The organism is Streptomyces sp. NPDC030820 (assembly GCF_055572075.1).
In genome coordinates this window covers 457,315-505,756 of the sequence record NZ_JBVIEB010000006.1, presented here as the reverse complement: position 1 = coordinate 505,756, position 48,442 = coordinate 457,315, and the positions used below count along the sequence as shown (strand labels likewise).

40 protein-coding genes and 5 pseudogenes are annotated in these 48,442 nt (G+C 69.3%); 24 read left to right on the top strand and 21 right to left on the bottom strand.

Going from position 1 to position 48,442, the window contains the following annotated elements; translation table 11 throughout:
• The first annotated feature begins 616 nt into the window (after nucleotides 1-616).
• From ACZ418_RS20015 to ACZ418_RS20000, 4 genes are all read left to right on the top strand, one after another.
• Nucleotides 617-928, top strand: a complete 312-nt coding sequence (locus ACZ418_RS20015) for a response regulator transcription factor (RefSeq protein WP_468364357.1) — start codon at nucleotides 617-619, stop codon at nucleotides 926-928.
• Between the two features lie 299 nt (nucleotides 929-1,227).
• Nucleotides 1,228-1,647 carry a CBS domain-containing protein gene (locus ACZ418_RS20010; protein ID WP_468364354.1) on the top strand — a complete coding sequence of 140 codons (420 nt, stop codon included), beginning with the start codon at nucleotides 1,228-1,230 and terminating at the stop codon, nucleotides 1,645-1,647.
• A 329-nt stretch (nucleotides 1,648-1,976) separates the two neighbouring features.
• A complete protein-coding gene (locus tag ACZ418_RS20005; RefSeq protein ID WP_468364351.1) occupies nucleotides 1,977-2,939 on the top strand; it encodes an LppY/LpqO family protein in 963 nt (320 codons plus the stop codon).
• Nucleotides 2,940-3,093: 154 nt separating this feature from the next.
• Nucleotides 3,094-3,342 carry an acyl carrier protein gene (locus tag ACZ418_RS20000; protein ID WP_468364349.1) on the top strand — a complete coding sequence of 83 codons (249 nt, stop codon included), beginning with the start codon at nucleotides 3,094-3,096 and terminating at the stop codon, nucleotides 3,340-3,342.
• A 295-nt stretch (nucleotides 3,343-3,637) separates the two neighbouring features.
• On the opposite strand, the gene ACZ418_RS19995 is transcribed toward ACZ418_RS20000, so the two are convergent.
• Nucleotides 3,638-4,756, bottom strand: a complete 1,119-nt coding sequence (locus ACZ418_RS19995) for a PP2C family protein-serine/threonine phosphatase (RefSeq protein WP_468364346.1) — start codon at nucleotides 4,754-4,756, stop codon at nucleotides 3,638-3,640.
• Nucleotides 4,757-4,874: 118 nt separating this feature from the next.
• Here ACZ418_RS19995 and ACZ418_RS19990 point away from each other — a divergent pair, with 118 nt between their 5' ends.
• The gene (locus ACZ418_RS19990) at nucleotides 4,875-7,691 is read left to right on the top strand and encodes a SpoIIE family protein phosphatase (RefSeq protein WP_468364343.1); all 2,817 of its coding nucleotides are present in this window, start codon (nucleotides 4,875-4,877) and stop codon (nucleotides 7,689-7,691) included.
• Between the two features lie 139 nt (nucleotides 7,692-7,830).
• Complete coding sequence (locus tag ACZ418_RS19985) at nucleotides 7,831-8,817, top strand: L,D-transpeptidase (RefSeq protein ID WP_468364340.1); 987 nt, start codon at nucleotides 7,831-7,833, stop codon at nucleotides 8,815-8,817.
• 171 nt (nucleotides 8,818-8,988) lie between these two features.
• Here the strand turns inward: ACZ418_RS19985 and ACZ418_RS19980 are convergent, their stop codons facing one another.
• Complete coding sequence (locus ACZ418_RS19980) at nucleotides 8,989-9,150, bottom strand: hypothetical protein (protein WP_468364337.1); 162 nt, start codon at nucleotides 9,148-9,150, stop codon at nucleotides 8,989-8,991.
• A gap of 355 nt (nucleotides 9,151-9,505) precedes the next feature.
• Between ACZ418_RS19980 and ACZ418_RS19975 the strand changes: the two genes are divergently transcribed.
• Nucleotides 9,506-11,782 (top strand): ATP-binding SpoIIE family protein phosphatase, encoded by a 2,277-nt coding sequence (locus tag ACZ418_RS19975; RefSeq protein WP_468364334.1) that lies wholly within the window; start codon nucleotides 9,506-9,508, stop codon nucleotides 11,780-11,782.
• Here ACZ418_RS19975 and ACZ418_RS19970 read toward each other — a convergent pair.
• The 3 genes and pseudogenes from ACZ418_RS19970 to ACZ418_RS19960 form a co-directional block, all read right to left on the bottom strand.
• On the bottom strand, nucleotides 11,697-12,155 hold the full coding sequence (locus ACZ418_RS19970; RefSeq protein ID WP_468364331.1) for a zinc ribbon domain-containing protein: 459 nt from the start codon (nucleotides 12,153-12,155) through the stop codon (nucleotides 11,697-11,699). The genes ACZ418_RS19975 and ACZ418_RS19970 overlap by 86 nt on opposite strands.
• A pseudogene (locus ACZ418_RS19965) lies at nucleotides 12,092-12,319 on the bottom strand (transposase); the annotation flags it as partial. The gene ACZ418_RS19970 and the pseudogene ACZ418_RS19965, both read right to left, overlap by 64 nt.
• 71 nt (nucleotides 12,320-12,390) lie before the next feature.
• Nucleotides 12,391-12,444, bottom strand: a pseudogene (locus ACZ418_RS19960) (hypothetical protein); the annotation flags it as partial.
• 21 nt (nucleotides 12,445-12,465) lie between these two features.
• Between ACZ418_RS19960 and ACZ418_RS19955 the strand changes: the two are divergent.
• Nucleotides 12,466-12,624, top strand: coding sequence for a hypothetical protein (locus tag ACZ418_RS19955; protein WP_468364417.1), 159 nt, complete (start codon nucleotides 12,466-12,468; stop codon nucleotides 12,622-12,624).
• 76 nt (nucleotides 12,625-12,700) lie between these two features.
• On the opposite strand, the gene ACZ418_RS19950 is transcribed toward ACZ418_RS19955, so the two are convergent.
• The 5 genes and pseudogenes from ACZ418_RS19950 to ACZ418_RS19930 all read right to left on the bottom strand — a co-directional run bounded on the left by ACZ418_RS19950 (nucleotide 12,701) and on the right by ACZ418_RS19930 (nucleotide 16,656).
• A complete protein-coding gene (locus tag ACZ418_RS19950) occupies nucleotides 12,701-13,528 on the bottom strand; it encodes a hypothetical protein (RefSeq protein WP_468364328.1) in 828 nt (275 codons plus the stop codon).
• Nucleotides 13,529-13,596: 68 nt separating this feature from the next.
• Nucleotides 13,597-13,996: pseudogene (locus tag ACZ418_RS19945) on the bottom strand (hypothetical protein).
• A 130-nt stretch (nucleotides 13,997-14,126) separates the two neighbouring features.
• Nucleotides 14,127-14,711 carry a TetR/AcrR family transcriptional regulator gene (locus ACZ418_RS19940; protein WP_468364326.1) on the bottom strand — a complete coding sequence of 195 codons (585 nt, stop codon included), beginning with the start codon at nucleotides 14,709-14,711 and terminating at the stop codon, nucleotides 14,127-14,129.
• A gap of 119 nt (nucleotides 14,712-14,830) precedes the next feature.
• Nucleotides 14,831-15,625 carry an alpha/beta fold hydrolase gene (locus ACZ418_RS19935; protein ID WP_468364323.1) on the bottom strand — a complete coding sequence of 265 codons (795 nt, stop codon included), beginning with the start codon at nucleotides 15,623-15,625 and terminating at the stop codon, nucleotides 14,831-14,833.
• Nucleotides 15,626-15,756: 131 nt separating this feature from the next.
• On the bottom strand, nucleotides 15,757-16,656 hold the full coding sequence (locus ACZ418_RS19930) for an SDR family NAD(P)-dependent oxidoreductase (RefSeq protein WP_468364320.1): 900 nt from the start codon (nucleotides 16,654-16,656) through the stop codon (nucleotides 15,757-15,759).
• 533 nt (nucleotides 16,657-17,189) lie between these two features.
• Between ACZ418_RS19930 and ACZ418_RS19925 the strand changes: the two genes are divergently transcribed.
• The 6 genes from ACZ418_RS19925 to ACZ418_RS19900 all read left to right on the top strand — a co-directional run bounded on the left by ACZ418_RS19925 (nucleotide 17,190) and on the right by ACZ418_RS19900 (nucleotide 25,843).
• Nucleotides 17,190-17,990: a 3-deoxy-manno-octulosonate cytidylyltransferase gene (locus ACZ418_RS19925; protein ID WP_468364318.1), complete on the top strand. Its 801-nt coding sequence runs from the start codon at nucleotides 17,190-17,192 to the stop codon at nucleotides 17,988-17,990.
• Between the two features lie 484 nt (nucleotides 17,991-18,474).
• The gene (locus tag ACZ418_RS19920; protein ID WP_468364406.1) at nucleotides 18,475-20,436 is read left to right on the top strand and encodes an ABC transporter ATP-binding protein; all 1,962 of its coding nucleotides are present in this window, start codon (nucleotides 18,475-18,477) and stop codon (nucleotides 20,434-20,436) included.
• A gap of 20 nt (nucleotides 20,437-20,456) precedes the next feature.
• Nucleotides 20,457-22,361, top strand: coding sequence for a methyltransferase, FxLD system (gene fxlM, locus ACZ418_RS19915; RefSeq protein WP_468364315.1), 1,905 nt, complete (start codon nucleotides 20,457-20,459; stop codon nucleotides 22,359-22,361).
• Nucleotides 22,345-23,556, top strand: coding sequence for a bifunctional class I SAM-dependent methyltransferase/NUDIX hydrolase (locus ACZ418_RS19910; protein ID WP_468364313.1), 1,212 nt, complete (start codon nucleotides 22,345-22,347; stop codon nucleotides 23,554-23,556). Before fxlM ends, ACZ418_RS19910 begins: the two co-directional genes overlap by 17 nt.
• A gap of 79 nt (nucleotides 23,557-23,635) precedes the next feature.
• Complete coding sequence (locus ACZ418_RS19905) at nucleotides 23,636-24,472, top strand: GNAT family N-acetyltransferase (protein ID WP_468364311.1); 837 nt, start codon at nucleotides 23,636-23,638, stop codon at nucleotides 24,470-24,472.
• Nucleotides 24,473-25,660: 1,188 nt separating this feature from the next.
• Nucleotides 25,661-25,843 (top strand): hypothetical protein, encoded by a 183-nt coding sequence (locus ACZ418_RS19900; RefSeq protein WP_468364308.1) that lies wholly within the window; start codon nucleotides 25,661-25,663, stop codon nucleotides 25,841-25,843.
• 841 nt (nucleotides 25,844-26,684) lie between these two features.
• Here the strand turns inward: ACZ418_RS19900 and ACZ418_RS19895 are convergent.
• The 4 genes and pseudogenes from ACZ418_RS19895 to ACZ418_RS19880 all read right to left on the bottom strand — a co-directional run bounded on the left by ACZ418_RS19895 (nucleotide 26,685) and on the right by ACZ418_RS19880 (nucleotide 30,252).
• Nucleotides 26,685-26,975, bottom strand: a complete 291-nt coding sequence (locus ACZ418_RS19895) for a hypothetical protein (protein ID WP_468364306.1) — start codon at nucleotides 26,973-26,975, stop codon at nucleotides 26,685-26,687.
• Between the two features lie 383 nt (nucleotides 26,976-27,358).
• Nucleotides 27,359-27,716: pseudogene (locus ACZ418_RS19890) on the bottom strand (IS701 family transposase); the annotation flags it as partial.
• Nucleotides 27,717-27,774: 58 nt separating this feature from the next.
• The gene (locus ACZ418_RS19885; protein ID WP_468364303.1) at nucleotides 27,775-29,358 is read right to left on the bottom strand and encodes an FMN-binding glutamate synthase family protein; all 1,584 of its coding nucleotides are present in this window, start codon (nucleotides 29,356-29,358) and stop codon (nucleotides 27,775-27,777) included.
• A gap of 162 nt (nucleotides 29,359-29,520) precedes the next feature.
• Nucleotides 29,521-30,252: an alpha/beta hydrolase family protein gene (locus ACZ418_RS19880; RefSeq protein ID WP_468364301.1), complete on the bottom strand. Its 732-nt coding sequence runs from the start codon at nucleotides 30,250-30,252 to the stop codon at nucleotides 29,521-29,523.
• Between the two features lie 314 nt (nucleotides 30,253-30,566).
• On the opposite strand from ACZ418_RS19880, the gene ACZ418_RS19875 reads away from it, so the two are divergent.
• Both ACZ418_RS19875 and ACZ418_RS19870 read left to right on the top strand, forming a co-directional pair.
• Nucleotides 30,567-30,845, top strand: a complete 279-nt coding sequence (locus ACZ418_RS19875; RefSeq protein ID WP_382026456.1) for a hypothetical protein — start codon at nucleotides 30,567-30,569, stop codon at nucleotides 30,843-30,845.
• A gap of 141 nt (nucleotides 30,846-30,986) precedes the next feature.
• Nucleotides 30,987-31,502 (top strand): hypothetical protein, encoded by a 516-nt coding sequence (locus tag ACZ418_RS19870; protein WP_468364298.1) that lies wholly within the window; start codon nucleotides 30,987-30,989, stop codon nucleotides 31,500-31,502.
• A 37-nt stretch (nucleotides 31,503-31,539) separates the two neighbouring features.
• Here ACZ418_RS19870 and ACZ418_RS19865 read toward each other — a convergent pair.
• The 3 genes and pseudogenes from ACZ418_RS19865 to ACZ418_RS19855 form a co-directional block, all read right to left on the bottom strand.
• Nucleotides 31,540-32,130 (bottom strand): annotated as a pseudogene (locus tag ACZ418_RS19865) (malonic semialdehyde reductase).
• Nucleotides 32,131-32,164: 34 nt separating this feature from the next.
• Nucleotides 32,165-32,653 (bottom strand): hypothetical protein, encoded by a 489-nt coding sequence (locus tag ACZ418_RS19860; protein WP_468364295.1) that lies wholly within the window; start codon nucleotides 32,651-32,653, stop codon nucleotides 32,165-32,167.
• A 213-nt stretch (nucleotides 32,654-32,866) separates the two neighbouring features.
• Nucleotides 32,867-35,722 carry a helix-turn-helix transcriptional regulator gene (locus ACZ418_RS19855; protein WP_468364292.1) on the bottom strand — a complete coding sequence of 952 codons (2,856 nt, stop codon included), beginning with the start codon at nucleotides 35,720-35,722 and terminating at the stop codon, nucleotides 32,867-32,869.
• Between the two features lie 158 nt (nucleotides 35,723-35,880).
• On the opposite strand from ACZ418_RS19855, the gene ACZ418_RS19850 reads away from it, so the two are divergent.
• Entirely contained in the window at nucleotides 35,881-37,416 is a 1,536-nt protein-coding gene (locus tag ACZ418_RS19850) for a 4-hydroxyphenylacetate 3-hydroxylase family protein (protein ID WP_468364289.1), read from the top strand.
• Between the two features lie 19 nt (nucleotides 37,417-37,435).
• On the opposite strand, the gene ACZ418_RS19845 is transcribed toward ACZ418_RS19850, so the two are convergent.
• The 4 genes from ACZ418_RS19845 to ACZ418_RS19830 all read right to left on the bottom strand — a co-directional run bounded on the left by ACZ418_RS19845 (nucleotide 37,436) and on the right by ACZ418_RS19830 (nucleotide 42,380).
• A complete protein-coding gene (locus ACZ418_RS19845) occupies nucleotides 37,436-39,655 on the bottom strand; it encodes a helix-turn-helix transcriptional regulator (protein WP_468364286.1) in 2,220 nt (739 codons plus the stop codon).
• 134 nt (nucleotides 39,656-39,789) lie between these two features.
• Entirely contained in the window at nucleotides 39,790-40,278 is a 489-nt protein-coding gene (locus ACZ418_RS19840) for a flavin reductase family protein (RefSeq protein ID WP_079048623.1), read from the bottom strand.
• Nucleotides 40,279-40,384: 106 nt separating this feature from the next.
• Nucleotides 40,385-41,254, bottom strand: a complete 870-nt coding sequence (locus ACZ418_RS19835) for a dioxygenase family protein (RefSeq protein WP_067046031.1) — start codon at nucleotides 41,252-41,254, stop codon at nucleotides 40,385-40,387.
• Entirely contained in the window at nucleotides 41,247-42,380 is a 1,134-nt protein-coding gene (locus ACZ418_RS19830) for a maleylacetate reductase (RefSeq protein ID WP_468364282.1), read from the bottom strand. Before ACZ418_RS19830 ends, ACZ418_RS19835 begins: the two co-directional genes overlap by 8 nt.
• Nucleotides 42,381-42,797: 417 nt before the next feature.
• On the opposite strand from ACZ418_RS19830, the gene ACZ418_RS19825 reads away from it, so the two are divergent.
• The 7 genes from ACZ418_RS19825 to ACZ418_RS19795 form a co-directional block, all read left to right on the top strand.
• Nucleotides 42,798-43,640, top strand: coding sequence for a sigma-70 family RNA polymerase sigma factor (locus ACZ418_RS19825; protein WP_468364279.1), 843 nt, complete (start codon nucleotides 42,798-42,800; stop codon nucleotides 43,638-43,640).
• Nucleotides 43,641-43,701: 61 nt separating this feature from the next.
• Nucleotides 43,702-44,073: an SsgA family sporulation/cell division regulator gene (locus ACZ418_RS19820; protein WP_468364276.1), complete on the top strand. Its 372-nt coding sequence runs from the start codon at nucleotides 43,702-43,704 to the stop codon at nucleotides 44,071-44,073.
• 58 nt (nucleotides 44,074-44,131) lie between these two features.
• The gene (locus ACZ418_RS19815) at nucleotides 44,132-44,992 is read left to right on the top strand and encodes a DMT family transporter (RefSeq protein ID WP_468364274.1); all 861 of its coding nucleotides are present in this window, start codon (nucleotides 44,132-44,134) and stop codon (nucleotides 44,990-44,992) included.
• 222 nt (nucleotides 44,993-45,214) lie between these two features.
• On the top strand, nucleotides 45,215-45,970 hold the full coding sequence (locus ACZ418_RS19810; RefSeq protein WP_468364403.1) for a CoA transferase subunit A: 756 nt from the start codon (nucleotides 45,215-45,217) through the stop codon (nucleotides 45,968-45,970).
• Entirely contained in the window at nucleotides 45,970-46,614 is a 645-nt protein-coding gene (locus ACZ418_RS19805; RefSeq protein ID WP_468364271.1) for a CoA transferase subunit B, read from the top strand. The genes ACZ418_RS19810 and ACZ418_RS19805 overlap by 1 nt, the downstream gene beginning before the upstream one ends.
• Nucleotides 46,611-47,813, top strand: coding sequence for a thiolase family protein (locus tag ACZ418_RS19800; RefSeq protein WP_468364269.1), 1,203 nt, complete (start codon nucleotides 46,611-46,613; stop codon nucleotides 47,811-47,813). The genes ACZ418_RS19805 and ACZ418_RS19800 overlap by 4 nt, the downstream gene beginning before the upstream one ends.
• A gap of 101 nt (nucleotides 47,814-47,914) precedes the next feature.
• Nucleotides 47,915-48,442, top strand: a 528-nt coding sequence (locus tag ACZ418_RS19795) for a GAF domain-containing protein (RefSeq protein ID WP_468364266.1), incomplete at its 3' end; no start/stop codon positions are given.

The following is a 48,442-nucleotide window of genomic DNA, read 5'->3' as shown; positions in this document are numbered from 1 at the left end:
GAGTCAGGGCGACGGCTGCCGCGCCGGTGGTGGTGATGCCGGTGAGGGCGAGGGTGCGAAGGCGAGCGATGCGGGTGCGGGTGGTCATGGTCATAGAAATGCAACTCTCCGGCGGGGAAATCGTCGGCACCGGCCGCTGTTGTTCGCGGCGGCGTTGGCTGCCCGCAGGGACGGGGCAGGCCTAGAGGGATTCGCTCGGTCCGTATTCCGGCTCCCAGCGACGACAGCAATAGTTAGCGGGGGCCAGGGCGGGGCGCAATGATGTGACGTACTACCCCACTACGTAGAAAATGTCCTAAATGGATAGGTTATAAGTCGTCTTTCCCGTTCAGGCCTATATGGGGCTACGGCCGTCTTTAGGATGTGATCCCGCTCTCGTGGGCAGCGTCACGACTCCAGCCCTCCGGATCGGGTTTTGCAGCCACCGTTTGCGGCCCTGGTCGGGGCGGCGTGCTCGTCACCGCGGTCAGCGACGACGACCCGGCCTGCACGGCCCGACACCACATAAGGTCAATGCCCGGGAAACGTTGTCCGGGCGTGTTCATGTGCCGACCGGGTACGCGATCGCAAGCGGGCACGGCCGTGAGAGATCAGTAGCTCTTGATGGGAGATCGCCGTGCACATCTTGATCCTCGCTCGTGAACGGCCCCTGATCGACCGCGTCGCCTCACTGCTGCGGCAGCAGGATTTCGACGTAACAGGCGTCACCCGTGACGAGGAGGCGGTGGCGCGGCTGGAGACTGGCGCGGTCGACTGCCTCGTGATCGGTGGTGGAGTGCCTGAGGAATCCCGGAGTGACTTGCGGACCGCGGCCGAGGAGAGGCACATTCCGGTCGTTGAGGGTGCCTTGGCAGGCAAGGATCCAGAGGTGTACGCGCGAGATGAGCTCGGGCCGCAACTGCGGTACGCCGTCGGTGCCGGGGAATAGGACACCGGATTCTCGGCGGCCCGATCGGGGATCTCGTATGGCAACGGTGGTGGTGCCAGTGCCCGGCTGGACCGCCGACCGGTTCAGGGCGAAGCGGCTGTGGCTGATCGCGTTCGGCGCGTCCTGGCTGGGTCCGTGTCGGCCGAGCCGGCCTGGTCGACCGTGGTGACGCCGACACCGTGCGGCTCACGCTCCTATTGGCATGGCGAACCTTGGCGTGGCCGAAGTGGCGGTCGGGTACTCGGCCGCCGTCACGGGCACAGGCCGGTGCCCGTCGCGGAAGGCAGGTGGAGGTAGCCATGGCTCAGCAAGTACGGGAGATCATGACGTCGGACCCGGTGACGGTGGCCGAGCAGACGCCGCTCACCGAGGTGGCACGGCTCATGCGGGAGCGGGACATCGGCGACGTCATCGTCGGCGACGCCGACCATGTCCGCGGCCTGGTGACCGACCGCGACCTGGTGATCAGGGCCATCGCCGAGCACCGCGATCCCGACACCACCACCGTCGCGGACGTGTGCAGCACCGACCTGATCACCTGCTCACCGCAGGACGCGGTGGACCAGGCTGTCCGGCTGATGCGTGAAAAGGCCGTGCGGCGGCTGCCGGTCGTCGACCATGGTCACCTCGTCGGTGCCCTCAGCCTCGGCGACCTGGCCGTCGAGAAGGACCCGCGCTCGGCCCTGGCCGACATCAGCACCGCCGAACCGAATCGCTGAGGCGGCCATCCCGCCTCACGGCAGATGGTCCCCGGGCCCCTACGACGTATCCGATTCCTCTACGACGTATCCGACGTACACCTGCACGACGCGGCTCGCCTTCGGTGACCGCGCTGTTCGGCGTACCCGGCGGCGCGGTGATCTGAAGGGCCTCCACGCCCGCCTGCGCCTTGCCGACGGTGTTGTCGTGCCGCAAGCCAGTGGCCACCGGAGTGACGGGCTGCCGCCCGCGTGGCGCGCCGCCGTCGTTCGGGACCGCACGATGCAGAAACTGCCACAAGGCAGCAAGCCGCACGAGAGCCCTCAGCGATGAGATTCAGGAGGCTTTATTGGCCACCCGCGTCCACCACCCCCGCCGCAGTCGCGTCGCGATGGCTGTCGCGGTGCTGGCCGGTGTCCTTGACCTGCTTTGTTTCGGCTGCACCCCCCAGGTGCCGGGTGACATCGAGGCGGCTCCGGTGCACTCGCCCGGCGTGAACTGGACGGCGGTGCAACAGGCCATCGGCACGCAGCTGGCCACTGAGGACGGCGGTGTACACACCGCCGAATGGCTGCGCACCGACCTGCACGTGGTCAACGCGGGCATCACCGAGAGCCCGGGGATGGAACTCGGCGCCGAGGCGTCCTTCCACGAGACGACGCCCGGGAAGGTCGTCTTGATCGGCGAGGCCACCCTCACCCAGGACGAACTGAGCAAAGCGGCCGACCGCCTGCAACAGGGCGGCGTGGAGATCACCGCGATCCACAAGCACCTCCAGGCGGAGTCCCCCCGCCTGTGGTGGCTGCACTACGCCGCCTACGGCGAGCCGGTGCCCATCGCACGCACCGTGCACGCCGCGCTGGCCGCCACCGGCATCCCCGCACACCAGCCGAGCGAGACACAGTCCCCGCTCACGTTGGACACGGCCGCACTGGACCGCTTCATCGGCGCCAAGGGCGTGAACGAACACGGCACCTACCACTTCCACGTCCCCGTGGCCCAGAAGGTGACCGACACCCGGGCCCAGGTGACCCTGCCGTACCTGATGGAGGCATCCACCCTGCTGATGTTCCAGCCGCTGGGCGCAGGCCGCGCGGCCGTCAACGGTGACTTCACCATGACGGCCGGCCAGGTCAACCCGGTGATCAAGGCATTACGCTCCCGGGGCATCACGATCATCGAGCTGCACAACCACATGCTCCACGAGCAACCCCGCCTGTTCTACCTGCACTTCTGGGCGACCGGGCGGGCCACCACACTGGCCCACAGCCTGCGTGCGGGCCTCGACCAACTCCACGCACCCCGCACCTGAGGCCCCGCGACCGCTCGGACGAACAGGTCTCGCCCGGGCAGCCAACCGCCCAAGAGCACAGCCTCTCCCTCTCCAGCCCTGCACCCGACTCCCGCAGTCTGGTACAGGGGCAACTGACATATACCCTCTCGACATCTGTGAAGGAGCGCCTGACATGGCCGTCGTTCAAGAAAGCACCGTCGCCACTCTCGCCGAGATCGTGCACGAGATCGCCGGGATCCCGGCGGAGCATGTCCAGCCGGACAAGTCGTTCACCGATGATCTGGACATCGACTCGCTGTCCATGGTCGAGGTCGTTGTCGCTGTCGAGGAGCGCTTCGACGTCACGATCCCGGACGAGGCCGTCAAGAGCCTCAAGACCGTCGGCGATGCTGTCGACTACATCCTCAGCCACCGGACCTGAGCCACCGTTCCCCGGACAGACAGCCCTCAGCGTGCGCCGCGCACCGGCGCGCGCCTGACACCTCGTGCAGGATCGGCGCTCGCTCGGGTCTGCTGCGGCTGCCCCGGCCGGGTGCCGGCAGTACGGAGAGCCGGCCGACAGGCGGCGGGGCCGGAGCTGCACGAGTCAGCCCCGGCCCCCTCACCCTCAAGAGCCTCTTTGGCCCCCCCTTGGCCATCCCGCAGGATCAGTGCCTCGCAGCGGTCGGCGAGCCAGTCCCGACGGCGCGCTGCTCGCCGCGTCCGGCGGTCACGGCCTACGCAGAGCCCTCCTGAGCCACGGGGTGCCTGCAGCGGACGGCGACGGCCGCGATGTCGTCCTCGAGTCTTCCTCCGCTGTAGTGGAGCAGATCCTGGTGAAGCTGGTCCAGCAGCTCACGGGGCGCCGCCGGGCCGAGCTGCCGCATCCACTCCGGTAGCGGGAAGAAGGTCCCGGTGCGGTCCCGGGTCTCCGTTACGCCGTCGGTGTAGAGCAGTATCTGGTCGCCCGACGCGAAGTCGACGGTGTCGACGTGGTAGTCCTCTCCGAGGAGCGCCGCGAGATTGAGAGGCGGTGAGGGGATGGTGGGCTCAAGGATGCGGATCTCTCCGCTCTGCATCAGCAGTGGCGGGGGGTGCCCACAGTTGAGGATCTTCACATGCCCACCGACGTGCGGGATCTCGGCGATCAGAGCGGTGGCGAAGTGCTCCGGCTGGTCCGGATCGAGGATCGCGACGCTGTAGCGGCACATGCTGGTCTCCAGGCGATGGATGATGCCCCTCAGATCGGGCTGGTCGTACGCGTTCTCCCGGAAGCAGTTGATCACCGCCGAGGCCGCCCCCACCGCCGACAGCCCCTTGCCGCGCACGTCACCGATGAGCAGCCGGACCCCGTACGGCGTGTCGGCCACCTCATAGAAGTCGCCACCGATCCGGGCCTGCTCCTGGGCCGCCAGATACAGCGACTCGATCTCGACGTCCTGGACCCGGCGCGGCAGCGGGCGCAGCAGCACCTGCTGCGCTGCGTCGGCGACGAGCCGGATCTGGAAGAGTGTCTCCTCTCGCTGGAGTCGGAGATGGCTCGTGTAGGCGGCCGCCAAAGTGACCGCGACGATCGCAGCCGCCGTGTAGGGCGTGCCCAGATCGGAGTAGACGAGGCTGAGCCCGATCATGACCAGCAGACAGAACGCCCCCAGCAGGACCGTCGAGAGCACGGGCCACATCGCGGCGGCGAGGGCGGGTGCGGCCGGCAGGAGACGGCTGAAGGCGATCTCCCTGGGGGTGGCGAAGGCCAGGCCGGCGATGAGGACGGTGAGAAGCACCGGGGACAGCATCACGGGCTCGCGCCGGCCACTGTATGGAGGGCCGTGACGTCCAGGCCGTCCTGTCCTGATCATAAAACGTATCTTATCGGGGCATAACGGGCTTCGTGCCGTGAGAACGCATGCTCACGCGACAGCCGCGCGACGGGATGGATCAACGTCACCTTCTCCACAGTGGTGCTATCAAGGGTGTATGGAGGTATTTTCCGGGCATCCTCGGAGCCCGGAACGTCACCCGCCCGTCGAACGCTCGCGCGAACGTGGCGCTTCCCTGCTGGACCTGCGCAGTGCGGCCGGTCAGGTGTTCCTTGTCCAGGTCTTGATCGTGGTCCTGCTGGTCGTGGCCGCGGTGGGGGCCATGGTGCTCCAGACGGCGCGTGACGCTCTGCAGCTGGGGCGACGGGAGTCGGTCGTCGCGGCCCAGTCGTTCGCGAGTGCTCCTGGCGTGGCCGCGGCGCTGCAGAGCCGGGATCCGACAGCGTTGCTCCAGCCTCGGGCCGAGGCCGCGCGAAAGCGTGCGGGTGTGGATTTCGTCATCGTCATGAGCACGAAGGGGATTCGCTACACGTATCCCTATCCGCGGGAGATCGGGAAGAAGTTCGTCGGCACCATCGCACCGGCGCTGAAGGGCCGTACCGTCGTCGAGCAGGCCGGCGGGCCGCCACTGCCCGCCGGCAAGGGGACGGCCGTGCAGGCGGTGGTCCCGGTGACCGACTCGCACGGCAAGGTGGTCGGCCTGGTCTCCGCCGGAATCACGGTCAAAGCCGTCACGGGACTGTGGACGCCCCAGCTGCCGATCATCCTGGGCACCGGCGCGGCCGCACTGGCGCTGGCGGTGACGGGAACGACGCTGGTCTCCCGGCGGTTGCGGCGGCAGACGCACGGCCTGGCCCCGGAGGAGCTGGTGCAGCTGTACGAGCACCACGACGCGGTTCTGCACGCGGTGCGGGAAGGAGTGCTGATCACCGGCGCCGACGAACGACTGATGCTGGCCAACGACGAGGCGACACACCTGCTCGGACTGCCGGCGGACGCACCGGGGCGCCCGGTGCGGGAGCTGGGACTGCCGGAGCCGATCACGGGTCTGCTGACGTCGCCGGAGGCGGTCACCGATGAGGTGCATCTCGCCGGGCACCGGCTGCTGTCGGTGAACAAGCGGCCGACGTACCCGCAGGCCGACCGGGGAGGCAGCGTGGTGACCCTGCGGGACACCACGGAGCTGGCTGCGGTCACGGGGCGGGCCGAGGTCGCGCGGGAGCGGCTGAAGCTGCTGTACGAGGCGGGGGTGGGCATCGGGACCACACTGGACGTGGAGCGTACGGCCCAGGAACTGGCCGACGTGGCGGTGCCGCAGTTCGCCGACCTCGTGACGGTGGATCTGCTCGAAGCGGTGCTGCGGGGGTGGGAGCCGACGGCGGAGGGCTGGCGGCATCTGCGCCGGGCGGCGATCGGCGGCGAACAGCGGGTGATACCGGTGTATCCGCTGGGCGAAGTGATCACGTTCTCGGGCCGAACGCCGCAGATGCAGGCCCTGCAGGAGCAAAGGGGCATGCTGGAGGCGGACCTGCGGCAGGCACCCGGTTGGCGGGAGCAGGATCCGGAGCGCGCCAGGAAGGCCCTGGAGTACGGGTTGCGGTCACTGGTGGCCGTACCACTGCGGGCGCGGAACGTGCCGCTGGGCGTGGCCAACTTCTACCGGACGGCGGCTTCCCCGTCGTTCGAGCCGGAGGATCTCACCTTCGCGCAGGAACTGGCCGCGCGGGCGGCGGTGGCCCTCGACAACGCCCGGAGGTTCACCCGGGAGCACGCGATGGCGGTGACGCTGCAGCGCAGTCTGCTCCCGCGCAGGCAGCCGGAGCAGGACGCACTGGAGGTGGCCTGGCGGTATCTGCCCGCCGAGGCGGGCGTGGGCGGGGACTGGTTCGACGTCATCCCGCTGCCGGGCACTCGAGTGGCTCTGGTGATGGGTGACGTCGTCGGTCACGGTCTGCACGCGGCGGCGACGATGGGCCGGCTGCGCACCGCGGTGCACAACTTCTCCACCCTGGACCTGCCCGTGGACGAGGTGCTCGGGAACCTGGACGACCTGGTCGTCCGCATGGACAACGAGGAGAACACGGGCGATGCCGCGGACAGCCACGAGGGCGCGGGGGTGACCGGCGCGACCTGTCTGTATGCGGTCTACGACCCGGTGACGGAGACCTGCACGATGGCCCGTGCGGGGCACCCCGAGCCGGTGGTGGTACACCCGGACGGGACTGTCGTGTGCCCTGCCGTGCCGGCCTCCGCGCCCCTCGGTCTGGGCGGCTATCCCTTCGAGACCGTGGATGTGTCCCTGCCGGAGGGTTCACAACTGGTGCTGTACACCGACGGCCTCGTGGAGGACCGCACCCACGACATCGACGTCGGGATGGAGAGGCTGCGCCGGGCTTTGGGCGGTTCCGGGGATCGCACGCCGGAGGAGACGTGTCAGGCGGTGATCGACGCGCTGAAGCCGTCACACTCCTGCGACGACATCGCTCTGCTGACGGCACGTACCCGGAGGTTCCCGCCCTCGGGTGTGGCCAAGTGGGACGTGCACCCGGACCCGGCGCTGGTTCCCGCGGTGCGGGCGCGCTGCCGGGAGACGTTGCTGGAGTGGGGGCTGGAGGATGCCACTTTCGCCACGGAGCTGATCGTCAGCGAGTTGGTCACGAACGCGATCCGGTACGGCTCGCCGCCGGTCGGCGTACGGCTGCTGCGCGGACGCTGTCTGATCTGCGAGGTGTCGGACGGCAGCGGCACCTCGCCGCGCCTGCGGCGCGCGGCGACCACGGACGAAGGCGGACGGGGGCTGTTCCTGGTGGCGCAGTTCGCCCAGCGATGGGGAACGCGGTACACCACCCACGGCAAGGTCATCTGGACGGAACAGGTTCTCCACGACGGCACGTCCGCCGCCTCGGGCCTCGCACCGGTCGACTTCCTCCTCGACCAGTTCGACCTCGACCAGTTCGATGATCCCGGCTTGTGAGCCGAAATGAACCCCATGCGGGCGGGGCATCGAGATTTGAGACACGTTTTACACGACGTACGCAACTGCGCCGACTCCCTCGCTGTCTGACAGGGAGTCGGGCCCGTCAGGGCTGAAGAGCGAGAGAGCGGGGCAGGTCGTGGGACGGCGCAAGGGCGGCATAGGGATCGCACTCGTCACGGCTGCGATGCTGGTGGGCGCGAGTGCCTGCGGCGGAGGCGGCAGTGGCAAGGCGAGCGGGGACGACGCAAAGGCATCGGGCAAGCCGAGCGCGAACGCCTCCCCGTCACCGACCAAGCCCGCCGGCCCGCCGATGCTGCTGGAGACGATCACCCCGCAGACAGGAACCACGGTCGGCGTGGCCATGCCGATCTCGGTGATCTTCACCAACCCGGTGGCGGCGAAGGCACGGGCCGCGGTCGAGAAGCACATGAAGGTGAGCGCCTCGCAGCCGGTGGTCGGCGCCTGGCACTGGATGGGCGACCGGCGCGCCGACTGGCGGCCGAAGACGTACTGGCCCTCCGGTACGAAGGTGAAGATCGACGCCGACATCACGGGCGTCAGCAATGGCAACGGGCGCTACGGGGTGCACAACTACACGCACACCTTCACGATCGGCGACGACGTGCGCGCCGACGTGTCGGTGACCGGCCACACCATGAAGGTGACCCGCAACGGCACGCTGGTCCGCACCCTGTCGATCAACGCGGGCAGCGCCCAGTATCCGACGTGGAACGGCACGATGGCCGTCATCGACAAGCAGGAGAAGGTCCACATGACCTCCTGCAGCGTCGGCATCAGCTGCGACAAGGGCAGCCCCAACTACTACGACCTGACACTGCCCTGGGACGTCCACCTGACCCAGTCCGGCACCTACGTGCACTACTCGACCGGCGACCCCAACCCGGGCAGCGGCAGCGCCCGCGGCTCGCACGGCTGCGTCCACCTGTCCCTCTCCGACGCCAAGTGGTTCTACGGCCAGGTCAAGCAGGGCGACCCCGTCACCATCACCGGCTCACCCCGCGCCAAGGCCCCGGCCGACAACGGCTACGCCGACTTCAACCTCACATGGGACCAGTGGCTCGCGGGCAGCGCGTCCGGGGAGGGGACGACCGGGACGCTGTGATGCGCGGCGGTGGCGGCGCCGAACGGCTTGCCGGGCCCTACCCCGGAAACGTGCGGTCGTGCCCTCTGGTTTCGCCCGGTGAGGCGGCCCGGCCGAGTGCCTGGGCCGGCGCGCCGACGGGCTCCACCACCGTCGTCCGTAGCTCCGGCACCGTGTGGACGCCGCCCTGGGTCAAGGCGCGGGGGCGGTGCGGGCGCCGTCCTTGACGACGAGGATGCGGGGATGCGGCAGCAGCCGCCGGCCGGTCACCGTCAGATCCTTGCCCCACAGGCCCGGCGCCTCGTCGAGACCGACGAAGACGATGTCCGCCCGGTCGGCCAGTCGCCGCAGCACCGTGGCCGCAGTGCCGTCCGGCCAGAGGGCCGGGCCGGTGGTCGGCCTCGAAGCTGACAGCGTGTGGCCGCTCGGCCGCGGGCGTGCTCAGGGCCCTTGTGACCGGCTCCCGGCAGGAGGGCGAGAGGGCGGGTGTGCTGCCGGTGAAGTGCAGCAGACCCGCCGACCGCACCGGCTCTTGGTCCAGCAGCTCGGGGCCGGGCATCCAGGCCGCCGAGCCGGCTCGGGCGCGAAGTCGAACGCGGCCATGTATCCACTCACCGGCCGAACGCCGCTCACCGAGGTGAGCCGCCCGATCACGTACCCCACTATGGAAGGGACGCGTGTGCACGGGCCCGAGCGGAGGTGGAGTGCCATGTCGAGCGGTGCCGTGCTCGTGCGCCTCGCCGACGACGGGCGGATCCTCGACTGGTCCGCGCGGGCCGCGGACCTGCTCGGCCGCTCCCGGCAGGAGGCTGAGGGCCGCACCGTGGCCGAGCTGATGGGCGGGGGCGACGGCGCCGTGGGACGCAGGAGCTTGCTGACGGGTCTGGGCACCGTGTCCGTACGGCCGGTGGTCTCCGGCGACTCACTGACGTGGGAGGTACGCGACGAGCAGGACGACGGCACCGCGGCCAGGGATCTCGCGGTCCTGCGGACCTTGTTCGTCCACTCGCCGATCGGCCTGCACATCCTGGACGGGGATCTCCGCATCGTCCGGTCCGGGAGCGGCATGCGCCAAGCACCGCCGGGGGCGGAGGGTGCACCGGCCGGCCAGGACTTTCCTACAGCCCTGGGTCCTGAGGATCCCGAGAAGGAGCGCGCGGTGGCGCGCCGGGTTCTCCTGACCGGGGAGCCGGTGCTGCAGCGCGTCGTCCGGGCCGTGCCCAAGCGCGGCACGGGCAGACCCGTGGCCTACTCCTTGTCGTACGTGCGCCTCGAAGGGGTGGACGGCGAGGTGCTGGGCCTCGTCGCCTGGGCGCTTGACGTGACCGAGCACGAGCGGGCAGTGCAGCGGCTGAAGCTGCTGGAGAAAGTCCGCGCCTCGGTGGGTCAACGGCTCGAAGTCGTGGCCGTGTGCCAGGAGTTGGTGGACGCGGTCGCACCGGAGTTCACGGGCATCGTGGTGGTCGAGGTCATCGAGGACGTCATCCGGGGCGAGGAGCCGCCGCTGGCTCCGGTGGACCAGGACGTGCCGTTGCGGCGAGCAGCCTTCAAGGGGCTTGTTTCGGCTCACCCGGTGGGGGACGTGCGCCGGCTGCCGGAGGGCACGCCCTTCTCCCGCGTCCTGAACGATCTGCGCACCAGGCTCGTCACCGTGACCAAGGACAGCCCCTGGCTGTCGGCGGACCCGGCGCGGGCCGACGCCATCGTCCAGTCGGACGCGCACTCCCTGATCGTCGCGCCGCTCACCATGCGCGGTCAGGCGCTGGGTGTCGTCAGCTTCTACCGGCACCGGGACGAGGAACCCTTCGACGAAGGGGACATCCCGCTGACGTCGGACATCTGCGCCCACGCAGCCCTGTGCATCGACAACGCCCGCCGCTTCACCCGGGAGCGGACCATCGCCGCGAGCATCAAGCGCAGGCTCCTGCCGCAGCGGACGTCGGCACCGTCCACGATGGACGTGGCCCCCATGCACATCCCGGGGGCGGGTGGTGGAGGCGCGTGGTTCGACGTGATCGAACTGGCCGGGGGCCGGACGGTACTGGTACTCGGGGACGTGGTCGGCCGGAGCGTCGCCACCGCGACCACGATGGGACAGTTGAGGACGGTCATTCACGCACTGGCCGCGCTGGACCTGGAGCCGAACGAACTGATGGCACGGCTCAGCGACACCGCCGCACGGCTGGCCGCCGAGCGGGCTGCGCTCCCCGCCGGGGATCCGCTGCACCGTGAGCCGCTGACCGCCTGCTGCCTGATCGCCTTGTACGACTCCGTCGACCACACCTGCACCCTCGTCCGCGCCGGCCTGCCCGAGCCGTACCTGGTCCGCCCCGGGGGCGACGCGGAGCGCCTGCCCACGCCGGCAGGCCCGGTGCTGGCCGGCACCGACCACGCCCCCTTTCCCGCGACCGAGATCCCGATGCCGGCCGGCACCATCCTCGCGGTCGGCAACGAGGACCTGCTGCAGCGCGAACGGCGGTTGCGGACCGTGCTGCGCGAAGGAGCGGAACTGCCGCTGGACGAGGTCAGCGACACGCTCGCCTACACGCTGCGGGACGACCACCCCGAGAGCGAGAAACTGCTGCTCCTGGCGCGCGCCAGAGGGCTGCCCGCCGACCAGGTGCTGACAGTGCCGCTGGCCGAGGACCTCGCTACCGTCCCGGAGGTCCGGGCGGCGGTGCTCGGACAGCTCGAAGCGTGGGAGATCGGCGCGGAGGCAGCGTTCACGACGGAACTCATCGTCAGCGAGCTGGTCGCCAACGCGCTTCGCCACGGCGCGCCACCGTACCGGTTGCGCCTCATTCTCGACGAGCGTCTGACCTGCGAAGTCCGCGACGCGGGCGACAGCGTCCCCCACCTGAAGCACGCCCGCACGATCGACGAGGGCGGCCGCGGCCTTTTCATCGTCGCGAGCGTCGCCGACGGATGGGGAATCCGGTACCACGCACAGGGCAAGACGGTCTGGGCACAGCAGCGCTTTGGTTGACGTGCTCTCTGGCCTGAAGTCCAGGGATTCCGGCCTGGGTCGTGTGACCCTTCCGGAGGCTTCCTGCTTCAACGCGCTGTGCGGACACGTGTGCCCGTCTTACCGGCACTCCACAGGCGTTTAGCGTCTCCACCCGTCCGGTGGCGACGATTCGGCGTCCTTCGAACAGGACGTTACGTGCTGCGTTGTGGTCGCGGTCATGCACGGTGGCGCACTCGCCGCACGTCCACTCCCGGACGTGCAGGGTTTGGGGCCGTCCCGGAATCCGCAGGTCGAACAGACCTGAGAGGACGGGAAGGCGCGGCCCACCTTGGCGAAGGTGCGGCCGTGCTTGACCGCCTTGTACGCCGGCATGCCGACGAACGCGGACCATCCCGCGTCGTGCACGGACTTGGCGAGCCGAGTGCGCCCGAGGCCCGACACCGCGAGGTCTTCCACGTACACCGCTTGGTTGTCGCGAATGATCTGTGTGGATGCCTTGTGATGCCAGTCCCGGCGCCGGTCGGCCACCTTGGCATGCTGGCGCGCGACCTCGATGCGGGCCTTGGCCCGGTTCTTCGATGCTGGTCGCTGAGCCAGACGTGCAGGGCCGGGCCGTCGGATGTACGCAGGTTCGTCAGGCGCAGGTTCGCCTTCCCACCTGCAAGCGGCTGGATCTGCACCGAGCCGCTGGTGGAGTGCTCGTGGGAGATGAAGCTGCCGGACGCCAACGGCGCGGCAACAGCTCCCTGTTGGCCGCCGACCACGGGGGCCGCCTCATCCACGCGGTGCGTGGTGAACAGCCGCCAGGGCTGGAAGAGGTAGAGCCCGACGGCCACCACGACGACGACGGCAGTTGGTGATCCAGAGGACCGGGCGCTTGGTTCGGCTCATGGGGATTTCCGTTTCTGATGGGTGTTCACGCGGGCCGTCGGTTGTTCAGCACTGCTCGGCGGGGCGCGTTCGCTCCTGTTCGGCAGCGGAGCGCCCGGCCCTCTCGCGGCGCAGCGCGTCGGTCGCGGACGGCGTCGAGTCGGACCTCGAGCAAGCCGACCTGCTCGCGGTAGCGCTCCAGCTCGGCCCGGACGAATGCGGCGTCCGCCACCTGGCGGGCCGCCTCCTCGCGGATCGCGCGGTCTCCTCGGCGAACTTCTCCTGCGCGGCGACGGCCATGTCCGCCGCCTCCTCGGCGAGCGCGGCGCGCTCCTCGGCGGCCAGGATGCGCTGCGCGGAGGCGCGGGTGACCGTCTCGATCCGGGCCTCGGCCGCCGCGGAGTCGGTGATGATCGCCAACTCCTCGATGTAGACGGGCAGCTCTGAGGTGAGTCGCTCGATGAGCGCGACCAGGGAGTCGCGTGACCGAGCGTCCTGGTCGGCCTCGACTGTCGCCATCGCTGTCGTGGCCGTCATCTCACTGGTCATGGCTTCCGCCGGGACCTGCTCGGACGCATCGGCGACGGGGGCATGTCCGGGCTGCGGGGGCACCGCCTCGCCGGCCGGGACCTGCCCGGCGACCGGCGCCTGAGCCCCCTTCGCCGCCCCCTCGGCCGCCTTCTTGGCCTCGGCCGCCGCGCGCTTGTCCTCCTTGCGCTGCTGCCGCTTGGCGCGGAACTTGCTGAACGCGCCGAGCGCGTTGTGCTCGGGGTGCCCGCAGTAGCGGGGCGCCGGCCCCTGCGCGTCGGGTGCGTGCGGCTCGGGCGGCATGGTGCAGCCCGGGTAGGCACAGGTGGGGGCGGTCTCGACGGATTCGACGGACTGGACGGTCATGTTCAGCCTTTCGTTGATGTGTTGGCGGTACTGGCTGATGTGTTGGCGGTGCTCGCTGGTACTCGGGCTCAGCGGTATTCGGGATTCCCGAAGTCGAACCGGCACCCGGCGTCCCACTGCGACCGCTGGTTGCCGTGCGCCGGAATGCCACCGGCGTCCTTGAGCAGCCGGGCCAGGTGCAACAGGTTCCACGTCATGAACGTGGTGTTCCTGTTGGTGAAGTCGTTGGCTGTACAGGACGTTCGGCGCAGTGCGTGGCGCCGTCCTCGTTGCCCAGCCGTGCTCGGTCATGTCCGGCCACACGCCGGTGGCGATCTCGTGATCGATCGGCCGCAGGTGCTCGACCTGAACGCCCTGCTTCTCCATGATTCGCGAGCTGAGGTCGATCAGGCCGTGCGTGTGGCTGCGCTCCGGGCTCTTCTTCAGCGTGCGGTTGAGGAACAGCGCACGCAGGTCGTCATGGCTCATACCCCTCAGTGCGGCGCGCGTCGGAGGTTACAAGTGACGCTCGAACCGTTCACGCCCGCCGAGTCCGGCCGAGGGGACGGGTACGGATCTGCCGGGGACGGTCGGCCCGCCCCGGGCGGTGGCGGGCCGCTCAGGTGCTCGGTGGCGTGGCGGTACGCATGCCCCCGAGCAGGGTGGCGAGGTAGCGGTGGGCGGTCTGAATGCGGTCCGCAAGGGTGCCGCCGTGGACGGTGACGGCGTGGGCGATGCCACACATGAGGGGGACGAGGTCGGTGGCGGCGAGGTCGGGGCGGACGGCCCCGGCATCGCGGGCCCGCTCGAGGAGCATGGTCCCGGTCGACTGGAGCGACTTCTTGAGTTCCGTGGTGCGCGGAAGGGCGTCCGTGGTCGTGGCGGCGACCGGGGGCAGGGCGGCATCGGTGATTTGTGCTTCGACGATGCGGGACAGGAAGTCCTCCAGGGCGCGCCCGTGGTCAGTGTCGTCCAAGGCGTGCCGGCCGTGTTCGGCGAGGGCTTCCAGGCAGGGGGTGGCGACGGTCTCCAGGAGCGCCTCGGGAGTGGCGAAGTGCCGGTAGACCGTGCCGACGCCGAGCCCCGCCCGGCGTGCGACGTCGTTGAGCTGCAGTGCGGTGCCCTGGTCGACCAGGTCGCGGGCGACGGCGACGATCCGCTCCCAGTTGCGGGCGGCGTCCTTGCGCAGCGGTGTGGTCGTCATGGGGGAACAGTCCAGGTCGCTCGTCTCAAGGCAGGCTTGCCGTCCGATCATATGCGGGTGTTTCCGGGGTGACGCGCCCGCTGTGGGGGCGGGCCGGGCAGCCCGCCCCCGCGGGGCTGTCAGCACTGGTCGCGCTGCCTGCCGAGGAAGCCGGTGATGATCTCCAGCCAGTGGTTCGGCTGCTCCAGGAAGGGCAGGTGTCCGGTGGGGAGCTCGGCGGTCTGCGCTCCGGGGATGGCCGCGGCCAGGTCGTACTGGAGGGCGGCCGGTATCAGGGTGTCGGCGGTGGTGACGACGACCAGGGTCGGGGCGGCGATCGCGGCGAGGTCGTCGCGGACGTCGGCACGGCGGACCAGGTCGACCTGGGCTCCGGTGCCGGGCGGGAGGGCGGAGGCGGTCTGCTCGGCGGCCGCCCGCACCTGGGCGGGAGTGAGGGAGTTCAGCAACGGCGCGCTCACGGCCAGCTGGGTCAGGTACTGGGCGAGCAGGAGGTGCTGTCCGGTGTCGTAGAGCTGGTGCCAGATCGCGGCGGCCAGCTCGGTGCGGGTGTCCACGCGGGCGAAGGTCGCGCTCAGGACCAGCGCGGTGACCCGCTGCGGGTGGCGGACGGCCGCTCGGATCGCGACCGGACCGCCGAGCGAGTATCCGCAGAGGGCGAACGTGTCGAGCCCTTCGGCGTCCGCCGCGGCGACGAGCTGGTCCGCCATGATGTCCAGCTGCAGGGGCGTGGGCGTGGTGGGGGTGTGTCCTGAGCCGGGGTAGTCGACCCCGACGACGGTGTGCTGCGCGGCGAGCCCTTCCATGATCGGCCCGTAGTTGGCGTCGATACCGCCGCCGGCGCCATGGGCGAGGAGGAGGCCGGGGCCGGAGCCGTGAACGGTGCGGGCATAGGCGGTCGGGACTGCGTGGGTCATGTCGTGTCCTCAGTCGGGTGGGGATTGGCGCGGCGGTGGTCCGGCGTGTCTCGGGGGCGGGCGCGAGGGGCCGACGCGACCGCGTGACGAGTGGCCGGCCTGTCGGCGTTACGGGCGTTGAGGGCGAATGCTCACGTGTCTGCGTCGGCCGACGTGGGTGCGTGGGCTTCGCTGAGCCGGTGCACGGCCTCGGCGAGCCGGCGGTCGGCCGCTGCGCGAAGCGGGGCGACCGGGTGGCTCTGGGGGCCGATGACCAGGCCGGTCCGGCCGGTCAGCGCGTTGTCGGTGGCGGCGACGATCGAGGGCCTGGCTGCCGCGGACGCCGGGCCGGAGGTGGAGCGCTCGAACTTGCGGCGTACCAGCGGCCACAGCAGCCGCAGCGGCGGGGAGACGATCTTCGGGTCGGTCAGGGTGCCGTTGGTCATCTCGGTGGCGGCGCCTCCGGGGTCGGCGGCGAAGACCGATACGCCCGTGCCGGCCAGTCGGGCCGCCAGGTCCAGGGTGTAGGCGAGGTTGGCGAGCTTGGCGCGGCCGTACCAGTGGAAGCCGTAGTAGCCGCCGGGCGGCTCGACGGCGTCGAACACCCGCTTGCCGACGGTGACCGCGCCCGAGGTCACGTTCACGATCCGGCTGGGCGCCCCGGCTGTGAGGGTGGGCAGCAGCAGTTCGGTCAGCAGGTACGGCGAGAGGTGGTTGACGACGAAGGACGCCTCGACGCCGCCCAGGGTCCGGTGCTGCGGGAACATCGCTCCGACGTTGTTGACCAGCACCGTCAGCGGTTCCCCCGAGGCATCGTGGTCGGCGGCGATCCGGTCGGCGAGCGCGCGCACCTGGTCGAGTGAGGAGAGGTCGGCGGACAGGAACTGGCCGGCGCCGTCCGGGCCCGCCTCGTTGATCCGCTTGACCGCTCTGGCCCCCCGTTCCGCGTCGCGCCCGACCACGGTAACCGCGAACCCGGCAGCGGCCAGCCCCAGCGCCGTCTCCAGGCCGATGCCCCCTGTCCCCGCCGTGACCACAGCTGTCTTCGTCATGAGCTCCTCCACCCCGAGACAATCGGATAGTTCATCCGGTTAGCCGGGACGGTAGCACACATCCGGATTAACTATCCGGTTAGGCGTCATGGTGCGGGCCCGCCTACACGGCTTGGGCCGCCACACGGGACGTCGTACGCCCCAGCCGCCCCTGCCGGCGCTCCTCGACGTCGCCGTGACGTACCGGGGACGCATGCGTAAGAACTCCGTAAGGCCGCAGGGTCAGTTGAGGCCGTTCCGTGTCCGGGAGCGTCCCGAATGAATCAGCGGCACCGAACGAAACTTCGACGCAACGGAATACGAAAGGGCTCGACCGTGCAGAGAGCTGGAATAGCGAAAACGGCATGGGCGGTAGTCGGTGCGACTGTCGCCTTAGCGGTCGGCGGAATTCTCACGGCCCCTGCCTCCCAAGCCGACGACGCCACTCCCATGACCGTCACACCGGCCCAGACCGCCGCCCCGACCACACCCGGCCAGAGTGAAATCCCGGGGCACCACCCAGACCTTCGACGGGGACTACGTCGTGGTGGGCGGTGCGAGCATGTTCGCCGGCAACTGCTTCAACGCCAGGGAAGTCAACGTCGCCAGCCGCCAGTACCGCGACTGCGGAGTCGACGCGCCGCCACCACATAGCGGTCATCCCTTGCCGCTGGGGAGCCTCCCGATTTCCAGGAAAGCCCCTTGCGCAGCGCTGCCTGGAGGCAAAGTGCCTCGACGGGGTGGTGGTCGCCACCGATGACGAACGCATCGAGAAGGCGTGTCACCGCCTGGGCATCGAGTGTATGCGGACTGGCGAACACCTCACCGGCACGGACCGCGTCGCGGAGTGCGCAGAACGCCTGCCCGCAGACGCCTACATCAACGTCCAGGGGGACGAGCCGTTCATCTCCCCCACCGCGATCGACGCTGTCTCCCAAGCCATGGAGTACCTGGCACCCGGAACCCTGGCAGTGAACGCGTACACGGAGCTGGACGACGCCGGTGCCGTCCTGGACCACAACGTCGTCAAGGTCGTCGTCGACGCCGAGCACAACGCCCTCATGTTCTCCCGGCAGCCGATCCCCTACCCGCGCGGTGACCGACCGAGGTACCTGCGTCAGCTCGGTCTCTACGGCTTCACCCGAACGGCCCTCAACACGTTCCGGCATCTCCCTCAGGGGCCGCTGGAACGTGCCCAAGGCGTGGAGATGCTGCGCTTCATCGAACATGGCCACGATGTACGGATGCTCGGCGTCGCGGACGAAGGGTTGGCGATCGACACTCCCGAGGACCTCGCGAGGGCCAGCACCTTGTTGCGGATTCACACCGAGCCTGCGATCGCCCGCTTCTCCTAATAACCGCGGTCGACCGCCGCTCCCTGGATCCGGCACTCTGCTCGCCCGCTTCCACTAGATCACGCTCCATCCCCGGGTGTCTGAACAGCGGCACGCTCGGCGTTTTGGCCACCGCCACTCCGGTCACTGGCCCAGGGGCCGCAAGGGTCGATGCAACCCGCAAGCTCCGGCGCGCGCTCAATTCCAGGGTTACCAACACGACCGAAACACATGTGTTCGAAATTCCGACCGGCTCGTTGAGCCGCAGGAGCAGCCACACAACCATCAAGGGGGACCTTGTGACTTCAGCCAGGACACCAGCACCTGCGACCCCCCATAACGTGGCCCGGAGTGAGGAGTGCTCGTACCGAGACGAGTCCAGCCGCGGGGCCTCTTTGCGGATCACGCTCACCATGACGCGGTGGCTGCCCACGCCGGCTTTCCGGGCGCTGAGCCGGCCCGGGTCAGGAGGCGCGCTGTGAAGAGGTTCTTCGATCGGGTGCGGATGGCGGAGCCGGAGGTCTCCGACGCCGAGGAGGAGCTCTTCGGCGGTCCTTTGCGCTACGACTTGGGCTGGTCGGAACACGAGCGTGCCCGGCTGGACTTGACGATGATGTCGGCTCTGCGCTCCATGACCAGGCTCGTCGGGGCGACCTTGCGGATGGCGTGGCAGGCGGACCGCCGCGCGCTGCTCACGGTCGCGATCAGCGAGATCGGACAGGGTCTCGCCGCAGCCATCGGGCTGCTCGCGGTCAACGCCGTCATGCACGCGCTGCTCGGCTCCGGCACCCCCGGGCAGCGGCTGCACGCAGTTCTGCCCGGACTGCTCGCCGCCGCCGGAGCAGCCGTGGTCAATTCGGGCCTGGCCGGATGGTCCACCTCGCGGGCGGGCCGGTTGGAGCCGCTGGTCGAGCGGATCGCGACGACCCAGTACCTGGCCGCCGCCGCGTCGGTCGAACTGGAGGCCATCGAGGACCCGGAGTTCCGGCGGTTGATCGACGTCGCCCAGTACGGCGCCGGATCCGCCCGCCGCATGATCAGTGCCTGCGTCGCCGCGCTGAACGGGACCATCTCCCTGATCTCCACGGCGGGCGTGCTCACCATCCTCCACCCGGTCCTTCTGCCGATGCTGATCCTGATCGCGGCGCCGCGCGGCTGGGGCGCGATGCGGGTGGCGCAGGAACGGTACGTGTCGGTCATGACCTGGGTCGAGCACGTGCGGGCCAGCCGTCTCATCGGCAACCTGCTCACCGAGCGCACCGCCGCCCAGGAGGTGCGCATCCACGCCGTCGGGCCGTTCCTGCTCAGCCGCTACGAGCGGATGGCCGAGAGCGCCGAGGCCGAGCAGGAGCGGCTGGCCACCGGCAAAGCCGTCACCGAGTGGGTGGCCGCCGCGCTGTCCGGACTCGCCATGGCGGTGACGTACGCGGCGATGTTCCTGCTGATCGTCAACGGGCACATGAGTCTGGCCGTGGCCGGGACCGCCGTCATCGCCGTCCGGTCCGGTTCGGCGAGCCTGGGCGCGCTGGTGATCAACGTGAACCAGTTGCACGAGGAGTCCCTCTATGTCCGCGACCACGCTCGGTTCCTGGAGGAGGCGGCACGGCGCACCATTCCCATCGGGGGTGAGCCCGTCCCGGCGCGGGTGAGGCAGGTCGTCGTGGAGAAAGTGAGCTACCGGTACCCGGACCGGGAAGCCCCCGCCCTGGACGAGGTCTCCCTCACGCTGCCCATGGGCTCGGTCACCGCCGTGGTCGGCGAGAACGGCTCCGGCAAGAGCACTCTGATGAAGGTGTTGTCGGGCCTGTTGCTGCCGCAGAGCGGGACGGTGTTATGGGGTGAGGCCGACATCGCCTCCCTGGATCGCTCCGAGGTATTCGACCGCGTCTCACTGCTCACCCAGGACTTCCAACGCTGGCCCGTGACAGCGGCGTTGAACATCCGGATCGGCCGGCCCGCCCGGGCGGCCGACCCCGAGCACCTCCAGCCTTCCGTGGACTACGCGGGTGCCGGACCGGTCATCGCAAAGCTTCCCGACGGGCTACGCACCCTGCTGGCCCGGATGTTCCGCGGCGCGAGCGAACTGTCCGGCGGCGAGTGGCAGAAGATCGGCCTCGCCCGGACCCACTGGCGCAGTGCCACCTCGGATGCCGACGGCGTGCTCATCGTGGACGAGCCCACCTCCGCCCTCGACCCGGAAGCGGAGATCGCCGCCTTCGACCGCATCCGCCGGCTCGCCGCCCCGAACCGGGCCGTCGTCCTGGTCACCCACCGCATGTCCGGCGTCCGCCATGCCGACCGCATCTACGTCCTGCACCACGGACGGCTCGTCGAGCACGGCAGCCACGACGAACTCATGGCCGCCCAAGGCCGCTACGCCTCGATGTTCGACGCGCAAGCCGCCCAGTACGCCCCCGCGGGCACCATCCCCCGCCCCGGCTCCCCCACCATCGCAGATCCCGCATGACCCGCTCGAAAGGCCCCAGGGTGACGACTCCCCCCACTACCGCACAGGAACACGATCCCAGTGCACTGCGGCACTGGCTCGTCGATCAGCTCCTCGCGGCCGGCCACGTACGCACCGCCACTGTCGAGGCCGCCCTGCGCAGGGTTCCCCGCCATGCTTTCGCACCGGAAGTGCCCGTGCAGACCGCGTACGCCGATGACATCATCCCCACACGCCACACGCCCGACGGCCGCATCAGCAGCTCCGTCAGCGCACCGTGGCTCCAGGCCGTCATGCTCGAATCGGCCCGCCTCCGGCCTGGCCACCATGTCCTGGAAGTCGGCTCAGGCGGTTACAACGCCGCCTTGATCGCCGAACTGGTCGGCCGGACCGGCCAGGTCACCACCGTCGACATCGACCCTGACGTCACCGACCGCGCCACCCGCTCCCTCCACGCCACCGGATACGACCGTGTCCGTGTCCTGACCGCGGACGCAGAGCATCTACCCCCCGAGGCCATCCCCGATGGCGGCTTCGATGCTGTGATCGTCACGGTCGGCACCTGGGACCTGCCGTGGATCACCATGGTTGCGGAGGGCGGACGCCTCGTCGCCCCACTGCGCCTCCACCAGTACGTGTGGTCCATCGGTTTCACCAAACGCGACGGTGCGCTCGTCAGTGAGGAGCCGCTCACCGTGTGCGGCTTCGTCCCCATGCAGGGCGCCGGCGCATGGGAACCGGATCTACGCACCATCCCACGCTGCGGCATCCGCCTTGCCTTCGAGGACGGATCGCCAACGCCCGTCGACCAGCTGGCCCCGGCCTTCGACATGGCGCCCTCAACGGTCCGCACTCACGTCACCGTCGGGGGTGAGGAACCCTTCGACTCCCTCACCCTGTTTCTGGCCGGCGCGCTCCCCGGCTTCTGCCGCCTGTCCGTCGCCCCAGACCGCCGCACCGGCCTCATCAGCCCCCCACCCCCGCACTGGCCCGGCGCGGCCATGGTGCGTGGGACGTCACTCGCCCGTCTGGCACACGAGCGGATCGGAGACGGCGAAAGCGGCGAAGGTCTATACGAGTTCGTCATTCACGGCTACGGACCAGCCGGTCACCTGGCGGCCACAGAAATGGCCGAGCACGTCCAGCACTGGCAGCGCAACCACCGCGCCGCGCCCTGCCCGCACATCACGGTCCAACCCAAGGACGCCACCGGACCGACCAGCGCCTACACCGACGGCCTGCACGTGTTCCACAAGAAGCACACGCTAATCAAGATCGACTGGCCCATCGTTCCCGGCGAAACAGCGCCTGCAGCCCTTGCCAACGCCCAGGACCAAAATCCCTGCTGTCTTGCCCGCTCACAAAGCAGCCGAGGGGCGACCGCGCCGGCCACCGCCGACTACTGGGAGCCGCTCTGGGCCGGCGGACGCCGGTATCGTGAGGTCACCCGCACCGAGGCCGTGCTGCTGGCCGACCACGTCGGACCGGGCCTCGGACGACCGGCTCTCGACATCGGCACCGGCGAGGGTTCCCTCGCCCGCCACCTTCACCAGCTCGGTTACCGCACCATCGGCATCGATTTCGCGCCCAGCGCCATCGCCGCAGCCCGCAACACTCAGCAGGGCGACGGGCCGGCCTGGTACCTGATGGACTTCGTCTCCGATGACCTCAGCGCCCTGCCGGATGCCGCGTATGCGGTCGTCACCTGCCGCCTGGTCTATCGGTGGATCGACGACAAGGCGACCTTCCTCGACCGCGTCCGACAGGTCCTGGCGCCCGACGGGACCTTCTGGGTCGTCACCGAACTCGCCGGCCGTCGCAAAGAGAACGATCCGTACAGGAACCTTGGGATCACACCCGCCGAGGCCGAAATCCTCACCGCGGGCTGGTCCGTCGTACACACCGCCGATCTCGACGTGCTGCGCTGCTATGCACTCCACCCCTGAACTCAGCCCGGAGGTCGACGTGTTGGACTTCGAGCACCAGGCCCGCCTCGCCTGGGGCACGTATGGAAAGCACCATCTGGAGCGCGCTACTCCCCTGCCGGAAGTGGACCAGATCATCTGGGGCCCTGCAGCAAACGGGCCGGGGGACGCCATCCTCGGGGACATCGAGGGCCTGCGGGTCCTGGACATCGGCTGCGGCCCTGGTCGGCACGCCGCCCACCTGGCCCGCACCTACGGAGCGCAGGTGGACGGCGTCGATGCTTCCCTCAGCCAGATCGAGAGAGCGCCTGCCCGCTACCTCGATGTACCGGACCTGCGGCTGGTGCACGCCGACGCTGTCGAGTACCTGGGCACGACAGCCCCGTACGACGTCATCTACTCCCTCAGCACCTTCCACTTCCTCGACCCACACCGGCTCCTGCCCGCCCTGGCCACCGCCGTCAAACCGGGCGGACGACTGTACTTCACCGTGCTGCACACCAACTCCGCTGGCGACGGCCCCACTTCGACCGTCACCCCACGCCCGGAGATCCTGCGCCTGGCCGGCGGCGACGATCTCACCGTGCACATGTGGGTGCTCACAGCCGAGTTGTGGGAAGACCTGCTCGTGCACTACGGGTTCCGCGTGCGGGGCATCACCGACCTCGACGCGCCGGAGAAGAACAACCACGCCTCCTACCGACTGTTCCAGGTCCACCGGCCGACCCGGATCACAGCCCGTCCCCGCACCGCGAAGCCACCCGTCGCCCACGCGGCCGTCGGCGTCGGGGCAGTGCTGCTCGGACCCCAGGGCCTCCTCCTTGGCCGACACCGGCTGGGCACACGGGAGCTGCCCGGCGGGACCGTGGAGCCGGGCGAGTCACTGCAAGAGGCAGTCGTGCGCGAACTCGCCGAGGAGACCGGTCTGTGCGCTGACCCGGCCGACGTCCGTCTTCTCGGCATGTTCCTCGACCAGGTCGGCGACGTCGTCCGCGTCACCTTCGGCGCGCTCGTCACCCACTGGCAAGGCGAGCCGGCCGACCAGCCTGGCGAGAGTGTCGGAGACTGGCGCTGGTGGCCGCTGGATGCCCTGCCGCCGGACCTGTTCGAGTGCAGTGCGCAGATCCTCACAGCCTGGCGCCCGGACCTCCCGGTCGACCACGCCCCCGCCCGCTTCTCGCCCATCACCGACCCGCACACGACCGCCTCCGCGTGATCCCAGCCCTGATTGGGCAGGACCCGCCCGGTGAACCCCCTGCCGCCTCGTCCATCGCTGAATCAACAGGACCGATGCCGTGACCACTCCACGCCGTGCCACGCCCGCCGATGCCGAAGGCATCACCCGCCTGCGATCCGAGCTGATCCTCTCCCAACCGCTTGCCCCGGACTGGCTAGCCGTTTGCCGAGACCAACTGGCCGAACGCCTCCAGACTCACGGCGATGCCCGGGCCTACGTCGTCGACGCACCCGAGGGAGGCCTCGTCACCTGCGCCCTGGCTCTCGTCAGCCCCGTACTGCCCGCACCCCGGTATCCGCAGGGACTGGCCGCACGCATCCAAGCCGTGGCCACCCAGCCCGGGTACCGACGCCGTGGCTACGCCAAAGCCGCCCTCACCGCGCTCCTCAACGACCTGGAGCAGGAAGACATCACCCTCTTCGAACTGCACGCCAGTGACGAATCCAGGTCACTGTACGAGGAGCTTGGATTCGTCAGCGATCCAGCACTCATGCGCAGAACCGCACTGCCTCCGCAATCCCGCGGTCAGCACAGACGCGGCGCTCTCACCGACGATTGGGACACGATCCAGCGTCTGGCCGACACGTTCAGCCGCCTCGATACCGAGAACGGACTCGCACCAGAGGAGCAATGGACGCTGCAAGTGCTCAAGCTCGCCGAAGAGGTAGGCGAGGCTGCGCAGGCCGTCATCGGAGCCCGGGGCACCAATCCGAGAAAAGGGCACAGCCACACGTGGACAGACGTACAGGACGAGGTGGCCGACGCTGTCATCACCGGCATGGTCACCCTGGCACGACTGCGTCCCGACGCACGTGAATACTTCACTGCCGTCCTGGCCCGAAAAGCCGTGAAGTTCCTTCCGTCACAGGATTCCGGCGACGAGCTGCCACGCTGACGAGCAGCGTGGACCGCAGCGCGACCGCCTGCTCGGCGGTTGGCAGCAGCTTTGCCTGCACAACGATCTTCACGCGACGAACCGTATTACCCCTCGACACTGACAACGGACCCGACCTGGGCTGCAGTTACCAATGTGCCGCACCTCCCGAGACCGCCAATAGCCGCCCTGCCGACCGCTTGACCAGGACGCTCAGCGAAGCGGCGCCGCTGCGCGGCACCGTGGTTGAGGAGGCGATTCCTCCCGGGCCTCAAGGCCCGGGGCTCCTCGCCAGAAACAGCTGAACCTGCTGCCGGCGAAGTCGCCCCGGGCTCCCCGATGCCGGCGAGATTCGCATTGAGGACCGCGATTCCGTGTCCGGCCAGCTCCCGGCGGATCCGGGCGGCCGCCAACCAGTCCCTGCCGCACGTAAAAAGCAGGGGCGAATACGGCGTACACCCAAGGCGTCCCCTCAGGAAGGCCCAGGCGAGCCTCGGGAGTGCTGTCCATCAGTGCGTGCAGGCATGCTGCAGTACGAGAACAAGGCTGACACCGAGGACGAGTGCGATCACTCCCAGGACCGTCACTTTCGTCTGATCGCTCATCTGCGGCCGTTCATTCGTGCGGAGGGCTCGGTTCCTACCGGCGACTCGAAGCCCTTGACGGCCCGGACAGCGAGCTGGCCGTCGCCCGCACTGCAGGCCCGCAAGAGCTGCCGGACACACCCGACATCCGCGCGGGCGAAGGGAACGTGGCTACTGGTTTTCTGCCTGGTCAGAATGGCACGGCAAGGAACTGAGGCGCATCACATGATCTGGTGATCGGTCCGACCGCTCCCTCCCCTGTCGCGAGTAACTCCTCTTTACTGGTGACCGTGCGATGGCGACGAGATACTCGACGGCGCACACAGGGATCGCCCTGAGTCGATCTTTCTGCGGTCAAGCCCGAAAGGGACGCCTCGAAGAAGGATGGCGGGTCATACGCCGACCAATCACTCGATCATGCGATGCTCCCCGCCCTTTTCCGATCCATAGTGATTCCTGTTAGCGATCGATAAGACGAGGGGAAATGATCACGGGAAAGCTCGCACATCGTATCGGGATCGTGACTGCGTCTTTTGCAGTCGCCGCAGGTGCTCTCTTCGCTTCCAGCGGTTCGGCGAGTGCAGCCGCTTTTCCGCCGGACACGCCCACCCCCGCCCAATCAGGGGTGGTTGCGGGGACGGGAGCCACCGGCTGGAACCACGGCGGGTACGGCGGAGTCAGGAGTGAGGGCTACCGCCACCACGGGAAGCCCTCGGACGGGCACTGCGGCCGCTACGCCTACGACCGCTTCGACCGCTTCTACCCCTGGGTCCGGGACCAGCTCACGGAGTTCGAACACGTCAACTGACCCGGGGTGTCCGTCAACGCGAACTCCCCGCCCCAGCATCACAGTCCGAGCAACCGGCAGCGCCAAAAGCCGCCCAGCCCCCACCCCTCGCCGTCGAACGCATCCAGCGCATATCTGCCACACCAGCACCTGCCCCGTCAGCCTCGCCGCCCAGGACCCGCGTCGCGCCGGCGCATCGAACGTCCACGAAACATCGGCTCGAGTCCACCGCTTCCGGTCCGCCACGGCGCAAGATCATCGCTTCGCCTGCCGCATGTGAACTCGCTGATTGCGCCAGCGCACGCTCCGCCGGCGTGTAGACCTGGTCACTGCCCAGTCCCATGCGGAGGAGAGGGAGTCTCATCGTGGACAGAACCTCGCCCCCGTCAGTGAGGCTGGAGGAGCGCCACCAGCTTGCGGTGAGGCCGCAAACTCCTCATCCACGCCTACCGCGTGCTGCGCGAACTCGACGCGGCACGCCAGGGAGAAAGCCCAGCTCACGACTTGATGCCCCTCGGCACACGGACTTGACGACTAATTAGTGAGAGCATCACCCTGCGTCATTAGATCTGGCGCGATGCCCACAAAGAGCTCCGCGCCAGGAGTGCTGACTGCGCAAGGACCGCTCACTAGATTACGCGATGCACAGCGAACACTGATGGTGTTGGTATTTGGTTCCTGATAGAAGCCGGGGGTGTTTTGCACGATGAGCGGTATTGACAGTGCCCTGAGCTCTACGCCAGCTGAGTCCCAACCTTCCTCGCCTTGTCACACGCGCATCCCGGAGTGCGCCACCACCGATCTCGACTCTCCGAAGTATGAGCCAGGCCAAACATTCACAGACGGACTGGAGCCCTGGCTTTCAGCGTGGCTGGCAGTCGGCCAGGAGAATCACTGACATGAAATGCCATTCACCGATCCCCTCGTTGAAGCTGATGAGCCGACAATGATTGACACCGTCATCTGGTTGATCGGATTCCGCTACCACGTTGCCCCCGATCGTATAATTCGGTGCTTCTACCTGGTCGACAACGCCAGGGACCAACAACAGGCTCGGCGGATCGCCGCCGAACGGGCAGAGACACCCGCCGAACGTGGACGACGCAAGCACCTCATTCTTGACCAGGCTTGGACCGAAATACGGTGCCTGCACTGTGACTCCATCGGCAGATGGAAATTTGAGCTCGCGGAAGATTCCCGCTGAACGTCGTCCGCCACGGCCCAGCATGGCAGCGCCAAACCGGGCATGGTGTAGTAGCGGTGAGTCAGTCAGAGCTGGGGAGCGTAGCGAGGGTTTGGCATGGGTGGGACGGTCTTGGACGGGCTGTCCCACCAACGTGTGTCCGCGCCGCATCTAGTGACAGCGGCGGGCGCGTACTTGGTGGCGACGCCACCATCCGGACCAGTTCACCGCGTGGTCGCGGCATGCAGGAGGGTGGCGGGCTTCAGCTGCCAGCAGACGACGGATTTCAGCTGGTGTGAGGTCCACGAGGTCGGGTGCGTCGGCCGGGTCACCCCATTTTCTCACTTCTGGACGGCCCTCACCGTGAGGAACGCGTGGGCGAGCATGGTGAGCGTGATGTGCCGGCACCATCCCATGTAGCGGCGGACCTCGTACTTCTACGACGGTGGCCGCCAGCGGGGCGCAGGCGAGGTAGTACGCGATTTCGTCGGGCTTGCTCATGCTGCGGCGGCCCAGCATCCGCCGCTGCCAGGTTGGCTCGTCGCCGTCGAACTCCCACACTGCGGGCAAGCGGGCGGCTGCCCAGTCGTAGAACCGTTCGCCCTTGGCTCCCGCACCCGCCGACAGATGCTGCCATGCCTCGGGCGGGGCCTGGGCGAGGACGTGGTCGATGCGCGGGCCGTGCACGGGCCGCGACTTGGGCACGGCGAAGAGCGGCGGGGTGCCGGCGTCGATGGCGCACCCCGCCCGCTCACCGCGGCGAGACCAGTCAAGCGGCGAAACGATCAGGATCGGCGGCCTTCCAGTCCACCGCCCAGGACTCCGGCGGCTCGATCAGCAACTGCCCCGGGTCCAGCCATTCATAGAGCTCCGCGTAGGAGCGGACCGTGACCGGATCCACGCGCCGGCGCAGCATGTGCGGGCGCAGCTCGGCCGGTCCGTTCACGCCCAGCGAGGCGATGATCTTCAGGGAGCTGTTCACCGTGGCGGACTGGAAGCGCTGGACCCGGACCGACTTGTCGTCGACGTGCAACGCGCGGGCGCGTCGCGGGTCTTGTGTGGCGACTCCGGCGGGGCAGGTGTTGGTGTGGCAGCTCTGCGCCTGGATGCAGCCGATCGCGAACATCATGGCGCGAGCCGCATTGGTGAAGTCGGCGCCCTGCACCATGCGCTTGACGATGTCGGCTCCGGTGGCCACCTTGCCGCTGGCGCCGATCCTGATCCGGTCCCGCAGGCCGGCGCCGACCAGAGCGTTGTGGACCGTGATGAGGCCCTCGGTGAGGGGGCTGCCCAGATGGTCGGCGAACTCCAGCGGGGCGGCTCCGGTGCCGCCCTCCGCTCCGTCGACGATGATGAAATCGGGCGCGGTGCCCTCCTCGATCACGGCCTTGCACACCGCCAGGAACTCACGCCGGGAGCCCACACAGAGCTTGAAGCCGACCGGCTTGCCCCCGGACAGCTCGCGCATCTCGGCGATGAATCGGATCAGTTCCCGTGGGGTACTGAAAACCTCGTGGTACGGGGGCGAGATGACGGTCCGCCCCTCGGGGACTTCGCGCACCCGGGCTATCTCGGCGGTGACCTTCTCCCCGGGCAGCACTCCTCCGATGCCGGGTTTGGCTCCCTGGGACAGCTTCAGCGACACGCACTTCACGCTGTCGTGAGCGGCCTTTTCCGCGAACCGCGCCCGGTCGAAACGGCCGTCCTCGGTGCGGCAGCCGAAGTATCCGGTACCGATCTCCCACACCAGGTCGCCACCGTGCCGCAGATGGTATTCCGACAGGCCGCCCTCACCCGTGTCGTGTGCGAAGCCCCCGAGGGCGGCGCCCTGGTTCAGGGCGAGGATGGCGTTGGCGGACAGCGAGCCGAAACTCATCGCCGAGACATTGAACAGGGCCATGTCGTAGGGCTTGGTGCAGTCCGGACCACCGATGCGGACCCTCGGCTGCTCCGCCGGCACCGGGCGTGGCCTCATCGACGACTCGAAGTACTCGTAGCCTTCGGCATAGACGTTCCGTTCGGTCCCGAACGCTTGCTCCGCTTCCAAGCCCTTGGCGCGCTGATAGACGAGACTGCGCACATCCCGGTCGTAGGGACGGCCGTCGTAATTACGCTCAATGAAATACTGCTGCAACTCCGGCCGGATCGACTCCAGCATGAAGCGCACATGTCCCAGCACAGGGTAGTTGCGCAGCACCGAGTGACGCTTTTGGAGGAGATCGTAGGTACCCACGCCCGCCAACGCCGCGCACAGCACGGCGGCTGGCCACCACCAGGGAGATACGGTCGCCGCGAAGGATCCGAATGCGACTGCGAGGACTCCAATAAATGCGATCGATGCAATTCTAATCACGTGCGAAACCTACTCCTGTCCCAGTAGCGTCACAATGTCTGAATGGTGCGATATACGGCACATTCGGCGCACGGAAGTCCTATCGGCTCGGGGTATGCGAATTCCGTCACGCCGGCCCGGCCTGGACCGAACCGCGCGCGTAACGGCCGGCCCATGCGGCCATCAGCGTCGCGACATAGCGGGCGTCGGCACGATCGGTGAGCAGATGGTCGGCGCCATCGATCGCGACAAAGGACTTGGGGTGCCGTGCCGCCTCGAGGATCCGCTGGGCGTTCTCCACACCCACCGTCTCGTCGATCGGCGAGTGCACACCAGGAGCGCGTGACGCAGTCGGCGGATGCGCTGGGCCTGAGGCTGCGCGGCGATGTCGTCGAGGAACTCCCGACGGATGTGGAACACGCGGCCTCCGAGACGCACCTCGGCCTCCCCGTGCCGCTCGATCTCCTCCCGCCTGCCGCCGAACGTGCGCACGACGTGCTCCGGCTCCGCAGGCGCACCGATCGTGGCCACCGCCGCCGTCTCGGGTATCCGGTGCGCGGCGGCCAGCACGGCTGCGCCGCCCAGCGAATGCCCGATGAGGAGCGACGGTGCCGTGAAGTTCTCACGCAAGTGGTCGGCGGCGCGCACGAGATCGTCCACATCGGAGCTGAATGTACTGTCGGCGAAGTCACCCCCGGACTCACCGATGCCGGTGAAGTCCACACTGAGGACCGCGATTCCGCGTTCGGCCAACTCCCGGCAGATCCGAGCGGCCGCCAACCAGTCCTTGCCGCATGTGAAGCAGGGGGCGAATACGGCGTACGCCCAAGGCGTCCCCTCCGGCAGATCCAGGCGCGCCACGAGCGGGACGCCCTGCGAGCCTACGAACTCGATTTTGCTACTGCGCCTGGACATCCCGGCCCTCCACGCCCCCGACCCCGATCTGGTTTCGTGTGCCACTTTTCTTCGGCAGGCGACCGCCGAGTCAAGAAAACTCGAGCGGTATCAGCTCTCTGGGCAGAGTGGACCGGAAAGGAACCGAGAACATCGCACAATCTGGCGATTCATGTGACTACCAAGTCTCGACTCAAGCCCACAATACATACCTGCAGCACGGCCCCACCTGGGCAGCAGTCAATCACCAGATCATGCGATGCACTACGCACCTTCCTGATCGAAACTGGCCGGGTTGGGAGTTTCTACTCTCCGGAAACCAGGGAGTGATTGTTTTGCGTACCAAGAACAAGCTCGTACGGCGTATAGCGACCACCGCCGCCGCTCTGGCATTCGCCGGAGGCACCCTCCTCGTCGCCGGGGGTTCCGCGAACGCGGCTGCTCTTCCGGCCGACGCGCGCGTCCCCGCCCGAGCGGGTGCGGTGGCCGAGACGGGAACCGTCGGTGGGCACCACGACGGACATCGCGGACACGTCTGGGACTGTTCCACGTACGACCGCTTCTACCCGTGGATCTGGGAACAGCTGAAGACGTTCGGGTTGGCACGCCCGTAGTGGGTGACACCGGCGTCGCCCGCGGCCCGAGAGGTTCGGTGGCACACCGCGGGAATATTCGGAACGACGTATACGGCTGTGCCCGTGTGGAATCCGGGAAACCTGCCGGTGTCGGAGGAAGTGCGCGAGGACGGACCCCAAGTGACCAAGGAACACGCCAACCGTCGCGGCCTCGCGCCGGACCGCCGGAGAAAGCACACCGCTGAGCTGCTCGCCACGTGCGCCGCCTGTCTCATACCGTGGACCGTGATGCTGGGTCTGACGCTGCCGTCGTCCCACCACGTGCACCAGTGGCGCCTGACCTGGGTCGGATTCGACGTGCTGCTCATCATCGCGTTGGCGTCCACGGCGTTCCTGGCCTGGCGCCGCAGCCGTTCGGTCATTCTGTACGCGCACGCCACAGCAGTCCTGCTGATCTGCGACACCTGGTTCGACATCTCGCTCGATGTCGGAACTGAGGACGTCTGGATGGCGGGGGGCCTTGCCCTGGCCACCGAACTGCCGCTCGCCGCCTTCCTCATCCACCGGGCACACTCCCTGATCGCCCTGCTGCCATGGCCGCCCGCGCACACCGCCATCGGCGACACCGCCGGGAGCCGGACGGAACCGGTCCCGGAGGGGGAGACCCTCCCCCCGGGCCTGCGGACGCGTGGATGACCGGAGGGGTTCCGGAGCTCAGATGCCTGGCAGTGCATCAGACGGTCGTGACCACTTGGGCGTACGTCAGGCGTGGGGAGCGCGGGAACCAGGCATTCTCGCCCGGCCTGCCGATGTTGACGACGGCGAGAACCGAATGCTCGCCGTCGCTGAAGAACTCCTTGTCGATGCCCTCGGCGTCGAAGCCGGTCATCGGCCCCGCGGCCAGGCCGGCCGCGCGGACGCCGATGATGAAGTAGCCGACCTGGAGGAGCGCATTGAGCCTTGCGGAACGCTCACGCACCGCACGCTCGGCGAAGAGATCCCGTGCCTGCGGGAAGTGGGGGAACTAGCTCGGCAGTTCCTCGTGGAACTCATTGTCCGCGGCGAGGATGGCGACGAGAGGGGCGGCCGCGGTCTTCTTACGGTTTCCCTCGGACAGGTGTCCGGTCAGGCGTTCACGCGCCTCGGCGGAACGAACCAGCACGATCCGCAGCGGCTGCTGGTTCATGCTGGTGGGACCGTACTTGACCAGTTCGTAGATGGCCTTCACCTGGTCGTCCGTCACCGGGTCGTCGGTGAAGGTGTTGGCGGTACGAGCCTCCCGGAACAGAAGGTCTTGGGCTGCGGGGTCGAGTGCGAGTGACATGGTGAACCTCTTACTGCGTGTGCGGCTTTGGCATCTAGGTGATTCGGCGAACTGAGAAACAGAGGAACTGGGCGCTGACAGCAAGCAGATAGACAGCCGTCGTGGTCGTCCCGACGAGCCCCCACAGGAGGGGACCGGAACAGCACCATGCGAGCAACAGGCTGACCAGCGCAGCGAGAGTCGCCATGGGCAGATGGAAGGCGGCCCATATCCACGTGCCGGCCGGGGCGGACCTCTGCGGCTTCATGGGGGAGCCGCCGTACGCGACGGCACCCAGCCCGACGAAGGCGAGCGTCGCACCGGCGAGGAGTGCCAGGACTTCGGCCGTCCCTGGGGCGCCCCGATCGGACGACGTCACGGCGGTGGCGGTCCACAGCGCCAGGGTGTATCCGTGCGGGGCCGCGCTCGCGGCCACGGCTGCACGGAGCTGGCCGCGGTATCCGCGTCCGGCGACCGCGCCGGTGCCGACCGACCCGGGCCGCGGTTGACCATCCGTCCGCGACACGGGGGAAAGTCCTCCCACGCCGGTACTCCTTCTCGAGCGCCTGGTACGCGGCCCGGTCTGCGCCAGGGGAACGACCCGGTCGGTCTCCGGGCTCAGCCGTCCGCATGTGATCGGGTCGCTGACGGCACCGTGCCTGTGGCGCCGTCGCGACCAGGATCACCCGTACGTCAGCCGCCTGCATCGCCCATTCACGGGATCCTCGCCGCCGCGCCCCGCCGCCGCAGGCGTCGCTCAGTCCGCCCCGTCGGCGATGCCGCCCCGTTCGATCGCCAGCCGGGTCAGTTCGACTCGTGTGTTGATGCCGAGCTTGGTGAAGATGTGCTTCATATGCGTGTTGACGGTGTGCACGGACACGTAGAGCCGGTCGGCGATGGCCCGGTTGGTGAGGCCCTCCACGACGAGCGGGATGAGCTTCCGCTCGGATTCGGTCAGGCTCTCCCATCCCGCTGCGCCGGTCGTGTGGTGCCGTGGGGCAGCTGTGCGCACGCCGAACTGTCTGAGGCGCCGCATGATCCGTTCGTGATCGCGCAGGGCTCCGCAAGCCGACGCCAGCTCACCCGCCTCTTCGAAATACGGGATCGCCGACGTGCTGTCGCCCGACGCGGCCACGCGGTCCCCGAGGTCCTCGCAGACCGCGGCCAGGGCCAGCCGCCTGCCGGTGCTCCGGTAACCGGTGACGGCGGACGCCAGTGCGCCCCGGTCGTGGTGGAGCAGGCCGTCCACATGGGCACGGACTGTCCCGACGATCTGCTGGCCGCCGTCCTGTGCGGCCAGGGTGCGCAATGCGCCGGACACGGCCTGCGCGAGCGAGGGGTCCTCGCCGCGGAGCGCCATGCGCACGATCCCGGGCCAGTGGGACGGCGGCACCGCAAGCAGGCGTGCCGGCTCGGCGTCCGTGAAGCTGCCGCCGATCGCCGCTGCCGCTGCGGTGTCCCGGCCCTCCGCGTCGGCCAGGCAGGCGCGTGCGAGCGACACCCACAGGCCGAACCGCTGGGTGCTCGTGCCGGATCCGGCTTCGGCGGCGCGGAGATGGTCCCTGGCTTTGGCGAGGTCACCGCGTCTGATCTCCACCAATGCCAGGACGGAGCGGGCCTGCGGATTCGGCTGGGTGATCTCGAGTTCGTCGGCCACCATCAGACTGGACTCGGCCTCCACGGCCGCGTCGTCCAGCGCCCCCTGTTCGAACAGCGCGCAGGCACGGCTCGCATGCCAGTGGGGAAGCGACCAGCCCAGGCCCAGCGTCTCCGCTTCGCGCTGCCCCTCCCGCAGCACCCGCTCGGTGTCCGCGAGCCGGTCGGTGGCGGTCAGCACCGTGGCCAGCCACAGCGCGGGAATCCGCGGAGGCCGCAGGTAGAGTACGCCGGACTCCGTGCCGGCGGCGCGTGCCGTGGCCTCCTCGGCGAGCTCAAGGGCGCGGGCCAGGCGCCCACGGTAGAAGAACGTCTGCGACTGGAACACCATGGCGCTGACGACGACGGCCGGGTCCTCGCTGCGGTAGGAGGCCTCGACCAGTCCGATGTCGGTCTGCTCGGCAGCGGTGATGTCCCCGAGGTACACGTGGCCCGTCGCCTTGGTCTTCAGCAGCCTGATTCGCAGGTCAGTCGGCAGCCCGGGAAGGACCAGAGCCTGCTGGAGGTGTGTCATCGCTGCGGCATCGTCGCCCGCGGCCTGGTGGATCTCGGCAGCCACCAGGCGCAGACGCGCCTCCTGCACCGGCTCCAGCCGGTCCGACAGGGTCGCGTCGACCAGGTCGAGCGCCTGGTGCACCCGGCGGGTCCGGCCGAGGTACTCCGCGGCGTCGGTCAGCAGGGCGATGCGCCGCCGGTCGTGCAGGGGCAGCAGTCCGGCGATCTGCTGAGCCAGGTCCGCAGCCGCGTCAGGGGCCGACGAGGACAGTTCCCGTACCGCGGTGGTCAATGTGGTCACGGCGTCGTCGTCGACCGGGCCGCCCGACAGGACGACGTGCCAGGCCACCTCGGCCGATCGTGCCCCGATGCCCCGCAGAATGTCGGCGGCCTCCCGGTGCAGAGCGGTCCGTACGGCCGGCGCCAGATTCTCGTGGACGGCCTGCCGCATGAGGTCGTGGCGGAAGGCCAATCGCGGCCCGTCGCCGGAGAGCAGACCGGCGTTCAGGGCCGCCTCGACGCCCGACAGCAGGCTGCCGACCTGCCTGCCGAGCATGCGGGCGGCCGTACCGAGGTCGAACTCCCGGCCGAGGACGGACCCGATCTGGAGGAGGCGCACGGCATCCTCCGGGAGCCGGTCCAGACGCGCGGCGACGCTCCGCCGGAAACCGACGGGGATGCCGTCGTGCAGCAGGCTCGCCACGCCCGCCTCCACTTTGACGGCGTCCGTGTCGACGAAGGCGCGCACCAGTTCGATCGCCAGGAACGGATTGCCCCCGACGCCCCGCAGGAGCCGGGCCAGACCGGGTGACGGTTTCGCCCCGAGGACGTCGGCCGCGATGTGCTGCAGCTCCTGCTGCGGCAGGGGACCGAGGGTCAGCCACCGGGCTCCGAGGCGTTCGAGGTCCTCCCGCACCCTGGCAACGGTCGGCCGCTCGGTCTCCGACCGTACCGCCAGCACCCACAGGATCCGCGAAGCCGCCAGTCGCCGGGGCAGGGTGCGCAGCACCAGGAGCGTGGCCGGATCCGCCCACTGCGCATCGTCCACCAGCACGGCCACCGGGGCGCGCTGGGCACGCTCCTCGAGAGCGTCCGTGATGCTGTCCAGCAGCCACAGCCGCTCGTCGTCTGTGGCCCTGGCCGCTCGTTCGGAACCGTCGGAGGACTGCAGGGCGGACTGCAGGGCGGCTCCGGCGGCGTACTGGTCGAGCTCGTCGGCGCGTACGGACACCACGTCGAATCCGGACCGCCGTGCCATGTCGTCCAGCTCCGCCAGCAGCCGGCTCTTGCCGACGCCGGGTGCGCCTTCCACGACGACGCAGGCACCCCGCCCGGCACGTACCGCGCCCAGGGCCTCACGGACAGCCGCCATCTCGCGGCCCCGTCCCCTGAGGCGCAGGCCGTTCACGGCCCGGTGCCCACGCCCACCGGGCCGGTCACCCACGGGGTCTGTGCTGCGCATGGGGCCAGCATGCCCCACGGCCACATCGCCCTCAACGCCGGTTCATGTGTGCCCGGCGCTTTCACCCGGGTGATTGCCGGTTCCGTGCCGTCCGCTCACCCCGCCACGACACATCCTTCGGGGCGTCCAGATCTCTTGCCCCCCGAGAGGAGCACGACGTGCGTACAGGCAAGGAATACCTCGCGGCACTGAACGACGGCCGCACGGTGTGGGTGGGTGACGAACTCGTCGACGACGTGTCGACGCACCCCAAGACCAGGGCGTACGCCCGGAGCATCGCGGACTTCTACGACCTGCACCACCGTCCCGACCTCCAGGACGTCATGACGTTCCTGGACGAGGACGGTGTCCGGCGGTCCATGACATGGTTCCAGCACCGCTCCAAGGAGGACCTGCTGCGCAAGCGGCGCTACCTGGAGACGGTGCAGCGGGAACTGGGCGGCGGTGCGATCCCGCGCACGCCGGACGTCAACAACTACGTCCTGCTGACCTACATCGACGACCCCGAGCCCTGGAGCAGCCAGTCCGTCGGGACCGACGGGCGGGACCTCACCGGTGGGATCCTCGACTTCTGGAACGTGATGCGGGACGGCGACCTCAACGCGACGCCGGCCTTCGTCGACCCGCAGGCGGACCGCTCGCGCGATTCCGCACAGGCCATCTCCCCCGCACTGCGGGTGGTCGCCACCTCGGACGAGGGCATCACCGTGCGAGGCGTGAAGTCGATCAGCACCGGCGCGGCCTTCGGGGACTGGATCCACATCGGCGTCTTCTACCGCCCCGGCATCGTGTCGGAGCAGATCATCTACGGGGCGGTGAAGCCCAACACCCCCGGGGTCACCATCATCTGCCGCGAGAGCAACGTCCGCGACGGCGAGGAGGTGGAGCACCCGCTCGCCTCGCAGGGTGACGAGCTGGACAGCATCATCGTGTTCGAGGACGTGCTCATCCCCTGGAACCGGGTCTTCCACATCGGCAACCCCGAGCACGCCTCGCTGTACCCGCAGCGCGTCTTCGACTGGTTGCACTACCACTCGCTGGTGCGTGCCATGGTCAAGGCCGAGCTGATGCTCGGTCTGGCCCTGCTGATCACCGAGCACATCGGCACCTACCAACTGCCGCCCGTCCAGGCGCGGATCGCCCGGTTCGCCGGCTTCCTCCAGACGCTCAAGGCGCATGTGATCGCCTCGGAGGACGAAGGCTTCTTCACTCCCGGCGGCATCTACAAGCCGAACGTCCTGATGTTCGACTTCGGGCGGGCGTACTACATCGAGCACATCACCGACCTGACCCACGAGCTCATCGACCTGTCCGGTCGTGCCGCGCTCATCTATCCCACCGAGGGGCAGTGGGAGCGGCCCGAACTGCGGCCGTGGCTGACGGCGCTGCAGACCGGACCGGTCGGCAGGCCGCACGACCGGCTGAAGATCAGCCGGGTGATCCGCGACATGTTCCTGTCCGACTGGGGCGACCGCATCAGCACCTTCGAGAACTTCAACGGCACGCCCCTGCTGGCCATCCGAAGCCTCACAATGAAACGTGCCGAGATGTCCCCCACCGGCAGCATGGCGGACCTCGCGCGCAAGGTCTGCGGCATCGAGAGCGTGAGCAACGACGGGGAGCAGGAGACCGCGTACCTGGCCCAGGCGGACTACGCCCGACGCCAGGACGCCTCCCGTCAGAACGCCTCGTAGCAGGATGCCGGGGCCCGGGTCAGAGCATGCCGCACTCCCGGGCCCTGGCGACCGCTGCGCTCCGGTCGTGCGCACCGAGTTTGCGGAAGACCGCCCGTACCTGTGTCTTGACGGTGTTGTGGGACACATAGAACTCGGCGGCGATCTCACGCAGTGTCAGCGGACCGCACAGGGCGCGGAGCACCCGGCGCTCGCCGAGCGACAGCTCCTGGGGGTCGGACACGACGAGCGGCACGACGGTGTCCTCGCGGACTCGCCCGAGCAGTTCCGTGAGCACTCCTGGTGACTCGCACCGGGCCGCTGCCCGCGCGGCCGCCTCACGGGCTTCCCGCGCGGCGTCCGCGTTGTGCCGCGCAGTGGCAAGTCGTGCCCGTGTGACGTGGTACAAGGCGTGCATCTGGGGTTCGCTTCCTGTCCTGGACGAGTCCGCCAGCGCCGCTTCCGCATCGGCCAGGGTCCGTTCGGCCTCGTCGGCCCGTCCCTCGTCGAGGAGCAGGCCGGCCCTGCCGATGTAGGCGGGCGCCGCGACGAAGTGCCGCTCCAGCCCGGCCGTCCCGGCCGCGTCCAGGGCTTCGTCGCTCAGCATGCGCGCCGGCTCATGGCGTCCGGCCAGCAGGGCGCACAGCGCCCGCAGCCCCAGCGCGCGGACGAGCGTCAGGCCGTGCCCGGCGGCATGCGCGTCACGGGTCGCCTCGCCGAGCAGCGCCTCGGCCTCCTCGTACCGGGAGGTCCACAGCAGAGCGGTACCGCGGGCCGTACAGGCCAGGGCACGCCAGGAAGTCAACGGGACGGTGCCGGCGAAGACGGTTTCGGCGAGACGGTCGCCGGTCAGGACCTCCCCCTGCAGCCAGCAGGCCACGGCCCGGGCGACGGCCGCCGCATCGGACACCGTGCTTCCTTCGCCGACCTTCTCCGCTCCCGGCCCCCTGAGCCGGACCACGTCCAGCCAGCGCCGGGCCGTTTCCGGAGCACCCCCCGACAGGGCCGCCATCGCCGCCACGACGCACAGTCTTGCGTCGGCGGCGACCGTGCGGAGCGGCAAGAGCTCCAGCCATTGCCTGACCTCCCGACCGCGGCCTGCCGAGATCGCCTGTTCCCAGTCGTGGAGTATCGACGCGACGGCGGCGGCCTCGTCACCGCCGCGCAACCAGTGCCGTACGGCCGCGGTCGTCTCGCCCTGCCGTGAGTACCACCGAGCCGCCGTCCTGTGCAACGACACGGCGGTCTCGCGCCCTTCGGATCCGAGAAGGTCGCAGAGCAGCGCGGACAGTGCGCGGTGACGCCGGTATGCCGAGGGATCGGCGGCTACGGGCACGAGCAGTTGGACGGTCCGTGCAAGCTCGCGCAGCAGTACGCCCGCCCGGTCCCCGGCGAGGGCCCGGCACGGCCCGGCGCTCAACTCGTCGAGCACACTGGTACGGAGCAGGAACTCGCGCTGCTCGGTGGTGAGCCGGTGGAGCACCTCGGTGGCCAGGTACTCGGTGACCGCTCGCCTGCCGCGGGCCAGGTCGGCCGCCGTGTCGGCGTCGTCCGACGAGCGAGCGAGGGTACGGCCCATGATGCACAGCGCCGCCGCCCACCCCTCGGTGGTCTCGTACACCGCGCTCAACGTGTCCGGGGCCGGAGCGGACCCGAGCAGATCGGTGAGCACGGCCTGTGCCTCCTCGGGGGTGAAGGCCAGGTCGTGCCGGTCGAGTTCGGCGACCGCGCCCCGGGCGCGCAGGGTCGGTACGGGTCCACCCGGAACGTGACGGGTCGACAGAACGACGCGAAAGCCCTGCGGAAGCCTTGTCAGGAAATCCGAAAGGCTGCGGACCGCATCGACGTCCGTGATCGATTCCACTCCGTCGAGGATCAGCGTGAGCGGTCCCTGTCCGTCCAGTCCGCTCACGAGGCTCGGCAGGATCTTCTCGAGCCACGCGTCGAGTGTCCACTCGCCGCTGTGGGGGCGGACGGGCAGTTCCGGCCGTACGTGCTGCAACGCCCGCAGGATGCCGGCCCAGAGCCGGCCCGGGGCGTTGTCGTACGCGTCCAGGCTGAGCCAGGCGCACGCGCCACGAGTTGCGAGGCTTCGCGACCACTCGGTCAGGAGCACCGTCTTTCCGGCACCGGCGGGCGCGGAGACCACCACCACGGGCTCGGTCGACGCGTCCAGCCGGCGCAGCAGCCGGGGGCGGGTCAGCTGGTGCGGGGGCTGGTCCCCGGGACGCAGCTTGAAGGTCGGCACGGAACTGGTCATGGCACCTTCGGTGGAGTCGTCAGGACTGGTGGAGCCCCCGGCGTCCGTGGCTCGCCTGCAGGAGCCGGACGCCGGGGGGCGTAGTGGACCGGGGCAGGGATACGGCAGCCTTCGCCGGGCCGCTGTCACCCGCGCTAGCAGGGGGGCCTGAGCGTGCCGAAGTCTCCGCCGAAGTGGACCAGCGGCCGGCCTTCCATCCGGTGTTCGAAGTGACGGACGTCGCCCACGAATATGGTGTGATCGCCGCCGGGCAGCGCCGCGGCGACGTCGCACACGACAGCCGCGATGGCGTCCTTCAGCACCGGCACGCCGTGATCGTCGATGGTCTCCACACCCGCGAACTTGTCCGGCTTGGAAACGGCGAAGTTCCGCGCGAGGTGCTCGCTGTCCTCGCCGAGGACGTTGACGGCGAAGCGGCCGTGCTCCGCGATCGCGGTCCGCGTGTACAGCTGGTTTCCGATGCACACGAGCAGTTGGAGCGGCTCCAGCGACAGCGCGGAGACGGCGCTCGCCGTCATGCCGATGGGCGTGCTGCCCGAGCATGTGGTGATCACGCTGACACCCGTGGCGAGCCGGCTCATCGTGGCTCGGAACCCGAAGACGACATCAAGGGTTTCACTCATTTGAGGACCTCCGTGAATTCGGGGCTGAACCCCGCGGTGTGATGGAGTGTTCGACGTCGGCCGTCCTCGTGGATGACCGGCTCCCGTCGTGGTGACGCCGTGAGGATCAGTCCGTGACGCAGGGTTCGAGGACGAAGGTGTGGCGCAGCAGGGTGTACGGCACGTCGGTCATGCCCCGGCAGGGCCCGGCGTCGGCCGGGTAGGTGTCGTAGCGGTCGACCAGCGACTCCTTGACGCCGAACACCGGATCGGTGTCCAGGTGCGGGTCGTCCGAGGGGAAGAGCATGGTGGTCACGCGCTGGAATCCCGGCGCTTCGATCAGCAGGTGCACATGGGCGGGACGCATGAGCGACCTGCTGGTCGCGCTCATGAGTTCGCCGACCGGGCCGTCACCGGGTATCGGGTAGCTGGACGGGCGGATGGAACGGAAAGCGAAGTGCCCCGTCTCGTCGGTGCGGAACAGCGCGCGCATGGCCGGCTCGTCCAGGCCGGGCACCTCCATGTCGTAGTGGCCGTCCGAGTCGCTGTGCCAGACGTCCACCGCCGCGTCGGCCACCGGCGCTCCCTCGTGGTCCACGACCCGTCCCTCGAAGAACAGCGGGGTACCGGACAGACCCCCGGAGATGTCGGCGGCGTCGGCCTGCTGCGGCCTGTCCTCCCTGAAGTACGGGCCCAGCACGCTGTTCTGCGTGGCCTGGCTGGGGCGTCGGTTGGTCAGGGCGTCGACCAGCATGGTGACGCCGAGCACGTCGGACAGCAGGATGAACTCCTGACGCGTCGGGGTGCACGTCTGCCCGGTGCGCGTCAGGAAGTCGACTCCCCGGGCCCATTCGTCCTGCGTCAGTTCGACGTCGCGGACGAAGGCGTGCAGGTGACGCACCAGTGATTCCAGGATCTCGGCGACGCGGGAGTCCTTGGTGTCCCGCATGGTCGAGATCACGGCCTCGGTGATGGTGTCGCTGGTCAGATCACGCATGACGCGCTCCCGTGGTGGTTGGGTGGTGGGTCGGGGACTCGGTCCGGGGATGTCCGTCGCCGGGTGATGTGCACGGCGGTTGTCCGGACCAGGCGCGGGTCAGGAGGGCGCGTACCGCCGTCCGTTCGACTGGTCGCGGGTTCCAGTAGCCGTCCCGCACGATGAGTTCGGCCGCCTGCTCGATGCCCGATTCCGGCATGCCGAGGTCCCGTAGCGCCCTGGGGGCGGCGAGCCGTCCCGCGAAGTCGAAGAGTCCCTTCGCGGCGTCGGCCGCCGACAGCGCCCTTGCGATGCGTGCCATGGCCTCGGGCGCCGCCGGTGCGTTGTAGGCGACGACGTGCGGCAGGACGACCGTGTGGGTTTCGGCGTGCGGAAGCCCGAACGTGCCGCCCAGGACGTGGCACACCTTGTGGTGCAGGGCCATGCCGACCGTGCCGAGGCACGTGCCGGCCAGCCACGCCCCGTACAGGGCGTCGGCCCGCGCCTCGCGGTCGTCCGGACGTTGTGCGACGACCGGGAGGGAGCGGATGAGGGATTCGAGCGCTTCACCGGCCATCAGGAAGGCGAGCGGGTCCCGGTCCTGTGCGTAGAGGGCCTCCACCGCGTGCGCCATCGCGTTGATGCCGCTGACCACCGATGCCGCCGCGGGAAACGTGAACGTCAGGTCGACGTCGTACACCACGGTCTTCGGCAGCACTTCCGGCAGCCGGCGGGTCGTCTTCCGGCGCCCTTCGGTCTCTCCGAGGATCGGCGTCATCTCCGAGCCGGCGTAGGTGGTGGGCAACGCCAGTTGTGGCAGCCCGGTCCGCAGAGCGATCGCCTTGCCGAGGCCGATCGTCGAGCCACCGCCGATGGCGAGCACCGAGTCCGCTCCCACGGTTCTGGCATACGCGACCGCCTTCTCCGTGACCTCGACGGGGGTGTGCGGAGCCGCTTCCGTGAAAGTTCCCACCGCCGCCGTACCCAGTACGTCGTGTACCTCCACTGCCTGGCCCGCTTGACCGGGTGTGCACAGGATGAGCACCCGACGGCATCCGAGGGCATCAGCCTCTTCAGGGATACGGCTGCGCGTACCGCTGCCGAAGACCACCTTGGTGATCTGTCCCCGATGCACGAATGTCTTCATGAGAATTCCCCAGTCCCGCCGTCTGCTTGGAACCAAGACTTTCGATGCCTGAATGACGGGGGTCAACGTAATCCGCGAGGGATAGCGGGCACCGGCGTTGAAATACCTTGTTCGTGCGACAGGCTCCGCGCCCGGGGCCTCCGGCGCTCGACGGACATCACTCGTCTGCGCGATGCGGTGGGTGTCCATGGGCTGGATCGTGGATCCGGAACTCTGTCAGGCGGATATGCCGGTCGAGGTCACCGGAACGGCGTCCGAGGGGTCCGCATTCACGAACGGCGAGGGTTCAGGTCGGGGGGTGCCGAACCCAGGAATACGGCCGCTGTCCGTGCGTCTCCCGGACCAGGTGCGGACCGGTCCGGCGCGCACCTGATCGACGGCTGAGATCCGGCCGTCGTCCCCACCCCAGGAGGCACCATGACCGGAACCGGACCCGACTGCGAGGCCGACCCCGACATCCCGCTGAGTCCGGCGGCGACGGGGAAGACCGATGAGGACGCGAAGGCCGTGGCGGACCACGACATGCAGGCCCGCTTCGAACCGGCACTGGTGCACCGTGACCGGCTTTTCGCGGCCGCCGTGCGGATGACCGGCAGTCCGACCGACGCCGAGGACCTGCTCCAGGAGACGTACGCCCGGGCCTACGCCTCGTTCCACCAGTTCCGCGAGGGCACGAATCTCAGGGCCTGGCTGTACCGCATCCTCACCACCACGTTCCTCAACTACCGCCGCAGTCAACGCAGGCGGCCGCAACGCGACGACACGACGGCGATCGAGGACTGGCAGATCGCCCGCGCGGCCTCGCACACCTCGTCGGGACTGCGCTCCGCCGAGGCCGAGGCGCTCGACCACCTGCCCGACCCCGACGTCAAGGCGGCGCTGCAAGCCGTCCCGGAAGACTTCCGGACGGCGGTGTACCTCTTCGACGTCGAGGGCTTCACCACCCGTGAGATCGCCGACATCATGCAGACTCCCGTCGGCACCGTGCTGTCCCGACTGCACCGAGGTCACCGACGGCTGCGCTCGCTGCTGGAGGGCTATGCCCAGGAGCACCGTCTCGTCCCGGCGGGCCACGTTCGAGGCAGTGGGTCCGCACCACGGGCTGGTGAGCGAGGTCACCCGGGACGGCGGCGGAAGGCGGGATGCACGCAGGGGGCAGCGGTGTTCCAAGAGCGCATGGAACACCCGTTGACAGCCCTCCGGCCCGGTGTCCGGGACAGCCCTGGGCCGGAGGGCTCGACTCCCGTACCGAGTGAGTGAGGAAGAGATGCCGAGACCCAGCACCGGTGCCGTCGATGCCGAGCTATGTGCACTCCTCGTCATGCCGGACGGCTCGGCGGTGCCCGTGTCCACGCGACTGGGCTATCGTCCCGACGATCCCTACGCGGTCCGTGCGACCTTCCGCCTCGGCGGTGACCGGGCGGTCGAATGGTTCTTCGCCCGTGGGCTCCTGAGAGAGGGGCTGCTCCAGCCAGTCGGTATCGGCGACGTCCGCCTGCGCCCTGCTTGGCACCAGGGACAGCACATGGTGCAGATCGTCCTCACGCCGCCCGCAGGACGGGCGGACCTCATGTTCCCCTGGCCGGTGGTGACGGAGTTCCTGCAACGCACCGATGCGGTGGTGTCACCCGGCACCGAGCACGTGCATGTCGACCTGGACGCCCAACTGATGCATCTTCTCGCAGAGCACTGACCCAACACCCACGATCGATCGATCATCGATCACAGCGATCTCGGGACAGGAGACCACGATGTTGACCGTGCTGTCGCCGATCTTCGCTCTGCTCGCAGCGGCAACCAACGCACTGGGAACCGTGATGCAGCGCCGGGCCGCCACCGTCGTCCCGCAGTCCAGCGGTCTACGCATCGGCCTGATGTGGGACCTGCTGCGCACACCGGTCTGGCTGCTCGGCATAGGTGGGGTCGCCCTCTCGGCGATCTTCCAGGGCGCCGCGCTGGCCACCGGCGCCCTGGCGGTCGTACAGCCGCTCTTCATGCTGGAGTTGCCGTTCGTGCTGCTGCTCGCGAGCATCGTCTTCGGGCGCCCGTTGCCCCGGGCCGGCTGGGTGCCCGTCGGCAGTATCGGGGGCGGCCTGGGCCTGGCGTTGTTCGCGGCCGCGCCGACCGGTGGCACTCTCGGGATCCCCGCGGCCCGGTGGACAGCGGTACTGACCTGCTGCCTGCTCGCCGTGGTGGTGCTGTGCAGCGTCGCGGTCAGGCTGCCCAACGGCGCGGCGCGCGCCGCGTGCATGGGCCTGGCCGCCGCCGTCTCCTACTCCCTCACTGCCGCGCTCATGAAGTCCTCGACCGCCGCCCTCGGCCGCCGGGGTATGGGCGCCTTCTTCACCGCATGGCAGACCTATGCGTTCGCAGCCCTCGGCGTGTGCGCCCTGTTCCTGCTGGAGAACGCCATGCAGTCCGGACCGCTGGTCGCCTCCCAGCCTGCCCTGACCCTCGGGGACACCCTGGTGAGCCTGGCGCTCGGCGTCACCCTCTACGGGGAAAGACTGCGTGGTGGCTGGTGGCTGACCCTCCAGGTGTTCGGGCTCGCGCTGGTGGCGTACGGGGTCGCCCGCCTGTCACGTCAGCATCTCGTTCCCGCAGGAATGTGAAATACCCGATTCGCGCGAGAGCGGCCGACGGCACAACCCTTGAATCGCAGCCAATATCGCCGATCTGCGGGATGGCCAAGCGCGCCGTGGCATCGGACCGTGGAACCAGGTCTCAGCGGACGGCCCCGGCAGGCTGAATGCACATCGGGCGGACATGTCGGCGGCGTAAAACACTCCGCGATGGACACAGAATTCACGCGAGCATCTGGAGATCCGAAAAATATGGGGAAATTGGTCAATACGGCCCTGGAGGCCGTGGCGGATGTGCCGGATGGAGCGTCGTTGGCCGTGGGCGGGTTCGGATTGAGTGGTGTGCCGAACGTGCTGATCCAGGCCCTGTTCGAGCGAGGCGTCGGCGGGCTGTCGGTCGTCTCGAACAACTGCGGGGCAATGGATTCGGGCCTGGCGGTACTGCTCTCGGCGGGCCGGATCGGACGGGTGACGGGATCGTATGTCGGGGCGAACAAGGAGTTCGCGCGGCAGTACCTGTCCGGTGAGCTGGAGGTGGAGCTGATCCCGCAGGGCACGCTCGCCGAACGGCTGCGCGCCGGCGGCGCGGGCATCCCCGGCTTTTACACCCCGGCGGGGGTGGGCACGCAGGTCGCCGAGGGCGGTCTGCCCTGGCGCTACGACGGCTCCGGCGGGGTCGCACTGGCCTCGCCGGCCAAGGAGGTGCGGGTCTTCGACGGCACCGAGTACGTGCTCGAACGCGGCATCCGCACCGACTTCGCGCTGGTGCGGGCGGCGCAGGGCGACCGGCACGGAAACCTGGTGTTCAGCAAGTCCGCCCGCAACTTCAACCCCCTCGCGGCCATGGCCGGCAGGGTCACGATCGCGGAGGTGGAGGAGCTGGTCGAGCCCGGCGAGATCGATCCGGACGCGGTGCACCTGCCCGGCATCTTCGTCCAGCGGGTGTTGACCCTCACCCCGCAGCAGGCGGCGGACAAGAAGATCGAGCGGCGGACGGTGACCAGCTGATGGCCTGGACTCGTGAGGAGATGGCCGCCCGCTCCGCGCGTGAGCTGCGCGACGGCCAGTACGTCAATCTCGGCATCGGCCTGCCCACGCTGATCCCCACCTACCTGCCGCCAGGGGTGGAGGTGATCCTCGAGTCGGAGAACGGCATCCTGGGCACCGGCCCCTACCCGGGTGCGGACGAGGTCGACCCGGACCTGATCAACGCCGGCAAGGAGACCGTCACGGTCCTGCCCGGCGCCTCCTTCTTCGACTCCGCACTGTCCTTCGCGATGATCCGCGGCGGGCACATCGACGTCGCGGTGCTGGGTGCCATGCAGGTCTCCGAGCAGGGGGACCTGGCGAACTGGGCGATCCCCGGAAAGATGATCACGGGGATCGGCGGTGCGATGGACCTGGTCCACGGCGCCCGCACGGTCATCGTCGTCATGACGCACACGGCCAAGGACGGCTCGCCGAAGATCCGCACCGAGTGCACGCTGCCGCTGACCGGGAAGCACTGCGTGAACCGGATCATCACCGATCTCGGTGTCCTCGACGTCACCGACGAGGGGCTTGTGCTGGTCGAGTGCGCACCTTCCGTCGACGTCGAGGAGATCATCGCCAACACCGACGCCAAGCTGACCGTCACGGAGGGCCTGCTGTGAACCCCGTCTACATCATCGACGCCGTGCGCACGCCGATCGGGCGCTACAACGGCGGCCTGGCCTCGGTGCGCCCCGACGACCTGGCTGCCCACGCCATCCGCGAACTCCTCTCCCGCATACCCCAGTTGGACCCTGCGCGCATCGAGGACGTGTACCTCGGCAACGCCAACGGCGCCGGCGAGGAGAACCGCAACGTGGCCCGCATGGCCGCCCTGCTCGCCGGCCTGCCCACCAGCGTGCCCGGGGCGACGGTCAACCGGCTGTGCGCCTCCGGACTCGAAGCCGTCATCCAGGCCGCCCGCGCCATCGCTGTCGGCGACGCCTCCGTCGCCATCGCCGGCGGCGTGGAGTCCATGACCCGCGCCCCCTACGTCCTGCCCAAGAACGACAGACCGTTCCCGGCCGCCCACGCCGAGCTGTACTCCACCACGCTGGGCTGGCGCATGGTGAACCCGGCGATGAACCCGCAATGGACCATCCCTCTCGGGGAGTCGGCCGAGCTGATCGCCGAGAAGCACAAGATCGGCCGTGAGCAGCAGGACGAGTTCGCCCTGCACAGCCACCAGAAGGCCGCAGCCGCCCAGGAACAGGGCCTGCTCGACGCCGAGTTGGTGCCCGTCCCGGTCCCGCAGCGCAACGGCGACCCCCAGCTGTTCGCGGCCGACGAGTGCGTACGCCCGAACGCCTCCCTCGCGGCGATGGCAAGGCTCAAGCCATCCTTCCGTACCAAGCAGGGCACGGTCACCGCCGGCAACGCCTCCCCCCTCAACGACGGCGCCGCCGCCCTGCTGCTGGCCGACGAGGAGGGTGTGAAGGCCATCGGCCGCGAGCCGCTGGCACGCGTCTGCGCGACCGGAGTCTCCGCGATCGACCCCGACTACTTCGGCCTCGCCCCCGTCGAGGCCGTCGACCGGGCCCTGGCCAAGGCCGCCCGGACCTTCGCCGATCTCGACGTACTGGAGCTGAACGAGGCCTTCGCCGCCCAGGTCCTCGGCTGCCTCGCCGAATGGCCAGAGTTCGACCCGGCGATCCTCAACCCGCAGGGCGGCGCCATCGCGCTCGGCCACCCCCTCGGCGCCTCCGGCGCCCGCCTCGCCGGCACCGTCGCCCACCAGCTCGCCCGCCGCGGCTCCGGCACGGGCGTCGCCACCCTCTGCATCGGCGTGGGCCAGGGCCTCGCCCTCGTCCTCGAACGCTGACACGAACGGGGCGAGCAGACCGTCGTGGGGAACAGCGTCCGGGACGGGAATCGGCAGCGGCCTCCGCGCGGGGTCGGCGGGTGCGGACGTACGGTACTGATATGTGCGCCATGCGGGAAGGCGGCGCGGCGCAGCCCCACGGGCCCCGCTCCCCTTCACCCACCGCCGGGTCACTGCGCCGGGCCGAGCTGGACCGGCTGCTGGAGCTCGCCGTGCGCGACACGGGCGTGCACGCGGGAGCGGTCTTCCTGCTGGCATCCGACGGCCAGACCCTGCGGCTGGAGGTGGCCGCAGGCATGCCGGCGGAGTATCTCGCGCCCTGGTTCGGGGTCCCGCTGTCGAGCCGCTTTCCCGTGACCGATGCGGTGCGCGAGCGGCGGCTCGTCTGGCTCGGCGACCCGGAGGACCTCGCCCGTCGCTATCCGCGCACGGCGATCGCCCTGCCCTACCACCATGCGGTGGTCGCGGCACCGCTCCTCACCGGAACCACGGTCTGGGGCGCACTGCTGCTGTTCTGGCCCGGGGGCGGGGATAGGGCCCACAACAACACAAAGACCAGAACCAAAAAAAGTCCCGGCTGCGGGGGGGGAGCAGGCACGGGCCAGTGTGACAACAACAGAGAAACGGAA

What these genes read in the sequence shown, in the direction of transcription:
- ACZ418_RS20010 (WP_468364354.1), top strand. Translation starts at nt 1,228, where the DNA reads ATGGCTCAGCAAGTACGGGAGATCATGACGTCGGACCCGGTGACGGTG.
- ACZ418_RS20000 (WP_468364349.1), top strand. Translation starts at nt 3,094, where the DNA reads ATGGCCGTCGTTCAAGAAAGCACCGTCGCCACTCTCGCCGAGATCGTG.
- ACZ418_RS19995 (WP_468364346.1), bottom strand. Translation starts at nt 4,756, where the DNA reads ATGATCAGGACAGGACGGCCTGGACGTCACGGCCCTCCATACAGTGGC.
- ACZ418_RS19990 (WP_468364343.1), top strand. Translation starts at nt 4,875, where the DNA reads ATGGAGGTATTTTCCGGGCATCCTCGGAGCCCGGAACGTCACCCGCCC.
- ACZ418_RS19975 (WP_468364334.1), top strand. Translation starts at nt 9,506, where the DNA reads ATGTCGAGCGGTGCCGTGCTCGTGCGCCTCGCCGACGACGGGCGGATC.
- ACZ418_RS19970 (WP_468364331.1), bottom strand. Translation starts at nt 12,155, where the DNA reads ATGGTCCGCGTTCGTCGGCATGCCGGCGTACAAGGCGGTCAAGCACGG.
- ACZ418_RS19950 (WP_468364328.1), bottom strand. Translation starts at nt 13,528, where the DNA reads ATGACCGTCCAGTCCGTCGAATCCGTCGAGACCGCCCCCACCTGTGCC.
- ACZ418_RS19940 (WP_468364326.1), bottom strand. Translation starts at nt 14,711, where the DNA reads ATGACGACCACACCGCTGCGCAAGGACGCCGCCCGCAACTGGGAGCGG.
- ACZ418_RS19935 (WP_468364323.1), bottom strand. Translation starts at nt 15,625, where the DNA reads ATGACCCACGCAGTCCCGACCGCCTATGCCCGCACCGTTCACGGCTCC.
- ACZ418_RS19930 (WP_468364320.1), bottom strand. Translation starts at nt 16,656, where the DNA reads ATGACGAAGACAGCTGTGGTCACGGCGGGGACAGGGGGCATCGGCCTG.
- ACZ418_RS19920 (WP_468364406.1), top strand. Translation starts at nt 18,475, where the DNA reads ATGGCGGAGCCGGAGGTCTCCGACGCCGAGGAGGAGCTCTTCGGCGGT.
- ACZ418_RS19910 (WP_468364313.1), top strand. Translation starts at nt 22,345, where the DNA reads ATGCACTCCACCCCTGAACTCAGCCCGGAGGTCGACGTGTTGGACTTC.
- ACZ418_RS19880 (WP_468364301.1), bottom strand. Translation starts at nt 30,252, where the DNA reads ATGTCCAGGCGCAGTAGCAAAATCGAGTTCGTAGGCTCGCAGGGCGTC.
- ACZ418_RS19855 (WP_468364292.1), bottom strand. Translation starts at nt 35,722, where the DNA reads ATGCGCAGCACAGACCCCGTGGGTGACCGGCCCGGTGGGCGTGGGCAC.
- ACZ418_RS19845 (WP_468364286.1), bottom strand. Translation starts at nt 39,655, where the DNA reads ATGACCAGTTCCGTGCCGACCTTCAAGCTGCGTCCCGGGGACCAGCCC.
- ACZ418_RS19840 (WP_079048623.1), bottom strand. Translation starts at nt 40,278, where the DNA reads ATGAGTGAAACCCTTGATGTCGTCTTCGGGTTCCGAGCCACGATGAGC.
- ACZ418_RS19835 (WP_067046031.1), bottom strand. Translation starts at nt 41,254, where the DNA reads ATGCGTGATCTGACCAGCGACACCATCACCGAGGCCGTGATCTCGACC.
- ACZ418_RS19830 (WP_468364282.1), bottom strand. Translation starts at nt 42,380, where the DNA reads ATGAAGACATTCGTGCATCGGGGACAGATCACCAAGGTGGTCTTCGGC.
- ACZ418_RS19825 (WP_468364279.1), top strand. Translation starts at nt 42,798, where the DNA reads ATGACCGGAACCGGACCCGACTGCGAGGCCGACCCCGACATCCCGCTG.
- ACZ418_RS19820 (WP_468364276.1), top strand. Translation starts at nt 43,702, where the DNA reads ATGCCGGACGGCTCGGCGGTGCCCGTGTCCACGCGACTGGGCTATCGT.
- ACZ418_RS19815 (WP_468364274.1), top strand. Translation starts at nt 44,132, where the DNA reads ATGTTGACCGTGCTGTCGCCGATCTTCGCTCTGCTCGCAGCGGCAACC.
- ACZ418_RS19810 (WP_468364403.1), top strand. Translation starts at nt 45,215, where the DNA reads ATGGGGAAATTGGTCAATACGGCCCTGGAGGCCGTGGCGGATGTGCCG.
- ACZ418_RS19805 (WP_468364271.1), top strand. Translation starts at nt 45,970, where the DNA reads ATGGCCTGGACTCGTGAGGAGATGGCCGCCCGCTCCGCGCGTGAGCTG.